40 protein-coding genes and 1 riboswitch (1 of these 41 cut by a window edge) are annotated in these 55,930 nt (G+C 61.2%); of the genes, 21 read left to right on the top strand and 19 right to left on the bottom strand.

Annotation, left to right across the window (positions count from 1 at the left end):
* Positions 1 to 175: 175 nt before the first annotated feature.
* Positions 176 to 433 carry a helix-turn-helix domain-containing protein gene (locus AAIH70_RS20555; protein WP_132277580.1) on the bottom strand — a complete coding sequence of 86 codons (258 nt, stop codon included), beginning with the start codon at positions 431 to 433 and terminating at the stop codon, positions 176 to 178.
* Between the two features lie 201 nt (positions 434 to 634).
* Between AAIH70_RS20555 and AAIH70_RS20550 the strand changes: the two genes are divergently transcribed.
* The 8 genes from AAIH70_RS20550 to AAIH70_RS20515 all read left to right on the top strand — a co-directional run bounded on the left by AAIH70_RS20550 (position 635) and on the right by AAIH70_RS20515 (position 11,231).
* Positions 635 to 3,490, top strand: coding sequence for a monovalent cation/H+ antiporter subunit A (locus tag AAIH70_RS20550; protein ID WP_430035273.1), 2,856 nt, complete (start codon positions 635 to 637; stop codon positions 3,488 to 3,490).
* Positions 3,490 to 3,828: a Na+/H+ antiporter subunit C gene (locus AAIH70_RS20545; RefSeq protein ID WP_132277576.1), complete on the top strand. Its 339-nt coding sequence runs from the start codon at positions 3,490 to 3,492 to the stop codon at positions 3,826 to 3,828. Before AAIH70_RS20550 ends, AAIH70_RS20545 begins: the two co-directional genes overlap by 1 nt.
* Positions 3,825 to 5,459: a monovalent cation/H+ antiporter subunit D gene (locus tag AAIH70_RS20540; RefSeq protein WP_132277574.1), complete on the top strand. Its 1,635-nt coding sequence runs from the start codon at positions 3,825 to 3,827 to the stop codon at positions 5,457 to 5,459. Before AAIH70_RS20545 ends, AAIH70_RS20540 begins: the two co-directional genes overlap by 4 nt.
* The gene (locus tag AAIH70_RS20535) at positions 5,459 to 5,935 is read left to right on the top strand and encodes a Na+/H+ antiporter subunit E (protein ID WP_132277572.1); all 477 of its coding nucleotides are present in this window, start codon (positions 5,459 to 5,461) and stop codon (positions 5,933 to 5,935) included. Before AAIH70_RS20540 ends, AAIH70_RS20535 begins: the two co-directional genes overlap by 1 nt.
* Positions 5,932 to 6,213 (top strand): K+/H+ antiporter subunit F, encoded by a 282-nt coding sequence (locus AAIH70_RS20530; RefSeq protein ID WP_132277570.1) that lies wholly within the window; start codon positions 5,932 to 5,934, stop codon positions 6,211 to 6,213. Before AAIH70_RS20535 ends, AAIH70_RS20530 begins: the two co-directional genes overlap by 4 nt.
* The gene (gene mnhG, locus AAIH70_RS20525) at positions 6,213 to 6,575 is read left to right on the top strand and encodes a monovalent cation/H(+) antiporter subunit G (protein WP_132277568.1); all 363 of its coding nucleotides are present in this window, start codon (positions 6,213 to 6,215) and stop codon (positions 6,573 to 6,575) included. Before AAIH70_RS20530 ends, mnhG begins: the two co-directional genes overlap by 1 nt.
* A gap of 141 nt (positions 6,576 to 6,716) precedes the next feature.
* The gene (locus AAIH70_RS20520) at positions 6,717 to 8,069 is read left to right on the top strand and encodes an FAD/NAD(P)-binding protein (RefSeq protein ID WP_132277566.1); all 1,353 of its coding nucleotides are present in this window, start codon (positions 6,717 to 6,719) and stop codon (positions 8,067 to 8,069) included.
* A gap of 144 nt (positions 8,070 to 8,213) precedes the next feature.
* Positions 8,214 to 11,231 carry a hybrid sensor histidine kinase/response regulator gene (locus AAIH70_RS20515; protein ID WP_132277564.1) on the top strand — a complete coding sequence of 1,006 codons (3,018 nt, stop codon included), beginning with the start codon at positions 8,214 to 8,216 and terminating at the stop codon, positions 11,229 to 11,231.
* Positions 11,232 to 11,287: 56 nt separating this feature from the next.
* Here the strand turns inward: AAIH70_RS20515 and AAIH70_RS20510 are convergent, their stop codons facing one another.
* From AAIH70_RS20510 to AAIH70_RS20490, 5 genes are all read right to left on the bottom strand, one after another.
* Positions 11,288 to 12,058: an ABC transporter permease gene (locus AAIH70_RS20510; protein WP_132277562.1), complete on the bottom strand. Its 771-nt coding sequence runs from the start codon at positions 12,056 to 12,058 to the stop codon at positions 11,288 to 11,290.
* Positions 12,055 to 12,873 carry an ABC transporter ATP-binding protein gene (locus AAIH70_RS20505; protein ID WP_132277560.1) on the bottom strand — a complete coding sequence of 273 codons (819 nt, stop codon included), beginning with the start codon at positions 12,871 to 12,873 and terminating at the stop codon, positions 12,055 to 12,057. Before AAIH70_RS20505 ends, AAIH70_RS20510 begins: the two co-directional genes overlap by 4 nt.
* A gap of 37 nt (positions 12,874 to 12,910) precedes the next feature.
* Positions 12,911 to 13,936: an ABC transporter substrate-binding protein gene (locus AAIH70_RS20500; protein ID WP_207908281.1), complete on the bottom strand. Its 1,026-nt coding sequence runs from the start codon at positions 13,934 to 13,936 to the stop codon at positions 12,911 to 12,913.
* Positions 13,937 to 14,079: 143 nt separating this feature from the next.
* Positions 14,080 to 16,110, bottom strand: coding sequence for a glycosyl transferase (locus AAIH70_RS20495; RefSeq protein WP_132277556.1), 2,031 nt, complete (start codon positions 16,108 to 16,110; stop codon positions 14,080 to 14,082).
* A 157-nt stretch (positions 16,111 to 16,267) separates the two neighbouring features.
* On the bottom strand, positions 16,268 to 22,939 hold the full coding sequence (locus AAIH70_RS20490) for a beta strand repeat-containing protein (protein WP_132277554.1): 6,672 nt from the start codon (positions 22,937 to 22,939) through the stop codon (positions 16,268 to 16,270).
* Between the two features lie 326 nt (positions 22,940 to 23,265).
* Here AAIH70_RS20490 and AAIH70_RS20485 point away from each other — a divergent pair, with 326 nt between their 5' ends.
* The 6 genes from AAIH70_RS20485 to AAIH70_RS20460 all read left to right on the top strand — a co-directional run bounded on the left by AAIH70_RS20485 (position 23,266) and on the right by AAIH70_RS20460 (position 29,485).
* Positions 23,266 to 24,615 (top strand): substrate-binding protein, encoded by a 1,350-nt coding sequence (locus AAIH70_RS20485; RefSeq protein WP_132277552.1) that lies wholly within the window; start codon positions 23,266 to 23,268, stop codon positions 24,613 to 24,615.
* Between the two features lie 94 nt (positions 24,616 to 24,709).
* Positions 24,710 to 25,735: a branched-chain amino acid ABC transporter permease gene (locus AAIH70_RS20480; RefSeq protein ID WP_132277550.1), complete on the top strand. Its 1,026-nt coding sequence runs from the start codon at positions 24,710 to 24,712 to the stop codon at positions 25,733 to 25,735.
* 4 nt (positions 25,736 to 25,739) lie between these two features.
* The gene (locus tag AAIH70_RS20475; RefSeq protein ID WP_132277548.1) at positions 25,740 to 26,891 is read left to right on the top strand and encodes a branched-chain amino acid ABC transporter permease; all 1,152 of its coding nucleotides are present in this window, start codon (positions 25,740 to 25,742) and stop codon (positions 26,889 to 26,891) included.
* Between the two features lie 5 nt (positions 26,892 to 26,896).
* Positions 26,897 to 27,664, top strand: a complete 768-nt coding sequence (locus tag AAIH70_RS20470) for an ABC transporter ATP-binding protein (RefSeq protein WP_132277546.1) — start codon at positions 26,897 to 26,899, stop codon at positions 27,662 to 27,664.
* Positions 27,665 to 27,669: 5 nt separating this feature from the next.
* Positions 27,670 to 28,431: an ABC transporter ATP-binding protein gene (locus tag AAIH70_RS20465; RefSeq protein ID WP_132277623.1), complete on the top strand. Its 762-nt coding sequence runs from the start codon at positions 27,670 to 27,672 to the stop codon at positions 28,429 to 28,431.
* 139 nt (positions 28,432 to 28,570) lie between these two features.
* Positions 28,571 to 29,485, top strand: coding sequence for a methylenetetrahydrofolate reductase (locus AAIH70_RS20460; protein ID WP_132277544.1), 915 nt, complete (start codon positions 28,571 to 28,573; stop codon positions 29,483 to 29,485).
* A 9-nt stretch (positions 29,486 to 29,494) separates the two neighbouring features.
* On the opposite strand, the gene AAIH70_RS20455 is transcribed toward AAIH70_RS20460, so the two are convergent.
* Positions 29,495 to 30,160 carry a sulfite oxidase-like oxidoreductase gene (locus AAIH70_RS20455; RefSeq protein WP_132277542.1) on the bottom strand — a complete coding sequence of 222 codons (666 nt, stop codon included), beginning with the start codon at positions 30,158 to 30,160 and terminating at the stop codon, positions 29,495 to 29,497.
* A 200-nt stretch (positions 30,161 to 30,360) separates the two neighbouring features.
* Between AAIH70_RS20455 and AAIH70_RS20450 the strand changes: the two genes are divergently transcribed.
* Together AAIH70_RS20450 and pbpC are read left to right on the top strand one after the other, a co-directional pair.
* Positions 30,361 to 35,811 carry an alpha-2-macroglobulin family protein gene (locus AAIH70_RS20450; RefSeq protein WP_430035254.1) on the top strand — a complete coding sequence of 1,817 codons (5,451 nt, stop codon included), beginning with the start codon at positions 30,361 to 30,363 and terminating at the stop codon, positions 35,809 to 35,811.
* Positions 35,811 to 37,895, top strand: coding sequence for a penicillin-binding protein 1C (gene pbpC, locus AAIH70_RS20445; protein WP_132277538.1), 2,085 nt, complete (start codon positions 35,811 to 35,813; stop codon positions 37,893 to 37,895). Before AAIH70_RS20450 ends, pbpC begins: the two co-directional genes overlap by 1 nt.
* A 147-nt stretch (positions 37,896 to 38,042) precedes the next feature.
* On the opposite strand, the gene AAIH70_RS20440 is transcribed toward pbpC, so the two are convergent.
* Positions 38,043 to 39,368 (bottom strand): cobyrinate a,c-diamide synthase, encoded by a 1,326-nt coding sequence (locus tag AAIH70_RS20440; RefSeq protein ID WP_132277536.1) that lies wholly within the window; start codon positions 39,366 to 39,368, stop codon positions 38,043 to 38,045.
* A gap of 113 nt (positions 39,369 to 39,481) precedes the next feature.
* Here AAIH70_RS20440 and AAIH70_RS20435 point away from each other — a divergent pair, with 113 nt between their 5' ends.
* A complete protein-coding gene (locus tag AAIH70_RS20435; RefSeq protein ID WP_165932086.1) occupies positions 39,482 to 40,621 on the top strand; it encodes a cobalt-precorrin-5B (C(1))-methyltransferase in 1,140 nt (379 codons plus the stop codon).
* On the opposite strand, the gene cobM is transcribed toward AAIH70_RS20435, so the two are convergent.
* Genes cobM through cbiE form a run of 3 tightly spaced genes read right to left on the bottom strand, consistent with a single transcriptional unit; the run spans position 40,567 to position 43,027 of the window.
* Positions 40,567 to 41,349: a precorrin-4 C(11)-methyltransferase gene (gene cobM, locus AAIH70_RS20430; RefSeq protein ID WP_132277532.1), complete on the bottom strand. Its 783-nt coding sequence runs from the start codon at positions 41,347 to 41,349 to the stop codon at positions 40,567 to 40,569. The two genes, AAIH70_RS20435 and cobM, sit on opposite strands and share 55 nt — an antisense overlap.
* Entirely contained in the window at positions 41,346 to 41,789 is a 444-nt protein-coding gene (locus tag AAIH70_RS20425) for a cobalamin biosynthesis protein (protein WP_245519260.1), read from the bottom strand. Before AAIH70_RS20425 ends, cobM begins: the two co-directional genes overlap by 4 nt.
* Entirely contained in the window at positions 41,786 to 43,027 is a 1,242-nt protein-coding gene (cbiE, locus tag AAIH70_RS20420) for a precorrin-6y C5,15-methyltransferase (decarboxylating) subunit CbiE (protein ID WP_132277528.1), read from the bottom strand. Before cbiE ends, AAIH70_RS20425 begins: the two co-directional genes overlap by 4 nt.
* A 1-nt stretch (position 43,028) precedes the next feature.
* Between cbiE and AAIH70_RS20415 the strand changes: the two genes are divergently transcribed.
* Entirely contained in the window at positions 43,029 to 43,790 is a 762-nt protein-coding gene (locus AAIH70_RS20415) for a cobalt-precorrin-6A reductase (RefSeq protein ID WP_132277526.1), read from the top strand.
* On the opposite strand, the gene AAIH70_RS20410 is transcribed toward AAIH70_RS20415, so the two are convergent.
* Genes AAIH70_RS20410 through AAIH70_RS20380 form a run of 7 tightly spaced genes read right to left on the bottom strand, consistent with a single transcriptional unit; the run spans position 43,760 to position 52,289 of the window.
* Positions 43,760 to 44,518, bottom strand: coding sequence for a precorrin-3B C(17)-methyltransferase (locus AAIH70_RS20410; protein WP_132277524.1), 759 nt, complete (start codon positions 44,516 to 44,518; stop codon positions 43,760 to 43,762). The genes AAIH70_RS20415 and AAIH70_RS20410 overlap by 31 nt on opposite strands.
* On the bottom strand, positions 44,515 to 45,252 hold the full coding sequence (locus AAIH70_RS20405) for a precorrin-2 C(20)-methyltransferase (RefSeq protein ID WP_132277522.1): 738 nt from the start codon (positions 45,250 to 45,252) through the stop codon (positions 44,515 to 44,517). Before AAIH70_RS20405 ends, AAIH70_RS20410 begins: the two co-directional genes overlap by 4 nt.
* The gene (locus AAIH70_RS20400; protein ID WP_132277520.1) at positions 45,249 to 45,881 is read right to left on the bottom strand and encodes a precorrin-8X methylmutase; all 633 of its coding nucleotides are present in this window, start codon (positions 45,879 to 45,881) and stop codon (positions 45,249 to 45,251) included. Before AAIH70_RS20400 ends, AAIH70_RS20405 begins: the two co-directional genes overlap by 4 nt.
* Positions 45,878 to 47,440: a precorrin-3B synthase gene (cobG, locus tag AAIH70_RS20395; RefSeq protein ID WP_132277518.1), complete on the bottom strand. Its 1,563-nt coding sequence runs from the start codon at positions 47,438 to 47,440 to the stop codon at positions 45,878 to 45,880. Before cobG ends, AAIH70_RS20400 begins: the two co-directional genes overlap by 4 nt.
* Entirely contained in the window at positions 47,437 to 50,811 is a 3,375-nt protein-coding gene (gene cobN, locus AAIH70_RS20390) for a cobaltochelatase subunit CobN (protein WP_132277516.1), read from the bottom strand. Before cobN ends, cobG begins: the two co-directional genes overlap by 4 nt.
* Positions 50,811 to 51,848, bottom strand: a complete 1,038-nt coding sequence (gene cobW / locus AAIH70_RS20385) for a cobalamin biosynthesis protein CobW (protein WP_132277514.1) — start codon at positions 51,846 to 51,848, stop codon at positions 50,811 to 50,813. The genes cobN and cobW overlap by 1 nt, the downstream gene beginning before the upstream one ends.
* A gap of 21 nt (positions 51,849 to 51,869) precedes the next feature.
* On the bottom strand, positions 51,870 to 52,289 hold the full coding sequence (locus AAIH70_RS20380) for a DUF1636 family protein (RefSeq protein ID WP_245519259.1): 420 nt from the start codon (positions 52,287 to 52,289) through the stop codon (positions 51,870 to 51,872).
* Positions 52,290 to 52,392: 103 nt separating this feature from the next.
* A riboswitch (cobalamin riboswitch) is annotated at positions 52,393 to 52,599 on the bottom strand.
* Positions 52,600 to 52,712: 113 nt separating this feature from the next.
* On the opposite strand from AAIH70_RS20380, the gene cobO reads away from it, so the two are divergent.
* A complete protein-coding gene (gene cobO, locus AAIH70_RS20375; protein ID WP_132277505.1) occupies positions 52,713 to 53,327 on the top strand; it encodes a cob(I)yrinic acid a,c-diamide adenosyltransferase in 615 nt (204 codons plus the stop codon).
* Positions 53,328 to 53,333: 6 nt separating this feature from the next.
* Positions 53,334 to 54,791: a cobyric acid synthase gene (locus AAIH70_RS20370; RefSeq protein WP_132277503.1), complete on the top strand. Its 1,458-nt coding sequence runs from the start codon at positions 53,334 to 53,336 to the stop codon at positions 54,789 to 54,791.
* On the opposite strand, the gene cbiB is transcribed toward AAIH70_RS20370, so the two are convergent.
* The gene (cbiB, locus tag AAIH70_RS20365) at positions 54,775 to 55,752 is read right to left on the bottom strand and encodes an adenosylcobinamide-phosphate synthase CbiB (protein ID WP_132277501.1); all 978 of its coding nucleotides are present in this window, start codon (positions 55,750 to 55,752) and stop codon (positions 54,775 to 54,777) included. The genes AAIH70_RS20370 and cbiB overlap by 17 nt on opposite strands.
* Here cbiB and cobD point away from each other — a divergent pair.
* Positions 55,751 to 55,930: the 5' portion of a threonine-phosphate decarboxylase CobD gene (gene cobD / locus AAIH70_RS20360; RefSeq protein ID WP_132277499.1), read on the top strand. 885 nt of this gene lie beyond the right edge of the window; only the first 180 of its 1,065 coding nucleotides appear in the window; it begins with the start codon at positions 55,751 to 55,753; its stop codon lies off the right edge, out of view. The two genes, cbiB and cobD, sit on opposite strands and share 2 nt — an antisense overlap.

The following is a 55,930-nucleotide window of genomic DNA, read 5'->3' as shown; positions in this document are numbered from 1 at the left end:
CAGGCTCATAACCTGAAGGCCGCAGGTTCAAATCCTGCCCCCGCAACCAATAAAATCTCCCAAAAAACAAATAGCCAAAATACAAGCGCATCAAAGCAACGCGTGCGCTCAAAACAGGTGGTCTGCCCTCCGCCAAACGACGCTTGGAAAATGGCGCAGCTTTCTTCTGCCGTCGTCAGTTCACCGCTTTCGGACAGACGCCAAATTGATCGCCTTCCATGCGGACAAACGCGATACCGGCGGTCTCGAATGCCAGACGCAGTTGCGCTTCCGTTGCGCGGTGTACGTCGTGACGGTCGCCTTCGTAGTCCCGGATCGTGCTGCGAGACACGCCTGAGCGCTCGGCGAGATCCATCTGCGTCCAGTCGAGATAACCCCGAGCGGCCCGACACAGAGCGGGGGTCAATATCTTGCAGTAGTCGCCTTGACCCATCGTTTAAAGCTGCCCATATTGGTCAATATCTTTCATATATGGCATTTTTGATTCGCCGACCAGTGTTGCTTTTGCAATACTCTGCTGGACAGATCTCTGCCGGAGCCGAAAAGGAAACAGGACATTGGGATAACGACAGGGCCAACCATTCTTGCCCTTCTGCTGGTCTTGCCCTTTGTCGGAAGCCTGCTGTCTGCTGCGCTGCTGAAGAGCTCCTCGCGCAGCCTGCCCTCGCTGATTTCCGGGGTTGTGGCACTCGGTTGTTTTGGCGCATCGGCCGCCGCCTATCCGACGATTGCTAGAGGTGAGATCCTTCGCGCCAAGTTGCAATGGCTTCCGCAATTCGGTCTCGACTTTGCCTTGCGGATGGATGGTTTTGCCTGGCTGTTCTGTGTCCTGATCAGCGGCATCGGCTTTCTCGTCGTCGTTTATGCCCGTTATTACATGTCCGAGGATGACCCGGTACCGCGGTTCTTCTCCTTTCTGCTCGCATTCATGGGCGCGATGCTGGGCATCGTCATCTCCGGCAATGTCATCCTGCTCTCGGTTTTCTGGGAACTGACGAGTATCTTCTCGTTCCTGCTCATCAGCTATTGGCACAACAGTGCAGCGGCCCGCGACGGTGCCCGTATGGCGCTGACGATTACCGGCATCGGCGGCTTCTGCCTGTTGATCGGCGTGCTTCTGCTCGGCAATATCGTCGGCAGCTACGATCTCGACAAGATCCTGGCATCGGGCGATATCATCCGCAATCACCCACTCTACCTGATGGCGCTGATCTTCTTCCTGCTGGGCGCATTGACCAAGAGCGCGCAGTTTCCCTTCCATTTCTGGTTGCCCAATGCGATGGCGGCACCCACGCCGGTTTCAGCCTTCCTGCATTCGGCCACGATGGTGAAGGCGGGTGTGTTTCTGCTCGCCCGTTTTTGGCCGGCGCTGGCCGGGACCTACGAATGGTTCTTCATTCTGGGTGCGGCCGGTATCATCACGCTGCTGCTCGGCGCCTATTTTGCGATGTTCCAGCAGGACCTGAAAGGTCTGCTTGCCTATTCGACGATCAGCCATCTTGGGCTGATCACGACGCTTCTCAGTCTCGGCAGCCCGTTGGCAACGGTGGCGGCGATTTTCCATATGGTCAACCACGCCACGTTCAAGGCGTCGTTGTTCATGGCAGCCGGTATCATCGATCACGAGACCGGCACGCGCGATATGCGACGGCTAAGCGGGCTTTATACATTCCTGCCGATTACCGGCACGCTTGCCATGGTGGCGAGCGCCGCGATGGCCGGCGTGCCGCTGCTCAACGGCTTTCTCTCCAAGGAGATGTTTTTTGCCGAGGCGGTGGAAACGCATGCCGATTCCATTCTCGATCGTATCCTGCCTTATGTGGCGACATTGGCCGGTGCCTTCAGCGTCGCCTATTCGCTACGCTTCATTCACACCGTATTTTTCGGCAGCCCGCCGGCCGATCTTCCAAGACCCGCGCCGCATGAGCCGCCACGCTGGATGCGTTTCCCGATCGAAATTCTGGTGGTGATCTGCCTGATCGTCGGCATCGTACCGTCTTTCTCCATCGGGCCGTTCCTGCATGTGGCTGTTACCAGCGTGCTGGGCGCGGATACGCCGGAATACAGCCTGTCGATCTGGCACGGTTTTAACCTGCCGCTGGTGATGAGCATGGTCGCGCTGGTGGCCGGTGCGGCGATCTATTTTATCCTTCGCCGCTATCTGGCATCCTGCGCGGATGGCCCGCCTGTCTTCCGCCGTCTGCGCGGTCAGCGCATTTTCGAGCGTATCCTTGTCGAAGTCTCTTGGCGCTGGGCGCGTCTGGCCGAACAGCGGCTTGGGACGCGAAAACTGCAGCCGCAATTGCGCTGGGTGGTGTTTACCGGTTTTCTCGCCGGCATGCTGCCACTCACCCTGTCCGGTTTCGAACCGCGTCCCTTTGCTTTTTCAGGTGTCGATCCGATGTTTGCGGTCGTCTGGCTGATCGGCATTTGCCTGGCGATCGGCACGGCCTTCATGGCCAAGTACCACCGTCTGGCGGCGCTGGTCATGCTGGGCGGCGTCGGCCTCACGGTCTGCATCACATTCGTCTGGCTGTCCGCTCCCGATCTCGCCGTGACCCAGTTGCTGGTGGAAATCGTGACGACCGTCCTTATCCTGCTCGGTCTGCGCTGGCTGCCGAAACGGAACGAGGGTGTCGATGACGCGGTCACATTACGTGCGCGCTTCCGGCGCTTCCGGGATCTGGCGCTTGCCATCGTTTGCGGCATCGGCATGACGTTTGTGTCCTATGCCGTCATGACCATGCCGGTTCCGGACGCTATTGCCACCTATTTCCTTGAAAACGCCTATAGCGAGGGCGGCGGACGCAATGTCGTCAATGTCATTCTCGTCGATTTCCGCGGTTTCGATACATTGGGCGAAATCGCCGTCCTCGGCATCGTGGCGCTTACGGTCTATTCGCTTCTGCGTCGTTTCCGTCCGGCAGCCGACAGCATGAGCATGCCGGAGCAGCAGCTTATCCAGAACCGTTTCGATGAGGAACGCCCGGAGCGTTCCGCCGGCGATACGGTGCGTGAATATCTGCTGGTCCCCTCCATCATCATGCAGTGGATGTTCCCGGTCCTGATCACTTTCGCAGTCTACATTTTCATGCGCGGGCATGATCTTCCGGGCGGCGGGTTTTCGGCCGGCCTGACGCTGTCGATCGCGTTTCTGCTGCAATATCTGGCAGGCGGCACGCGCTGGGCGGAAGATCGCATCCGTATTTTGCCCTTGCGCTGGATGGGGGCGGGTCTTCTGACGGCGATGCTGACCGGTATCGGCGCCTGGTTCCTCGGTTATCCGTTCCTGACCTCGCATTCGCGCTATATCGAACTGCCGCTGATCGGGAAAATGCCGGCGGCCACCGCATTGTTCTTCGATCTCGGTGTGTTCCTGCTGGTTGTCGGATCGACGGTGCTGATCCTCGTGGCACTGGCGCACCAGTCGGTTCGTATCAATCGTTTGCGGGCCAACGACGCTGAAAAAGCCAAGGGAGGAGAGGCCTGATGGAAATCATCCTGTCCATCGCCATCGGCGTCATGACCACATGTGGTGTCTGGCTGCTTTTGCGCCCGCGCACCTATCAGGTCATCGTCGGGCTTTCAATGCTGTCCTACGCCGTCAACCTGTTCATTTTCGGTGTCGGTGGCGTCAAGACCAATGTGCCGCCATTGCTGACCGATGATGTAGCGACGGGTGCGCTGGCCGATCCGGTTCCGCAGGCACTTGTGCTGACCGCCATCGTCATCGGTTTTGCCACGACCGCGCTTTTCCTCGTCGTGCTGCTGGCGTCTCGCGGCCTGACCGGCACCGACCACGTCGACGGAAGGGGGGATCGCAAGTGAACGGCTGGGCACATCATCTCATCATAGCACCCGTCCTTCTGCCGCTTGCCGCCGCCGCCATCCTGCTGTTCATCGATGAACGCAGCCGCATGGCGAAAGGGCTCGTCAGCCTTGCAGCGGCGCTGCTGCTGGTCGTCATCTCTTTCGTGCTCTTCCGCATAGAAAGTGGCCCGAACGATTTCGAAGGCGTCTATCTGCTGGGCAACTGGATGGCGCCATTCGGTGTCGTCCTGGTGCTTGATGCGCTGTCGGCGCTCATGCTGCTTTTGACGTCGTTGCTCGGTCTTGCGGCGCTGGTCTATTCGTTGGCGCGCTGGCACACGGTGGGTGCGCATTTTCACACCATGTTCCAGCTGCTGCTAATGGGCGTGAATGGCGCGTTTCTCACCGGCGATCTGTTCAATCTCTTTGTTTTCTTCGAAGTCATGCTGGCGGCATCCTATGGCTTGCTGCTGCATGGTTCCGGGCCTTTGCGCGTCAAGGCGGGTATGCACTATATCGCCGTCAATCTGGCGGCGGCGCTGCTGTTCCTGATCGGAGTCAGCCTGATCTACGGCACGACCGGCACGCTCAACATGGCGGATCTGGCTGCCCGCATTCCGAATATCGAGCCGGACCGGCGCATGCTGATGGAGGCCGGCGCGGGTGTTCTCGGTATCGCCTTCCTGATCAAGGCCGGCATGTGGCCGCTCTGCTTCTGGCTGCCGACTGCCTATAATGCGGCGTCCGCGCCTGTCGCCGGTGTTTTTGCCATTCTCAGCAAGCTCGGCATTTACGTCATCCTGCGACTGACCATGCTTCTGTTCGGCGACGGCCCTTCGGCCGGTTTCGGCGCAAATGTCCTGCTTTACGGGGGCATCGCCACGCTGATTTTCGGAACGGTCGGTGTGCTCGGTTCACAGGCGCTGGGGCGTCTGGCCGGTTTCTCCGTGCTGGTGTCTTCGGGAACGCTGCTGATGGTTCTCGGCATCAATGATGGCGCTGTATCATCCGGTGCGCTTCTTTATCTCGTCAGCTCCACCTTGACGATCGGCGCATTTTTTATGCTGATCGAGCTTGTCGAGCGCGGTCAGGATGCCGGAGCCAACGTTCTGGCGGTCACCATGGAAGCCTATGGCGATGCGGATGAGGATGAGCCAGAAGAGGGGGATGGTGTCACCATGCCCGGCACCATGGCCATTCTGGGCACCTGCTTTGCCGCCTGCGGCATTCTTCTCGCGGGTCTTCCTCCGCTTTCCGGCTTCGTTGCCAAGTTTGCCATGCTTTCGGCCATGATGGGCACCGGCGCTATCGGTGTGCCGCCCACGGCGGCTGTCTGGACGCTGGTCGCGTTGGTCATCCTCTCCGGCGTTGCATCGCTGATCGCGATGACGCGTGCCGGCATCCGCACCTTCTGGAGTTCGATCGAGGGCACTGTCCCACGGGTTCTTGTCATCGAAATCGTGCCGGTCATGTTCCTGCTAGGTTTGACTTTGGTGCTGACGGTTCAGGCTGGACCGGCGATGCAGTACATGGACACAACCATTCGCACGCTGGCCAATCCGTCCATCTATATCGATGCGGTCAGGAACGCGACCGTGATCACGGATTATGATGATCAGACAAAGGTGTCGGTGGAGGGTGCGAACTGATGCTGCCCTATCCTCTTCTCACCGCCTCGTTGATTCTGATGTGGCTTCTGCTCAGCGGTTTCACGCCGGGACAGTTCATTCTGGGCACACTTGTTGCCGTCTTTGCGTCATGGGCGATGGCATCGCTCAGGCCCGACAAGCCAAAGATCCGCAAATGGCATCTCATACCCAAGCTGGTGGCCATCGTCTTTTTCGACATCATCCGGTCCAACATCGCCGTTGCCGGTGTTTTGCTTTTCGGCAGAGGCAAAGGGCGCCGGCCGGGGTTCCTGACCATTCCATTGGAGATTGAGGATCGCACGGCGCTTGCCGTACTCGCCATTATTCTCACCAGCACGCCGGGTTCGGCATGGCTTGAATATGATCAGCACGACCGGACGGTTCTTCTGCATGTCCTCGATCTGCTTGATAAGAATGAATGGATCGATCTGGTCAAGAACCGGTACGAAAAACTCCTGATGGAGATATTCGCATGAGTGCAATCATCATTTTCACCGCCGTATCGATTGCCCAGCTGATGATCGGTGCAGCAATGGCCATTGCCTCGCTCAGGATGTTTCGTGGGCCGCGTGCGCAGGACCGTATCATCGGGCTGGATACGCTTTATGTCAGTGCCATGCTGCTGCTGGTAACCTTTGGCATCGGTACAGGCCGCGTGGTCTATTTCGAAGCGGCACTCGTCATCGGCATGCTCGGCTTCGTTTCGACTGTCGCTCTTGCCAAATTCCTGATGCGCGGGGAGGTGATCGAATAATGGGTCTTGTTGTCGATATTCCCCTATGGGGTGCGATTGCCGTCGCCTTCTTTCTGATCGTCGGGGCCTCGCTGACCTTGATCGGCGCGATCGGCTTTTTGCGATTGCCGACTTTTTATGAGCGCATCCATGCGCCGACACTCGGCACGAGCTGGGGTATCGGCGGCATCATGCTGGCCTCGATGATCTATTTTACCCTGTCGACACAGCGCTTTGTGTTGCATGAGATTCTCATCGGCATTTTCGTGACAGTGACGACACCGGTGACGCTGATGTTGCTGGCCCGTGCAGCGCTGCATCGCGACCGTGCGGAAGGCAATCCCGATGTTCCGGGCAAGGCGCACGAAGAAGACGGCGATTGAGATTGCGGGTTCGGTGAAAGCTGTTGTCGAAATCTTTCACCTTGAACAGCCCGGCACGCGTTCTATGCTTCATGCAAGAATGGTGTGAAAGCATGGTCCCGATCCGGTGGCCATCAGCAACCGGAAAATGACGGAGAGCCGATGGTTTACGATGTCGTTGTTGTGGGATCCGGCTTTTCGGCCATCGCCGTAACGATCAACCTTCTGAGGGAAATGCCGGCCGGTACCTCCATCGCCGTGGTTGGCGACGATGCCGGTTTCGGCCGCGGCACGGCCTATCGCACTGAATTCCATCTGCACCGCCTGAATGTCGCCGCCGCACGCATGAGTGTATTTTGCGATCTTCCGGATGATTTCCGGCAATGGCTGGGCGACCGTGGCCGCCCGGCAGAAGCGAACGCGTTTGCCTCACGCGGTGATTACGGGCTTTATCTGCGCGACCGCTTTGCGGCGCTCCTGCGTGAACGTCGACAGGATGTCCGGCTCGATTTTATCAGGGCCAAGGCAACACGATGCATGCGGGTCGTTGATGGGGGGTATTCTTTCGAGCTGGCAACCGGCAGCAGTCTGGATGCTAGCGCGGTCATTCTTTGTCTTGGCCTCGGCAATGCCGACCTGCCCGTCTCGCACCAGAACGACGCCGGCGACCGTATCGTCGAAAACCCCTGGCGTCTCAACTGGCTGTCACATGTGGAGCCGGAGGAGGATATCTGTATTCTCGGCTCGGGCCTGACGATGATCGATCAGGTGCTGGCACTGCGTGAACGAGGGCATAAGGGCCGCATCCAGGTCCTGTCCCGCCGGGGCCTTGTGCCGCATTCGCACGCCACTGTCGGATTGACACCGTCGCCACCGCAACTGCCCGAAACGCGGGCAATCAGCAAGCTTCTCCATGCCCTGCGCGCACAGGCCAGAGATGCGGCAGACTGGCGTGTCGTCATGGACGGTCTGCGGCCCCTGACGCAATCGCTGTGGCAATCCCTGAATGAGGAACAGCGTTCGCGTTTCCTGCGGCATGCACTGGCCTGGTGGAATGTGCATCGGCACAGGCTGGCACCGCCGGTGCGCCAGCGCTTCGAGGCTCTTCTGAACGCGGGCACGGTGGCCGTTCACGCCGGTTACCTGCAAAGCATGGAGCAGAATGACAAGCGTGTCGTTCTGCGCTTCAGGAAGCGCGGCGGGTCGGACATAAAGGAATTTGCCGTCGACCGCGTCGTCAACTGTACCGGCATGGAACGCGCGGGCCTCAAACACTCGCCCTTGCTGCTTTCGATGCAGGAAGGTGGCTTGCTGCGGCCGGATCGGCTCGGTCTCGGTATCGTCGTCGATAATGTTTCGCAGGTATGCGACGGCGGCGGGCGGGCGCAGCAGGGTCTTTACGCCGTCGGTGGCCTGACGGCCGGGCAATTCTGGGAAATCACTGCCGTTCCCGATATTCGCGTGCAGGCACACGCGGTTGCTGAGCGCATCGCCAAAAGTATCGATCCGGTATGAGAGCAGGGTCTCCTCGAGACCGGAGGTTTAACGACGTTTCTTTACCGTTGCTGAGGTGTGATCGGTAGTGCAGTTGTACGCGTGATCACCGGGTGGTATGAGCGCCGAGCTATTTCCACATATTGGTGTCAAGTTTTCCTGTCCATGGATACTCTGAATTCCCCGCCGCTCGTCTTCATCGATTCCGACAATATAGTCACCGGCTGGTCCGAAGGCGCGCGGCGTCTTCTCGGCTATCTGGAAGAGGATGTGCTGGGAAAACGATATGACGATCTGCGCAGTGATGCCGAGCGATCATTCATTGCGCTCGATGGCCGGGTCGTACACCTGATCGCGACATCGGTTCCAGCGCCCAACGGTGGGACCGTCATCACGCTTCGGGCGGCCGATCGGCTGGCCATGCAGGAACAGCTTGAACTGACACTCGCCAATACCGACGTCATCGGTTCCTGGGATTGGGATCTGCAAAACGACCGGGTGGTCACTGATCGGCGCTTTGCCGAAACATTCGGGGTCGATCCCCATGCCGCAGCAACTGGCCTGCCGCTTGAATCGTTTGTTTTCAACATCCATGCCGCTGACCGGGCCCGTGTATCGACCGAGATAGCAGATGCGCTTTCCAGCGGAGAACCGTTCCGCAGCGAGTATCGGGTGCATCATGCGGATGGATCTATCCGCGATGTCGCCGCCCGCGGTCGTCTGATCGAGAATGAGCACGGTCAGGCGATCCGGTTTCCGGGCATGCTGTTCGACATCACCGCCCGGCGCCAGGCCGAGCGCTCTGCTGCACAATTCGACGAGCGCTACCGCTCGCTGTTTCAGACACTGGATGACGGTTTCTGCGTCATTCAGATGATCTGGGACGAAAACGGCAATCCTGTCGATTACCTTTTTCTCGAGGTCAACTCGGCATTCGAGAAACAGACAGGTATCCTCAACAGTGTCGGTCGCCGTATGCGCGAGATCGCGCCCGATCATGAGCAGCGCTGGTTCGATATCTACGGTCAGGTTGCCCGTACGCAGGAAAAAGTTGCATTTGAAAATGCCGCCGAAGCGCTTGGCAAATATTATGACGTGCAGGCTTTTCCGGTCGATGGGCCGGAATCCGGCAATGTCGCCATCCTGTTTTCGGACAGGAGTGAGCAGAAGCTGGCAGAAAATGCGCTGCGCGCCAGCGAGGCCGAATTCCGCACGCTTTCGCAATCCGTCCTCAACCATATCTGGATTGCCAATCCCGACGGGCAGACGACATGGTTCAATGATCGTGTTTACGAATATCTCGGCGTTCCCGAAGGTTCTTTGACGGAAAGCATCAGGCCGTTCGTGCATCCGGATGACCTGCCGCCGGCGCTCGCCGCATGGCAGACGGCGCTTGCTTCGGCCCAGATCCTGCAGACCGAATACCGGGTTCTGCGCAAGGATGGAGCCTATCGCTGGCATGTGGTTCGTGCCGTGCCGGTGCGCGATGCCAGTGGTGCCATCCTGCGCTGGATCGGCACCAATACCGATATCGAGCATTCCAAGCGTAATGAAGAGGCGCTGGCGACACTCAACGCCACGCTCGAGCACAAGATCGAAGAGCGTACGCACGAGCTGATGGTCTCGCAGAAGGCGTTGCAACAGGCCCAGAAAATGGAAACCATCGGCCAGCTGACCGGTGGCGTTGCGCACGATTTCAACAACCTCCTGCAGGTCGTGGCGGGCAATCTCCAGCTTCTTGCCAAGGATGTCGCCGGCAACGAACGCGCGGAACGCCGCGTCACCAATGCCATGGCCGGTGTCAGTCGCGGTGCCAAGCTGGCCAGCCAGCTTCTCGCGTTCGGGCGCCGTCAGGCGCTGGAGCCAAAGGTCATCAATGTCGGCCGTTTCCTCAACGGCATGGAAGATCTGCTGCGCCGCTCGATCGGCGAATCCGTCGAAGTCGAAGTGATTTCCGCCGGCGGTCTCTGGAACACCTATGCCGATCCGACGCAGGTGGAAAACGCGGTTCTCAATCTCGCCATCAATGCACGCGATGCGATGCAGGGCACTGGCAAGCTGACGATCGAAGTCGGCAATGCGTCGCTCGATCAGGATTATGCGCGGGCGCATGTCGAGGTCGAACCCGGCCAGTATGTGATGATTGCCGTCACCGATACCGGCTCCGGAATGAGTGCCGACATCATGGAGAAGGTTTTCGAGCCGTTCTTCTCGACCAAGCCGGAAGGCAAGGGCACAGGTCTCGGCCTGTCCATGGTTTATGGTTTCGTCAAGCAGTCGGGCGGCCACGTCAAGATCTACAGCGAGGTCGGCCATGGCACGACCGTTCGTGTCTATCTGCCGCGCGCCGTTGCCGATGAGGATCGGGAAATCGTCGTCCAGAACGGCCCGATCGTCGGCGGTACTGAAACCGTGCTCGTGGTCGAGGATGATGACGAGGTTCGCGCCACCGTGGTCGAAACGCTGGCCGATCTCGGTTACCGCGTTCTCACTGCGCGTGACGCGCAGGCCGGCCTGACTGTTGTCGAAAGCGGTATCCCGATCGATGTGATCTTTACCGACGTCGTCATGCCGGGGCCGCTGAAGAGCCGGGAGATGGCGCGCCGCGCCAAGGAACGCCTGCCCAATCTCGTCGTGCTGTTCACGTCGGGTTATACGGAAAACTCGATCGTGCACGGCGGCAAGCTTGATGCCGGCGTCGAGCTTCTTTCCAAACCGTATACGCGTGAAGCGCTGGCTCGCCGGCTGCGTCACCTGATCGCCAACCAGAAACAGCAGCAGATGGCATCGGCGCCGAAAATGGCGACGACGACAAATCCCGCACCGGCTTCCTCGATGCTGCCGCTGACGGTTCTTCTGGTGGAGGATGATGCGCTGATCCGCATCAACACTGCCGAGATGCTGGCCGAACTTGGTCATCAGGTTCTCGAAGCCGGCACGGCCTGCGAGGCACTGACGGTATTACAGCGCGGCGGCATAGATCTTCTCGTGACAGATCTCGGCCTGCCGGACATGAACGGTCATGAACTGGCGATCAGGGCGCGTGAGCTGCTGCCGGAAATCGGTGTGGTCTATGCGACCGGCGACACATCCGTGCCCGACAATATTCCGGGGGCGGTGATGCTGGGCAAGCCTTACGACGAGGAAACCCTGAAGGCGGCGGTTTCGAAAGCGGCTCGCTGACACAACAAAACCGGCGCCGCGAGACGCCGGTTTTTCATTTTCGGGATGTCTTTATCTCAGCCGCCGACGCCGAACGTCGTGCCGCGCACGGCCCAGGCAGTCATCCGTTTCTCGATCATTGCGAAGATGACGTACATGGCGATACCCATGGCGGCGATGACGACGAGGCCGGCAAATACCAGCGACACACGGAAATTGGCCGATGCCTGCGTCATCAGCGTGCCGATGCCGCGATTGGACGCCAGTGTTTCGGAAATCACCGAGCCGACAAAGGCGAGCGTGATCGAGATTTTCAGCGACGCGAAGAGATAGGGCAACGAGCGCGGAATGCCGATCTTGCGGACAATGTCGAGCTGATTGGCACCGAGCGAGCGCAGCACGTCACGCAGTTCCGGTTCGATGGTGGCCAGCCCGGTTGCGACATTCACGGCGATCGGAAAAAAGCTCAGCATGAAAGCGGTCAGAATGGCCGGTACGGTGCCGATGCCGAACCAGACCACCAGAATGGGCACGATCGCCACTTTCGGCACCGAGTTGAAACCGACCAGCATGGGGTAGAGGCTGGAATAGGCGAACCGCGACGAGCCGACGAGAATACCGAGCGCTGCGCCAAAGATGACGGCGACGGCAAAGCCGATCACAGTCGTCAGCAGTGTCTGGCTGGAGTGGAACCAGATGATGTAGAGATTGTCCCAGAGAGCCACGGCAATTTCCGTCGGCGCCGGCAGCACGAAGGACGGTATCTTGAATCCGATGCAGGCAGCCTGCCAGATGAAGACGAGAAGGATCGGCAGGAAGATGGAGCCGAGACGTTCGAACTTGGTCATGGCGTCATCTCCGAACCTGCGGCTGATTTGATTTCGATCGGCAGGCGCTGGGCGCGAATTTCAGCGCGCAGCTCCATGACGTTCTCGTTGAATTTCGGATCGATGAAGGTGCGTTCGTTGCGTGGCCGGGAAAATTCGGCGGTATCGACACAGCGCACGACGCGGCCGGGCCGGTTCGACATGACATGCACCTTGTCGGCCAGATACAGCGCCTCACGCAGGTCGTGGGTAACGAGAATGGCGGTGAATTTTCGCTCCAGCCAGATGGTCTGCAGCACGTCCCACAGCTCTTCGCGGGTAAAGGCATCGAGTGCGCCAAAAGGCTCGTCGAGCATCAACAGGCGTGGCTGATGGATCAGCGAACGACACAGCGAAACGCGCTGCTGCATGCCGCCCGACAGTTGCCACGGATAATGATCGGCAAAACCGTCCAGCCCGACGATGCGGAGCAGATCCATGGCACGCTCGACGAACTCCTTGCGCTTGGCGCGGAACTGGTGGCGCTCAGGACGCACCACTTCCAGTGGCAGGAGCACGTTTTCGAGCGTCGTGCGCCAGGGCAGAAGGTTGGGGTTCTGGAAGGCCATGCCGACGATGCTGACAGGCCCGTCGATTTCTCGTTCGTCGATCAGCACGCTGCCTGATGTGGCGGGCATCAGGCCCGTCACCAGTTTCATCAGCGAGGATTTTCCGCAGCCGGACGGCCCGACGACCGCGGCGAAAGAACCCGCCGCGACAGCCATGTTGAGTTCGGAGACGGCAAGCGTCTTTCCATAGGAAAGGCTGACGTTCACCAGTTCCACGAGGTTTTTCATCACGTTTTTTCTCTTGTCGTCCGGGCTTGCGAAGCGATCACTTCGGCGGCATGCGTTCCGATGCGGGCGGCAGGAACTCGGTCGTGTAGACCTTGGCTGCGGCCGGAGCCGGAACCTTGTAGACATCGCTATTGGTCTTGATGGTCAGGTCCATGCGGGCCGGATCGACATAACCGAGGCCGTTCTTGTCGAAGGCCGGCGATTTCAGAACGCCCTTGTCCATCAGGAAGGCCAGACGTGCAGTTTCGAGCTTGGTGTCGAACATCGGCTCGATTTCCTGCATGGCGGTCATGCCGGCGGCCGGATCCTTCAAAAGGTCGATCGTGCCGGAAATCGTCGCCTTGACGAAACCCTTGATGATGTCGGGGTTCTTGGCAATGTAGTCGGGCATTGCCACCAAGACGCTGCCGTAGAGGTCGAGACCGTTGTCGGCATAGGAGAGCACAACGATATCGTCCTGCGGCACGCCTGCGGAAATCAGGTTGAAGACCGAGGTGGAGGAGAAGCCGGAAATAGCCTCGACCTGACCCTGAACCAGCATGGTTTCGCGCAGGTTTGGCGCCATCGACACCCAGTTGATCGAGGCCGGATCGATCTTGTTGGCCTTGGCAAACGCACCGAACATCATGCGGCTGGAATCGCTTTCGGGTGCACCGATCTTCTTGCCGGCGAGATCGGCAGGCTTGGTGATGCCGGACTTTTTCAGCGTGATGATCGAGTTCGGTGTCTTGTCGAAGACCTGGTAGAAGGCGACGACGTTGCGATCCGGGTTTTCGGCATTGAACTTGATCACCGAATTGACGTCGGTAAAGCCGATGTCATAGGCGCCGGCAGCGATCTTGACGACGGTATCGCCCGAACCATAACCGCGGTCCATCGAGACCTTCAGGCCGTTCTGCTCAAAATATTTATTCTTGAGAGCCAGGCCCCAGATGGCGTGGTTACCCTGCAGCGTCCAGTCGAGCGAAAACTTGACGGGCTTGAGGTCCTGCGCGGTGGCAGCGGTCAGCGAAGCGGCAAGCGCCATCGCCCCGAAGGCGATCTTCAGGATGGTCGATTTCATCATGTTCCCCTGGTTCGGTAGGTCTTGTTATGCCTACTTTTTGCGGCGCACTCCGCCGCTTGTCAACCGGTTGAATGACGTAGAAACAGGCAGAATTTGATTCTGCCTGTCAAAAAGGCGTTTTAGCAATTTCAGCGATAGGATCAGGCGTCTATCGCTGGCCAGAAACGCTTGTCGTTTGGCACATGCGAAAATGCATCCCAGTTCGTCAGCGCCTGTCGGTAACGCTCTCGATAGGCGTCATCGCTTTCATACTCGCCCATCTGTTCGGCAATCTCCGCGCCGATTTCGTAATAGGTATCGAGATTGCCAAGGTCCGGCACTGGTGTTTCTCCCCGCTCGGCCTCACCCTGCATCTGCCAGAACAGTTCTTCCAGCCGAAGGGCAAGGGCTGGAATATCGCGCAACACGCTGGTCTCCCGCTGTTTCTGCAGCGAGGTTCTGACCTTGGCGAGCGACTTGCGATCAGTGAAATAGCCGATTGCGCGTTCCACATACTCGTCCGGGGTGGCACAAGTCATTTCGGGAATGCCGGCAGCGGTGATGATGCTGCCGCAGAAGCGGGCGGCAAAACTCTTGCCCGGCATGGTCAGGATCGGCAGGCCGGAGGTGATGGCGTCGGCAGCCGTCGAATGGGCGCCATAGGGAAAAGTGTCGAGGAAGAGGTCGGCCAGACCGATACGTGCCAGATGTTTCGGGTTCGGTGCCTTGGGCGCGAAGATGATGCGGGTGGGATCGATGCCGGATTTTTCCGCTTCGCCAATGAGACGCTTGTTGACCTCGTCCTCGCCGGCCAGCAGCCACAAAAGGCTGCCGGGCGTCGCCTCGAGAATTTTCATCCAGCGGGCAAAACAATCGGCGGTAATCTTCTGCATGCCGTTGAAGCAGGCATATACAAAAGCGTCTTCCGGCAGGCCGGCATCCGCGCGGGTGATGCCTGACGCGATCTCGCGCTTACGGTCGAGCGGCTGGTTGCAGGCGATGCGCAGCACCTTTTCCGAATAGAAAATTTCGTCCTCAGGCCGCAGGATGAACGGGTCGGCGATGATGTATTGATGGAACGGGCTGCCCATCGAGCCGGGATAACCGCAGAAATTGACGATGACCGGCGCCGGGCGATAGGCGAAAATTTTTGTGCGGGCGTGCTTGGTATAGCCGTTGACGTCGATGAGAATGTCGACGTCGTCGGCGGCGATCTGGCGGGCCGCGTCCTCATCGGAGAGCGTGGCGATGTCGCGCCAGCAGTCGACGGCGCTTTTCATCCGCGTCTGTGTTGCATCGCCACGAACCGGATCACCGCAATAATAGGCGTATATCTCGACACTCGCCTTGTCGTGCAGTTCCAGAACTTCGCGCAGTGCGAAACCGACGGCATGGTCGCGCAGGTCGGAGGAAACGTAACCGATGCGTAGGCGCTCGCCGGTGCCGGTCTTCTGTTTTACCGTCTTGCGGGCAAAGGCACTGATATCGGGTCGGCCAACCAGCGATTTGTTGTAGCGATAGGCCTTGGCCAGCTGGAACATCGGGTCGTCGGAATAACATCCCAAGGCCAGCGGCGACATCGAATCGAGCAGCTGCCGCTTGCTCACATGGTCGGAGGAGATGATGATCGGCCACTTGCACTGGCGCTGCCGGATCGCCGTCCAGTGCTGTCCCGCTTCCGTCTTGTCGGGCCGAAGCTCGATGGCCTGCCAGAGCGTCTGCTCCGCATCCTCCAGCAGGTTGGCATTTTCCATGACACGGCCGACATGCTGCAGGGCCATCAGGCGGTAGGAAACACGTTCCGCCGTGCTGTCAGAAGTCTGCTCGATGAATTTGCGCCATTGCTGGATCGCCTGCACGGCAAGCCCGGCATCCTCATAGGCGCGGCCGAGATTGATGTGTCCGGGGCCAAAACGTCCGTCCAGCGTCACGCAATTGCGCAGCGCGTTGATGGCGCCGGTGACGTCGCCAAGCTGACGCAGGATGACGGAATAGTTGAAGCTGGCGAGATGCACGAACGGATTGCCGTCGTTGAAGGCGATCCAGGCCTTGTAGATTTCCGCCGCTTCCGCCTTGTGCCCGGCAGCACTTCGCCCTTCAGCAACCCGAAAGAGATCGGCCAGCGTCATTTTCTGCGTTCGCGCGAGTTCGATAATGTCGGCGAGCGTCGGAGGAGTGGAATTGGCGGCCATGATGTCAGGTCCCGCGTTGTGCGACCTGACGGCCGGCGTTGCAACCACATGCGATAGGTTGAAACGCTGTAACCGGGCAGGCTTGCCCGAAGCAAGCCTGCAGTGGCCTGATCGGAAATCTGGCCACTGCTTATGTTATTACATCCTCTCGAGCGTATCAGACCGCGAGGTAGGAGGAGATGATCGAAGCCACATCGTCGGACTGGGTATCGGCCGATTGCTGTGTGCTGGTGTCGGACGTTTCCGCTTCCGATGCGGCGTTGCTGTTGTCTGCCGAATAGGAGGAAAAACTCGTTGTCGAGTAGGATGACGAGGTGCTGGAGCTGGAAACGCTGCCGGCATCGCTTCTCTGGAGTGCTGCAACCTGCGCCGAGGTCATCGCGCCGATCTGGCCAGCGGTAAAGGCCTGCGCCTGCGTGGTCGGCAGGGCTGCCAGCACCGCGGTGCTGAGGCCGGTGACCGCCGTCGAGCTGAGCGACATGATGTTTTCCGGTGAAAATGCCGCAAGATCATCAGCACCGAGTGCTGCCGCCTGGATGGCCGTCAGCGCGCCGACTTGGCTCATCGTCAGCGAACCGAGCTGGGTCGTCGTCATCGCGGCAACCTGATTGTAGCCGAGTGCTGCCATCTGGCCGGTCGTCAGCGCTGCGATATCGTCCGTTGTCAGGGCTGCGACCACGGCCGTCGGCAGGCCGCGGACTGCCGCGGTGTTGATCGCTGCCAGTTCTTCGGTCGAAAATGTCGTCAGCTGCGATGTCGTCAGGCCCGAAAGGCCGGACGAGCCGAGTGCGGCGATCTGGGTAAGCGACAAGGCATCCAGCTGGTCATTGCTGAGCGCGTGGATCTGGTCGCTGCTGAGACCGGAAATGCCCGATGTACCGAGGGCGGCGATCTCGCCGGCCGACAGGGTCGCGATGAAGGCGGTCGACAGGCCCTTCATGCCGGTGGAGCTGATGGCCGCCAGTTTTTCCGGAGACAGCACATCCAGTGCCGCGACGCTGAAACCACTCAATGCATCCGATGTCAGTGCCGCGATCTGGCTGGTCGACAGGCTGTTGACCTGTTCAAGAGTAAGCCCGCCTGTCTGCGTACTGCCAAGGCCGGCAATGCCGCCTGTGCTCATCGCCGCAATCTGGGCGGTCGTCAGCGCGGCGATATCATCGGCACCCAGTGCCGCCACCTGTTTCGAGCCAAGGGCGCCAATCTGGGCGGTGGTCAGCGATTCCACCTGATCGACGCTCAATGCGGCGACCTGGGCTGTGGTCAGGCCGGCAATGCCGCCCGTGCTCAAGGCGGCGACCTGGCTGTTCGTCAGACCGGCAATCGCGGCCGTCGAAAGTCCGGGGATGGCATTCGAGCTGATGGCGCCAAGTTCGGCCGTGGTGAAGGTCGCGAGATCGTCAGCGCCAAGGGCGGCGATCTGGCGCGAGTTCAGCGCGCCGATCTGCGTGCTCGTCAGCGCCTCCACCTGATGGCTGCTGAGCGCCACGATCTGGTCGGTGGTCAGTGCCGAAGCCCCAGCCGAACTGAGCGATGCGACCTGCTCCGTAGAGAGGCCGGCGATCACGCTGGTTGCCAGACCCGGAATGGCCATCGAACTGATCGCCGCGATCTCGGCGGTCGTGAAGGTCTCGATGGCATCGGCGCTGAGTGCCGCAATCTGACGCGATGTCAGGGCGCCGATCTGGGTGGCGTTGAGCGCCTCGACCTGTTCAGTGTTAAGTGCCGCGATCTGCGTGCTGGACAGGCCGCCGATACCGGCAGTGCTGAGAGAAGCCACCTGGGCTGTCGAAAGTGCGCCAAGATCATCCGTGCCAAGGGCTGCCACCTGACGCGATGTCAGGGCCGCCACCTGCGCCGTGGTCAGCGCTTCGATCTGATGGCTGCTGAGAGCGGCAATTTGCGCTGTCGTCAGGCCTGCTATGGCCGCTGCGCTGAGAGCGGCAATCTGGGACGTCGACAACGAGGCGATCGCGGAGGTTGGAAGACCTGCGATGGCGCCGGGTGTAATCGCGCCCATTTCTCCGGGTGTGAACGTGTCGATGGCGCCGGGTGTCAGGCCTCCCATCTGCGAAGACTGCAGGGCCGCAATCTGCGCACTGACCAGTGCCTCGGCCTGTGTGGTGCTCAAGGCGGCGATCTGTGTGCTCGACAGGCCGGCGATACCATCGGAACCGAGAGCTGCGATCTGGGCCGTCGAGAGGGCGGCGATATCGTCGGTACCGAATGCCGCGACCTGCCGCGAGCCGAGTGCGTGGACCTGTGCCGTCGTCAGGGCTTCGATCTGGGCACTGCTGAGTGCGGAAATCAGATCCGTGGTCAGTCCGGTGATGCCGGATGCGCTCAGCGCCGCGATCTGGTCTGTCGAAAGCGATGCCAATACGTCCGTCGAGAGCCCGGCGAGCGCGCCAGAGGTAATTGCCGCCATGTCTTCGTCGGAGAATTTGGCGAGATCATCGGCTCCCAGTGCGGCAACCTGCTTGGAACTGAGTGCCGCGACCTGCGTGCTGGTCAGCGCCTCAGCCTGATCGGTGCTGAGGGCGGCCATCTGATCCGTGGTCATGCCGGCAATGCCACCGGCACTGAGTGCAGCGATCTGGCCGGTGGAAAGCGTGGCGATGTCATCCGTGCCGAGTGCTGCGACCTGTCTGGAGGTCAGTGCTCCGAGCTGCGAACTGGTGAGCGCTTTCAGCTGATCGCTGGTCAGTGCGGCAATCCGGTCGGTGCCGAGCGCCGCCGTGCTTGCGGTGCTGAGCGCTGCGATCTGTGCCGTCGACAGCGATGCCACCGTCTCCGCCGTCAGTCCGCCGATGGCACTGGAGCTGATTACGGAGATTTCACGGGTCGAGAAGGTGGCAAGATCGTCGGCGCCGAAGGCAGCTATCTGAGAGGCGCTGAATGCGGCAATCTGTGCGCTGGTGAGCGCTTCTGCCTGATCGGTGCCGAGTGCTGCGATCTGCCGTGTCGTCAACCCGCTGATGCCGGCAGTGCTGAGCGCGGCGATCTGGCCGGTGGTCAGCATGGCCAGCGTATCGGTGGAAAGGCCCGAAATGGCGGTGGCACTGATGGCGGCAATTTCCCGCGTCGTGAATGTCGCAAGATCGTCGGTGCCGAGCGCTGCAAGCTGGGCGGAGTTGAGCGCGCCGATCTGCGCGCTTGTGAGCGCTTCCACCTGCGCGGTGCTGAGTGCTGCAATCTGGCGTGTCGTCAGGCCGCCAATGCCAGCGGTGCTGAGCGCCGCGATCTGTCCTGTCGACAGTGATGCGATGGTTTCGGTCGGCAGACCGGCAATGACGCCGGGCGTGATGGCGGCAATGTCCTTGCTGGAGAACTGGGCGATTTCGTCCGGCCCCAGCACGGCGAGCTGCTTGGACGTCAGGGCTGCCACCTGCGCACTGGTCAATGCTTCGGCCTGGGCCGTCGTCAGGCTTGCAATCTGCTGGGAGTTCAGACCGTTGATGCCGGAAGAGCTCAATGCGGCGATCTGCGCGGTCGAAAGCGCGGCAATATCGTCGGTTCCCAGCGCGCCGATCTGTGCCGATTTCAGCGCATTCATCTGCCGTGTCGTCAATGCTGCGATCTGGCCGGTGCCGAGTGCATCGATCTGGTCAGAGGTCAGGCCCTGAATGCCGCTCGTGTTGATGGATGCAATCTGGGCGGTCGTGAGAGCGGCAAGATCGATGGTCTCGAAGGCAGCGATCTGCTTGGAACTCAGCGCTGCGATCTGCGCCGTGGTCAATGCGGCAACCTGCGCGGTGCTCAAGGCTTCAATCTGCTGGCTGCTCAAGCCCACCAGTCCGGTGGCGCTGAGCGCTGCGATCTGCGCGGCGGAGAGAAGTTCGATGTCGTCGCCGAGGGCGCCGACCTGCGATGCGTTGAGGGCCTTGATCTGTGCGGTCGACAGCGCAGAAATCTGCTCGCTGCCGAGCGCTTCAACCTGGGTGGTGCTCAGTCCTGTGATGGCGAGCGTGCTCAGCGCTGCGACCTGTGCAGTCGAGAGTGCCGCCATCGCAGCCGCACTGAGGCCACCAATGGCTCTGTTGCTGATTGCTGCAATACCGGTTGTCGAAAATGCCGCGATATCTTCCGGTTCAAGAGCCGCCAGCTGTGTGGAACTCAGGGACCTGATCTGAGCTGGAGAAAGAGCTGCCAGCTGTGCGCTGGAAAGCCTATCGATCTGATCGACAGTCAGTCCGGCTATCGCAGTCGTGCTCAGCGCTCCGATCTGCGCCGAAGACAGTGCGGCGAAAGCATCGGTGCCGAGGCTTGCGGCGGCCTTGTTGCTAAGCGCTGCAATTTCTGCCGTCGAGAAAGTAGCGATATCGTCGGCGCCAAGTCCCATCGCCTGGTTCGCCGTCATCGCCTTGATCTGGGTGATCGTGAAGGCATCAACCTGTGCCGTACTGAGCGCTGCGACCTGATCGGATGTCAGGCCGGTTACTGCGCCGGCACTCAGGGCTGCGATCTGTGCCGTGGAAAGGCTGCCAAAAACCTCCGGGCCAAGACCGGAGATGGCGCTGGAGGAGAGTGCCGCGATCTCGGCTGTCGAGAATGTCGCGATATCGTTCCTGTCGAGCACGGACAGCTGGTCAGAGGTCATCACCCTGATCTGGTTCACTGACAGCGCTTCGAGCTGGGCGTTGCTCATGATATCGATCTGCCCGGTACTCAGGCGTGCGACGGCTGTCGTGCTGAGTGCCGCAATCTGCTTCGTTGATAGTGCGGCAATGAAGTCCGTATCGATCACCGCGATCTGGTTCGCCTTCAGGGCCGCGATGGCGCTCGTATCGAGAGCGGCCACCTGTGCGGACGAAAGTGCTACCAAGGCATCTGTGCTGAGGCCTGGCATGGCACGGGCGGTGATGGAGGCGATATCGTCGGTCGAGAATGTCGCGATATCGTCATTTCCCAGCGCAGCGATCTGCTTGGACGTCAGCGCTTTCACCTGGGCAGGCGTCAGTGCCTCGGCCTGATCAACCGTCAACGCCGTCATGTGAGCGGGCGTCAGCGCCGAAATTTGGGCTGTGGTCAGGGCTGCGATCTGCGCCGTCGTCAGCGCAGCGACGGCAGCCGTTGTAAGGCCTACCACCGCACTGCTGGCAATCGATGCAATCTCCGCTTCGGAAAGCGTTGCCATGTTGTCGGCGCCAAGTGCCGCGATCTGTGTGCTTTTCATGGCGCGGAAATGGGTGGTACTCAGCGCGTCAACCTGCGCGGTGGAGAGCGCCGCAATCTGGATGGTGCTGAGTGCGCTTGCCTGTGCTGACGTCAGCGCGGCAATCTGTGCGGTCGAGAAAGCGCTAACTCCGGCACTGCCGAGGCCTGCCAACGCCTTGATGTTGATTGCTGCGATTTCGTCGGGAGAAAAGGTCTCGATCTGTTCGCTGGTCAGATAGGCCACTTGCCCCGAGGTCAGAACTCTTATCTGGCTTGCCGAGAGTGCATCGACCTGGGCGGTGGTAAGAGCCTTGATTTGCAACGTGCTCAGGCCGGTGATGCCGATGGTGCTGATCGAAGCGATCTGCGTGGGTGACAGCTCAGCAAGAGCCTCTGTCGTCAGACCGGAAATCGCCTTGTTGCTGATGGCGGCAATTTCCGCGTTGGTGAATCTCGCAATATCGTCACCGTCTAGCGCCGAAAGCTGCGCGGATGTCAGGACCTTGACCTGCACAATCGTCAGCGCTTCGATCTGGGTCGGAGACATGGCCTTGATCTGGGCCGTGGTCAGCGCGGCAACCGCGCTGGTGCTAAACGCCGCGATCTGCTGCGGTGTCAGATTTTCGATGGCCTCGTCCGTCAGGCCCTGTATCGCCTTGTTGGACAGGGCGGCAATTTCAGCCGTTGTAAACGTGGCAATGCCGTCCGCACCGAGGGCCGTAACCTGCGCCGAGCTCAGCGCCTTGACCTGCGGCACAGAAAGAGCCTCGACCTGAGCGCTGCTCATGGCTGCAATCTGTGTCGTCGTCAGCGTCGCGACAGCACCGGTATTCAATGCGCCGATCTGGCTGGTGGACAGCGTGGCAATGAAGTCGGTGCCGAGCGGTGATACCTGCGACGCCTTGATCGCATTGATCTGAACAGTTGTCAGTGCGGCAATCTGGTCGGAACCAAGGCCGGCAAGCACTGCAGGATTCATGCCGGCGATCGCGTTACCGCTGAGAACGGCGATTTCGTCTGCAGAGAATGTGGCGAGACCTGCGGCCCCCAGCACTCCGAGCTGGGTTGCCGTCAGTTCCTTGGCCTGTGCTGCGGTCAAGGCCTCCACCTGCGTGGATGCCAGAGCTGAAACCTGACCGGTGGTCAGAGCGCCGACCGATTTGGGATTGAGGGCTGCAATCTGTGCCGTCGTCAACGAAGCCATGGTTTCAGTCGTCAGGCCAACGATTGCCTTGCTGCCGATCGACGCCATGTCCAAAGTCGAGAATGTGGCGAGTTCTTCTGGACCGAGCGCTGCGAGCTGTGCGGAGGTGAGCGCGCTGACCTGCGATTCCGTCAGTGCTTCCGCCTGAAGTGTCGAGAAGCCACCGATCTGCGAGGCCGTCATCGCGGCGACCTGGGCGGATGTCAGGCTTTCGATCGCATGCGTATCGAGCACGGCCAATTGATCCAGCGACAGGCCGACGATTGCCGATTGCGAGATCGCGCGCAGCTGTTGGGAGCCGAGGACTTCGACATCCTCCTTGTCCAGTGCGGCGATCTGGGCCGAGGATAATGCATTGATCTGGCTGGTCGAAAGCGATGCCACGTCTTCGGTCGACCAGGCGGCGACGGATGCCGTCGACAGGGATCTGATCTGGCTCGTGCTCAGATTTGAAACGATCGAAGTCATGTGAACAGGTCCCGGGCTAAATCGAACGAAATATGAATTTTCGAAGCGTAATCAGGTTTCTGCCTTGGCCTTGCACAGCCTCTAGATGTGCAGCTGCAGCCTTGTCCTCACCCGATTGTGCCGGAACCTATGCACCGAGGCTTGCCTGAGCCTGAATTTGATAATGTGTCGCAAATCCGGTTTGCCCGGATTCTTCAGAGGCGGGTTTTTCTAGACGATAGTCGTAAGACCAATGTTGGATTGGCTAAATCCGGGTTGAGGGTAGCCTTTGGTCCTGCGCTCTTGAGGAGGGGTGCAACGTTTTCACCGACTTTGGGAGGAGTCACATGTCCAACATTATCGTTACCCGTCGTGGTCTGTTGCGTACCGGCGCTTTGTCCGGTCTTGCACTGGCAGCTCCGATGCATTTCGTTCGTGGTGCCTATGCGCAGGACAAGATGTCCTGCAACGTGCCGACCGGCGACACCGTCACTTTCGGCTTCAACGTGCCTCTGTCCGGGCCTTACGCCGACGAGGGACAGGACGAGCTCAAGGCCTACAAGCTGGCCGTGAAACATCTCAATGGCGAGGGCGATGGCGGCATGTTGCCGACCTTCTCGTCCAAGGCGCTGAAGGGCAGCGGCATTCTCGGCAAGAAGGTCGCCTTCGTCTCCGGTGATACCCAGACCAAGGCCGATGCGGCGCGCGACAGCGCCAAGCGCATGGTGGAAAAGGACGGCGCTGTCGTTATCACTGGCGGTTCGTCATCGGCTGAAGCCGTTGCCGTGCAGAGCCTTTGCCAAGATCTCGGCGTGATCTTCATGACAGGCCTCACCCATTCCAACGACACGACCGGCAAGGACAAGAAACGTTACGGTTTCCGCCATTTCTTCAACGCCTACATGTCCGGCATCGGTCTCGGCCCCGTCATCGGCGAAGCCTATGGCACTGACCGCAAGGCCTATCACCTGACGGCCGATTACACCTGGGGCTGGACGCAGGAAGAATCGATGAAGGCCGCCACCGAAAAGCTCGGCTGGCAGACCGTCAAGGCGGTGCGGACGCCGCTCGGCATCGGCGATTATTCGCAATACATCACCCCGGTTCTCAATTCCGGCGCCGATGTGCTGATCCTCAACCACTACGGCAAGGACATGATCAACTCGCTGACCCAGGCGGTGCAGTTCGGTTTGCGCGACAAGCAGGTCAACGGAAAATCCTTCGAGATCGTCGTGCCGCTGTTCTCCGAACTGATGGCACAGGGCGCTGGCGAGGCGATCAAGGGCATTTACGGCACTGCCAACTGGGACTGGAAACTCACCGACCCGGGCACCAAGGCCTTCACCCAGTCGTTCGGCAAGGAATACGGTACCCCGCCGTCGCAGGCCGCGCATACCTGCTATGTGCAGGCACTGCTTTATGCCGATGCCTGCGAACGTGCCGGCACCTTCTATGCTCCGGAAGTCATCAAGGCGCTGGAAGGGTTCGATTTCGACGGCCTCGGCAACGGCCCGACCCTTTATCGCGCAGACGACCACCAGTGCTTCAAGGACATCCTCGTCGTGCAGGGCAAGGCCGCGCCAAAAGACAAGTTCGATCTTCTCGAGGTCAAGAAAGTCATCCCCGCCAAGGATGTCACTTACGACGCCAAGATCTTTGGCGGTGATCTCGGCCCGGCCGACGCCAAGAAGTGCTGATCATCGTCTGATCCGGGCCTGATGGCCGGATATCGACCGTCGGGCGCGAAAGCGTCCGGCGGGCCTGTCGCAATCCTCATTTTATGGCGGTCTCATGGACGCGATACTGCTGCAAATCCTCAACGGGCTCGACAAGGGCGGCGCCTACGCCCTGATCGCGCTTGGTCTAACCCTTGTTTTCGGAACGCTCGGCGTCGTCAATTTCGCCCATGGCGCGCTGTTCATGATGGGCGCCTTCTGTGCTGTCGGCTTCAACAAGCTTCTGACGTTGCAGTCGGTGACGATCGATCCGAGCCAGACCACCCCTTGGGGTTCGCCCATGGAAGTGCGTCAGCCCTATGTGGAAGCGTGGCTCGGCGAGAGTGGAAAATTTCTGGTCGATTATTCCGTGCCGGCCGCCATCCTGCTTGCCATACCGGTCATGCTTCTGTTCGGCATCGCCATGGAGCGCGGCATCATCCGCCATTTCTACAAGCGCCCGCATTCCGAACAGATCCTTGTCACTTTCGGTCTGGCAATCGTCATTCAGGAAATCATCAAGCACTATTTTGGCGCCAACCCGATCCCGCAACCGGCGCCGGCGGCATTTCGCGGCACCGCCGCCGTGGGCGAGTTGATCGGCCTTGGCAATGGTCTGCCCTATCCCTGGTGGCGGCTGATCTATCTGTTCTTCTCGCTGTCCATCATCGGCGCCGTCTTCGCTTTCCTGCGCTTCACCACCTACGGCATGGTGGTGCGTGCCGGCATGCGTGATCGCGAAACGGTCGGCCTGCTCGGCATCAATATCGAGCGACGCTTTACCGTCGTTTTCGGCCTCGCCTCGGTGGTCGCCGGTGTGGCCGGCGTCATGTACACGCCGATCCTGCCGCCGGATTATCATATCGGCATGGAATTCCTGGTCCTCTCCTTCGTGGTGGTCGTGGTCGGCGGGATGGGGTCGCTCGGTGGCGCGGTGCTGGCCGGCTTTCTGCTCGGCATCCTGCAATCCTTTGCCTCGATGAACGAGGTGAAGGCGATCATTCCCGGCATCGACCAGATCATCATATATCTTGTGGCAGTCGTCGTGCTGCTCACCCTGCCGCGTGGTCTGATGGGTCGTGCCGGCGTTATGGAGGAGTGAACCGATGGCTTTCAATCTCTCGAAACAGGACTGGCTGCTGTTCCTCGGTTTTGCTCTTGTCGTCCTGACCCTGCCGATTTCGTTGCAACCGCTCGGTGCCGCCTATCCGGCGCTGATGCAGAAATTCTGCATCTTTGGCATTTTTGCGCTTGGCTTCAACATCCTGTTCGGCCTGACCGGTTATCTGTCCTTCGGCCACGCCGCCTTTATCGGCATCGGCTCCTATGCGGCGGTGTGGATGTTCAAGCTCCTCACCATGAATGCTTTGCCGGCTATCCTGTTTTCGATGGTCGTTGCCGGTCTGGTGGCCATGGTCATCGGTTATGTGGCGCTGCGCCGTTCCGGCATCTATTTCTCCATCCTCACGCTCGCCTTCGCGCAGATGTTTTATAACCTTGCCTATTCGGTGCTGACGCCGCTGACCAATGGTGAGACCGGCCTGCAGCTGACACTGGGCGATCCCCGCGTGCTCGATCGTATGGCCGGTGCGGCCACCGGCGGTCTGCCGCGTGTCGAACTGTTCGGTATCGGCCTCAGCGGCGGCGGTTACGCGGGCTTCTATTTCTGCGCCATCGTGCTGATCCTCTGTTTCTTCTTCGCGATAAAAATCTTTCGCTCGCCCTTCGGCCTGATGCTGCGGGCACTGAAATCCAACCAGAACCGCATGCGTTACACCGGATTCAACAACCGGCCGTATCTGCTCGCCGCCTTCGTCATCTCGGGCGTTTATGCCGGGCTTGCCGGTTCTCTGATGGCGGTCACCGACCCCTTGGCCGGCGCCGAGCGGATGCAATGGACAGCCTCGGGGGAAGTGGTGCTGATGACCATTCTGGGTGGTGCCGGAACGCTGGTCGGGCCGATCCTCGGTGCGGCCGTCATCAAATATTTCGAGAACATTTTTTCCGCCTTCAACGAGCAGACCTTGCATCGCATCTTCGATTTTCTGCCTGACAGTATCGAGAACCCGCTGGTCAGCGGACTGTCGCTGTTCGTCGGCGAGGGCTGGCACCTGACGCTTGGCGTCATCTTCGTGCTGATCGTGATCTTTCTGCCCGGCGGCATCATGGAAGGTTTCCGACGGATCTCAGGCCTCTTCAAGCGTGGCGGCGGTGGTGGAAAACCGGCCGTTGCCGCTCATGCGCAACCAGCGGAGTAACGACCATGTCAGACAGGAATATCGTTCTCCACGTCGCCGATGTCAGCAAGCGTTTCGGCGGGTTGAAGGCGCTAACGGATGTGGATCTCAGCGTTGCCGAAGGCACCGTCCACGCCATTATTGGCCCCAACGGTGCAGGAAAATCGACGCTGCTCAATGTCTGTATCGGCCGCATCCGGCCGGATCAGGGCCATGTCGTGTTTGCCGGAACCACGCTCGACCAGCAAAAACCGCATGAAATCAACCAGCTCGGCGTCAGCCGGGTGTTCCAGACACCGGAAATCTTTCCGGATCTGACCTTGCTCGACAACGTCATGATCCCGGCCTTTGCCAAGCGGGACGGCGCCTATCGTTTTCACGCGCTGCAATCGGTGGAGAGCGAAAGCGAAATCCGCGATTCTGCCGAGTTTCATCTGGGCGATGTCGGCCTGCTGGAGCGACGCCATCAGCTGGCCGGTTCGCTGTCGCGCGGCGACAAGCGCCGTCTGGAGCTTGCCATGTGCCTGATCCAGAAACCAAAGCTGCTGCTGCTGGATGAACCGACCGCCGGCATGTCGCGCCACGATACCAACATGACGATCGAGCTTCTCAAACGCATCAAGGCGCGCGGCATGACCAAGGTGATCATCGAGCACGACATGCATGTGGTGTTCTCGCTTGCTGACCGCGTCAGCGTGCTGGCGCAGGGGCGCATCATCGCCGATGGACTGCCGGACGAGGTGCGGGGCAACCCCAAGGTCAAGGAAGCCTATCTCGGAGAAGCACACGCATGAACGCCATGACCCGCCAAACAGACCTGACGAAAGGAGCCCAGAGCATGGAGCCTGTTGAGGAGAGACCCTTCTTCAGCGTCGAGGATATCCACGCCTGGTATGGCGAATCCTACATTGTCCAGGGCGTCTCCTTTTCCATCGCCAAGGGCGAGGTCCTGTCGCTGCTCGGCCGCAACGGTGCCGGCAAGACATCGACGCTGCGCACTCTGGCGCGCGCCGACAGTCCGGTTTTGAAAAGTGGTGAGATCTGGCTGGATGGCCAGCCGCTGCACAGGATGAAATCCTATCAGGCAGCGCAGGCCGGTGTACAGCTGGTGCCGGAGGATCGCCGTATCATCGGCGGGCTGACGGTGGAAGAGAACCTGCTTCTGGCGCAGGTGTCCGGGCAAAAGGGCTGGTCGGTCGAAAAGATTTATGATCATTTTCCCCGCCTTGCCGAACGCCGTACGCAGGAAGCCACCACCATGTCGGGTGGCGAACAGCAGATGCTGGCCGTTGCCCGAGCCTTGGCGCGAGATCTGAAAATCCTGTTCCTCGACGAGCCTTATGAAGGATTGGCGCCGGTCATCGTGCAGGAGATCGAAAAGATCGTCCGGCAGATCCGCGATCTCGGCATCACCACCATCATCGTCGAACAGAATGCGGTGGCGGCTCTGCGTTTCTCCGATCGGGCCGTGATCATGGACACGGGCACGGTGGTTTATAGTGGTGCCGCTGCCGATGTTCTCGACAATGCCGAGTTGCGGCACAATTATCTCGCCGTCTGATTTCCGGCCTTTGACCTGCAAAGGTTCCGGCATGGGCGCAAATGCGTCCGTGCATGTCGGCCGTGCGGCATGTGCAAACGACATTGCCGTCTTATCCTGATATTCACGCGGTACACGAATATCGGATACGGAAAACTTCATGGCCTTTGCAGTGACGGAACAGGAAACGGCAATCGGGATGCCGGCTGGCGCGATCAACCTGCTTTCGCATTTCTCCATCGAGGTCACGCCGCGCACTGCCGCCAAGATCGAGGATTTTCGAAAAATTCTGCCGGCAGGCACGCGTGTTTACATCGCCCATATCGAAGGCACGCCGATCGATGACATGGTGGCAACCGCGCGCCGGCTGACCGTAGAAGGTTTGGCCCCGATGCCGCATATCCCGGCCCGCGGCATCCCGGATATTTCGACGCTCGATACGTGGATCAAACGTTACCGCGAGGAAGCCGGTGTCGAACAGGCGCTGTTGCTGGGTGGCGGGCATGTCCGCCCCGTTGGTGAAATCGACAGCGTCATGGCGATGCTCGAAACCGGCTTGTTCGACCGGTATGGTTTCAAACGCCTTCACGTTGCCGGTCATCCGGAAGGCAATCGCGATATCGATCGCGCCGGTGGCACGATCATTGTCGATGCCGCCCTTCGTTCGAAGAATGATTATGCCCAGCGCACCGATGCAAAGATGGCAATCGTCACGCAGTTCGCCTTCGATGCCAAACCGGTCATCACCTGGGCGGAACGCATCTTTTCCGATGGCATCGACCTGCCGATCCATCTCGGCATTGCCGGGCCGACCAAGCTGCAGACGCTGATCAAGTTCGCGATCTCCTGTGGCGTCGGTCCGTCGCTTGCCATTCTGCAGAAGCGTGCTCTGGATTTCCGCAAGCTGCTGGTGCCTTTCGAACCGACCGATCTGGTTAATGAGATCGAGGCCTACTGCGCAACGAACCCGCGAAGCTTGATCGAGCAGTGTCACGTTTTTCCGCTCGGCGGGATTAAGGCCAGTGCCGATTGGGCCAATGCGCGGGCGAAAAACGGTTTGGCGGCAGCGATCTGATCGAAGCGATCAATCGTCCGAATACCGTTCCTCGGCCCATGGATCGCCGCGCATGTGATAACCGTTCTTCTCCCAGAAGCCAGGCCTGTCCTCGCGTATGAATTCGATGCGGTTCAGCCATTTGGCGCTTTTCCAGAAGTAGAGATGCGGCACGACGAGCCGCACCGGTCCGCCGTGTTCTTCCGAGAGAGGTTGGCCTTCCCAGTCGGTCACCAGCATGGCGTCTTCTGAGGCAAAATCGGCCAGCGGCAGGTTGGTCGTATAGCCATCGTAACTGGTCAGGATCACAGCGCTTGCTTCGTCCTTGGGATGAACGAGATCCATCAGGTCGCGGATTTCCACGCCCTTCCAGTTGTTGTCGTAACGCGACCATGTGGTGACGCAGTGAATATCGGAAACGCTGTCGCTTTGCGGTAAATCCTGCAGTGCCGTCCAGTCCAGGGTCATCGGATGGATCACCAGACCGCGTATATCCAGCCGCCAGCGCTCGCGTGAAATCTCCGGCTGCTGGCCGAGATCCAGAACCGGCCAGTTCTTGACGAGATGTTGTCCGGGCGGCAGGCGTTCCGTGTCGGGGCGGGTTGGACGGCCGGTGAGAAACTTTCCTTCCACCGCCCATTTGCGCTTGGTGATCGTCAGCTTGCTTGCCGCAGGCTCGGGCATATCATCTGCCATCCGCACATACCCCCGTCTGGTTTGATGGATCGCAATTCTGCGCCTCAGCCGGATCGATGTCCACCGCCAGCCATCGCCGGTAAATTTCCCATCTTGAGCTTGCAACATAGCTGGCGCATACCTGCGCTGAAGATTGACAAGCACTCGTCAAATTAGAAGATAACACACCGGCTCACGGCACCGCGTTGGGGAGGACTTTCATGTCTAAGCGCGCCTTTTTCCGCATCTCGGCTTTTGTCCTCGGCGCGCTGGCTTTGGCCGCGCCACTGTCGGCGCAGGAAACGCGACGACAGGTCATCACCAGCGAAAACAGCGACTACACCGGGTTCGACCTTCGCACCGTGAAGAACATCGACGTCAACCAGTGCCAGACGGCCTGCGTCGACGATCGCTCCTGCCGTGCCTTCACCTATAATACCAAGGCAAAGTGGTGCTTTCTGAAATCGGACTTCAACCAGCTGAACGCTGCCCCCGGCGCGATCGCCGGCAAGGTGGTAGATGTGGCATCGGAACCGGACATCGGTGCCGCTCCGCGTCTCGGTTTTCTCTCCGAAGAACTGATTCAGCAGGCGCGCGAATTCAAGGATGGCCTCGCACCCACGCCGACCTTGCAGGGACAGGGGCTGGAAAGCCTGAAGGCTCTGGCGCAGCTGGAAGTCGTCGGCAATGATATAGGCGCGGCGCTTCCCGCCTATCAGGCCGCACTCGCCATCAACCCGGAAGATGGCGCGCTGTGGATCGAAATGGCGCGTGCTGCCGGCAGCGTCGAAAACAACGGCGAATTTGCCCGCCAGGCTGTCATGGCCGGCATCAACGGTTATCAGTTGAGCCGCTCGACCCAGAGTCGTGCCGAAGCGCTTGCCCTTCTCGGCGGTGGGCTGGCGCGGCAGTCCAACAATCGTGCGGCCATCAATGCGCTCAAGGAAAGCCTTGCGTTGGTGAATGCCAAGACGGTGCAGGCCGTTTATCAGGATCTCGTGCAGCGCTTTGGTTTCCGCGTCGTCGGCAACACCGTCGATGCCGATGGTGCCGAAGCGCGTGCCTGCATTCAATTCTCCGAACCTCTGGTCAAGGCCGGCGTCGATTACGCGCCTTTCGTCACTTTGGATGGTGCCGCGCCAAAAGCGCTGGAAGCCAAGGACAACCAGATCTGCGTCGAAGGCCTGACCCATGGCCAGCGGTACAAGCTGACGCTCCGCCGTGGCCTGCCGTCCTCCGTCGATGAAAACCTCGCTGCCGCCGTCGATATCGACATCTACGTCAAGGATCGCTCGCCGTCGCTGCGGTTCACCGGCGACAGTTTTGTGCTGCCATCCACAGCCCGTCGCGGCATTCCGCTCGTCTCCGTCAACACACCGAGCGCCGCGCTGAAACTCTACCGGATCGGCGAGCGCGGTATCGCGCCGCTTCTGACCTCGTCGCAATTCCTCACCCAGATGGATGGCTACAGCGCCAACCGCATTCAGGAAGAGAGCGGCGAACTGGTCTGGCAGGGCTCGCTCGAGATCGGTCAGGAGATGAACAAGGACGTCGTCACCAGTTTCCCGGTCGATGAAGCGCTTCCGCAGCGCAAGCCCGGCGTCTACGTGATGACCGCCAGCCTGCCGACTGCCGATGAGGACAGCTGGGAAAACAAGGCGACGCAATGGTTCGTCGTCTCCGATCTCGGCATCTCCACCTATGCCGGCACCGATGGCCTCAACGTTTTCATCCGCTCGCTTTCCACGGCCAAGCCGGTCGCCGATGTCGAGTTGCAGCTGCTGGCCAAGAACAACGAAATTCTCGGCACGTTAAAGACCGATGCCGATGGTCGCGCCAATTTCACCGCCGGCCTGATGCGCGGCACCGCCGCCATGGTGCCGGCCGTTCTGACGGCCAAGAACGGCGACACGGATTACGTTTTCCTCGATATGACGCGCGCCGGTTTCGATCTCTCCGATCGCGGTGTTACCGGCCGTGCCGCACCGGGCGCGATAGACATCTTTGCATTCACCGAACGCGGCATTTATCGCGTCGGCGAAACCGTGCATGCCTCGGCGCTGGCGCGTGATGTCGATTCCAACGCCATCGAAAACCTGCCGCTCACGTTTGTCTTCCTGCGCCCGGATGGCGTCGAAGATCGTCGGCAGGTCGAAAACGGTCAACTTGGCGGTTACACGCTTGACCTAGCCTTGCAGGAAACCGCGATGCGCGGCACCTGGACCATGCAGGTGTTTACCGACCCCAAGGGCAGTGCGATTGCCTCCAAGGAATTCCTGGTCGATGATTTTGTGCCGGATCGCATCGAGTTTGATCTGACCAGCGACGTCGATACCATCACCGTTGGCCAGCCGCTGCCGGTCAATGTCGATGGCCGTTATCTCTATGGTGCGCCGGCCGCCGGGCTTAATCTCGAAGGCGAAGTGGTGCTGAAACCGTCGCGCGAGACGGAGGCCTTCAAGGGTTATGTCTTCGGCCTCGCCGATGAAGAAGCCGCGGAAGCCACCCGCCTGCCACTCGAAGGGCTCGACCCGCTCGATGAAGACGGCAAGGCCAGTTTCGATGCCGCTATCGCCGAAATTCCGTCCACCACGCAGCTGGTGTCTGCCGATATCGTCTTGCGAATGCAGGAAGGCGGCGGCCGCGCCATCGAGCGCAAGCTGACGCTGCCGGTTCGCGCCGATGGCCCGCGCATTGGTATCAAGCCGGAATTTTCGGGTGATCTGCCCGAAAACGCGCAGGGAAAATTCCATATCTTGATGATCGATGAGACCGGCAAAAAGGTGGCCTCGAAGGGTGCGCTGTGGAAGCTGGTCAAGCTGGAGCGCAATTACCAATGGTATCGCGAGGGTGGTTCCTGGCGGTATGAGCCGATCACCCGTACCGAACAGGTGGCGACCGGCAAGGTCGATCTCTCAGCCGATGGCGGCGAGATTGCCGTGCAGGCAAGCTGGGGCCGTTACCGCCTTGAGGTGGAAACGCCCGAAGCCGGGGGGCCGCAGTCGAGCGTCGAGTTCGATGCCGGCTGGTTCGTCACCGCCAGTTCCACCGAAACTCCGGATGCGCTGGAAATCGCCCTCGACAAGCCGAGCTACAAGGTCGGCGAAACCGCCAAGCTGAAAATCGCGTCGCGTTATGCCGGTTCGCTGATGGTCATGGGCGGCGCCGAACAGCTGATCTCGGTCGACAATGTCGATATCGGCGAAAACGGCGGCGAGGTCGAAATCCCGGTCACGGAAAACTGGGGTGCCGGTTCCTATGTCACCGCTACGCTTTATCGCCCCGGCGAAGCGCGTGACAATCGCATGCCGATGCGTGCCATCGGCATCACCTGGCTGAAGGTCGATCCGGAACTGCGCGATCTTGCGATCAAGCTGACCGCGCCGGAAAAGACCCTTCCGCGCCAGCCGCTTGAGGTCGCCGTCAATGTTGCCGGTGCCGGTGTGGGTGAAGAGGCATATGTCACGGTTGCCGCCGTCGATGTCGGCATTCTCAACCTGACGCGTTACGAACCGCCGGCCCCGGACGATTTCTATTTTGGCCAGCGTCGCCTTGGTCTGGAAATCCGCGACCTTTACGGACGCCTGATCGATGGCTCGCTCGGCGCAATGGGCCGTATCCGCACCGGTGGCGATGGCGGCAGCATGGCACTGCAGGCCAGCCCGCCGAAGGAAAAGCTCGTCGCCTTCTTCTCCGGTCCCGTAAAGCTGGATGCCGATGGCAATGCAAAAGTCAGTTTCGATATCCCGCAGTTCAACGGCACGGCCCGTGTCATGGCGGTTGCCTGGTCGAAGACCGGTGTCGGCCATGGCGTGACGGATGTCATCATCCGCGATCCGGTTGTCGTCACCGCCAGCCTGCCGCGTTTCCTCGCCCCCCGCGATGAAGCCAACCTGCGTCTCGATATCGCCAATACCGATGCGCCCGCCGGCAATTATCGCCTGTCGGTCAACGGCAATGATGCAATTTCGGTCGCAGCGCCGGAACAAACCCTGCAATTGCAGCCAGGTGCGAAGAAGGATGTGGCCCTAAGAATCTCCGGGGTTGAGCCCGGTGATGGCCAGATCAACATCCGTCTGACAAACGATTCCGGCATGGCCTTGGAACAGGCGCTTTACCTGCCGGTGCGCCCTGCTACGCTGCCGATTACAAGCCGCCGCGTCATCTCGCTTGCTCCCGGCAGCAGCCTTACGGTGAATGGCGATCTGTTTGCGGACAGCATTCTGCCGGGTGCCTCGATCGCGCTCAATGTCAGCCGTTCGGCCGAGTTCGATATCCCGTCGCTGCTGACCAGCCTCGACCGTTACCCGTATGGCTGCGCCGAGCAGACCACCAGCCGGGCGCTGCCGCTTCTTTATCTGAGCGAACTCGCCCAGAAGAACGGGCTGGCCGACGATGCAGAGATCAAGAAGCGCGTGCAGGATGCCATCTACCGCGTCCTCTCCTACCAGTCGTCGTCGGGCAGTTTTGGTCTCTGGGCACCGGGTTCGGGTGATCTCTGGCTGGATTCCTATGTCACCGACTTCCTGAGCCGCGCTCGCGAACAGGGCTATACGGTGCCGGATCAGGCGCTGGTGCAGGCGCTGGAAAATCTCCAGAACGGCCTCGGTTATGACAACAGCGTTCGCGACAAGGGCAATGAGATCGCCTATGCGCTTTATGTCCTGTCGCGCAACCGCAAGGCCGCGATCAGCGATCTGCGTTATTACGCCGATACGATGCTTTCGGAATTCCCGACGCCGCTCGCCAAGGCGCATCTTGCTGCATCGCTGGCGCTTTATGGCGATGCCCAGCGTTCGAAGAACATCTTTGCGCAGTCGTTGCAGATGTCTCAGGACGCACAGGTCCGCAAGGTGAGCCTCGCGCGTTCGGATTACGGTTCGTCGCTGCGTGATGGCGCGGCGGTTTTGGCGCTTGCTGCCGAAAGCCGCCCGGTGCCGGCCATCGTGCCGGACCTTGCAAAGGTCGTTGCCAGCGAATGGCGCAACAAAAAATACACCAGCACCCAGGAACAGGCCTGGATGCTGCTCGCCGCCCGCGCGTTGCAGCAGGGTGATGAGGGGATATCGCTGCAGGTCAATGGTGCCGCCCACAAGGGCGCATACATGTCCCGCATCGAAGGTGCAGCATTGGCCGATCATCCGGTCACGCTCGCCAATCGCAGCCCCGATCCGCTCTCGGCGGTGCTGACCACGGTTGCAGCACCGGTCGTGCCGCTGCCGGCCGGCGGCGATGGTTTTCAGATTTCCCGCGCCTATTACACGCTGGAAGGCGAGGAAATCAGCGTCACCGAAGCCGAGCAGAACCAGCGTTACGTGGTGGTGCTGACGGTGACGGAAAGCAATGACTGGGCTTCGCGTATCGTCATCACCGATCTGCTGCCCGCCGGTTTCGAGATCGACAATCCGAGCCTCGTCGATAGCGCCCAGCTCACCAATTTCGAATGGATCGGCGATACGCAGGCCGCCCATACGGAATTCCGCAACGACCGTTTTGTCGCAGCCTTCGATCGCAGCGGCGGCGATAACCGCGAAATCTCGTTGGCCTATGTGGTCCGCGCGGTGACGCCGGGCGTTTACGATCATCCGGCAGCCTATGTCGAGGACATGTACCGCCCGCAGTTTTCGGCGCGCACCGCGACAGGCCGCATGGAGGTGAAGGCGGCGCAATAATGCGGCTCTGGCGTAAACTCGTTGTCGGTACCGTTGCTATCGCCCTTCTTGGCGTAGCGGCGGTCTATGGTTTGGAAGCCGCCGACCGTGCTTATCCACCGCCTTTGGAAAAGGCCGGTGTGATCTCGCGCGAGGTCGTGGATGCCGATGGCCAGCTTTTGCGCGCCTTCGCCACGCCGGATGGCCGCTGGCGGCTGGGCACAAAGGCAGCCGACGTCGATCCGCAATTCCTGCGCATGCTGGTGGCCTATGAGGATCAGCGCTTTTATGAACATACCGGTGTCGATCTCTGGGCGCTAGCGCGTGCCGCCACACAATTCGTCACCAATGGCCGTATCGTTTCGGGCGCCTCGACGCTCTCCATGCAGGTGGCACGGCTGATCGAGCCGCGCGAAAACCGCTCCTTCACCGCCAAATTCGTGCAGCTTGCCCGCGCCATCCAGATCGAACGGAGGCTGTCGAAGCCTGAGATCCTCGATCTCTATCTGACGCTTGCGCCTTACGGCGGTAATCTCGAAGGCGTGCGCTCTGCAAGCCTTGCCTATTTCGGCAAGGAGCCGCGCCGGCTTTCTGTATCGGAAGCAGCTCTTTTGGTCGCCTTGCCGCAATCGCCGGAGGCGCGCCGGCCCGATCGGCGCTCGCAGGTTGCCACCGCCGCGCGTCAACGTGTGCTCGATCGTGAGCCGGTGAGGGAAACAGTCGGCAAGGCGGCCGCAGAGCAGGCGGCTTTACATCCAGTGCCGTCGCGTCGTCTGCAATTGCCTGCCTATGCCGCGCATCTGGCCGAAGCCGCCATTCGCAAGCAGCCGACGCAGAACCGCCACGTCACGACGCTCAGGCGGGATGTGCAGCGAGGGCTGGAAGATGCGGCCCGCGCCGCCGTGCAGAAACTCGGCCCCAAGATATCGCTTGCCATGGTCATGGCCGATGCCCGCACCGGCGAGATTGTCGGCGAGGTCGGATCAGCGGATTATTTCGATGCCAGCCGTTCCGGCTGGGTGGACATGACGCGCGTCAATCGTTCGCCGGGTTCGACCCTAAAACCCTTCATTTATGGGTTGGCCTTTGAACAGGGGCTGGTGTCGCAGGAAACGGTGATCGAGGACCGCCCCTCCGATTTCCACGGTTATCGGCCGCGCAATTTCGACATGAGCTATCAGGGCGACGTGTCCATCCGCCAGGCGCTGCAACTGTCGCTCAACGTGCCGGCGGTGCGTCTTCTCGATGCCGTCGGCCCCAGCCGGTTGATGATGCGGTTTCGCCGTTCGGATGTAAAACCGGCGCTACCGATCGGCGAGGCGCCGGGGCTTGCCATCGGGCTTGGCGGTGTCGGTGTGTCGCTGAAAGATCTGGTGCAGCTTTATGCCGGGCTTGCCAATCGCGGCCAGCCGGTGCGGCTGGGCGATGGCGTGCGCGAAAAACCGGGTATCGATCCCGCCGATCCGCTGCTCGAACCGGTCGCCACATGGAATGTCACCGACATCCTCTCCGACGTTTTGCCGCCGCAGGGCAGCCGGCGGCTGGGCATCGCCTACAAGACCGGCACCAGCTACGGTTATCGTGATGCGTGGTCGATTGGCTATGATGGCCGCCATGTGCTCGGCGTCTGGGTCGGCCGGCCGGATAATGGCGCGGTGCCCGGCATTGCCGGTTATGCGACGGCGGCCCCGATCCTGTTCGACGCCTTTTCTCGCTCCGGCGTCGCCATCACGCCGATGCCGCCGGCACCCTCTGGCGCAGTGCGCGTGGCGCAGGCCGATCTGCCAATCAGCCAGCGGCGTTTTTCGATGACCGCATCCGGGCTGATCTCGGCCTCGGCACGCGAACCGGCGCCACAGATCGTTTATCCGCCGGAAGGTGCGCGGGTCGATCTTGGTGCTGCTTCGGGTAACACGCTGGAACCGCTGACGTTGAAATTGCAGGGTGGCCGCGCGCCGTTCCGTTGGCTCGCCAATGGTCAGCCTCTGTCTGACCTCTCGCGCCGCCGCACCAGTGAATGGCAGCCGGATGGTGGTGGTTATTCGACGCTGACGGTCATCGATGCGGTGGGGCGGGCGGCCACGGTCAGGGTATTTGTGGAATAGGGGCGACCAATTTTCTCCGTCATTCCGGCCTCGTGCCGGAAACCAGCCAGCCCAAGTCCTTGGGCTGAAAAGACTTTTCCGCCACGCAGCCGCGTTTCTGCTGGATCCCGGCTCAAGGCCGGGATGACGACGAATTAAGGATCACGCTTAGGCTCCGCTCACCCGCGCAATCGCGTGGAAAAACGTGCCGCTGACAAACCCGCGCCGCCCGCCGGATGTGCCGAGCGGTTTGCCGGTGCCGTCCGCGATCGTCGCAAAGGCATCGTCCGAACCGGCATCGATCACGCTGGCATAATGAAACTCGTGGCCACGGATCATGCTGCCTGCCTTGCCCACCGGACCATCGGCGGCAATCGTCGCCTGCCGATAACCGAGGTTCATGCGGCGTTTTGCAAAACTGGTCTGGTGAGACAGAAGCCCGGTCATCTGGTGGGTCACGCCATCGGCATCCTCCAGCGTTTCGCCTAAAACCATGTAGCCCCCGCATTCGCCGTGCACCGGCCGCGTCTGCGCAAATTCGCCCAGCCCGGTGCGAAAATTTTTGGCGGCGGCTATCGTTCCGGCATGCAGTTCGGGATAACCGCCCGGCAGCCAGCAGACGTCACAATCCTTGGACGGCGCTTCATCGGCCAGAGGCGAGAAGGGCACGATTTCCGCACCCAATGCGCGCCAGTGGGCAGCGACATGCGGGTAAAGGAAGGTGAAAGCAGCATCCTGCGCTAAGGCAATGCGCTGGCCGGGGGGCTGCAGATTGGCTTCCGGTGACATCGCGGTTGTCTCCTTGAGCGGCACGGCGATATCGAAAATGGCATCGAGATCGAGCGAGGCTTCCATCGCATCGGCCAGTTTTTCGATATGGCCTTCGATCTGCGGATGTTCGCTGGCCTGCACCAGACCCAAATGCCGCTCCGGCAGAACCAGATCCGGGTTGCGCAACACCGCCCCCACCAGCGGCAGGCCGGTGCCGGTAATCGCATCGCCGGACAGCTTTACATGCCGTTCGCTGCCGGCCCGGTTCATGATGACGCCGGCAATTTCCACTTTCGGGTCGTAATGCCTGAACCCCAGTGCGACGGCGGCTGCCGTCTGCGATTGGCCAGACACATCCAGAACCAGCAGAACCGGAATGCCCAGCAGGCGCGCCAGATCGGCAGCCGAACCGGTGCGGCCATCGCCGCCGTTGATGCCGTCAAAAAGGCCCATGGCGCTTTCGATCAGCACCAGTTCGGTATCGCTTGCGGCATCGTTCAGGAGATGCGCCACCAGCGCCGGTTCCATCGCCCAGGTATCGAGGTTCAGGCCGGGCAGGCCTGTCGCAGCATGGTGAAAACCGGGGTCGATATAATCCGGCCCCGATTTGACTCCACGCACTTTGATACCACGCCGGGCGAAGGCGCGCAGAAGGCCGATCGTCACGCTTGTTTTGCCCGAGCCGGAGCGTGGTGCGCCAATGATGAGAGCCCGTGCCGTCATGCAAAAATTCCTTCGGTCGAAAATGTCGGGACAGGACCTGTCATGCGAAAAACCTTTTGCCGGTGACTGCGGCTCGGGGCAACGTTATAGAAGCGGTCATGAGTGAAACTGGCATCGAAGCGGATGGCAAGAACCTGCGGCGTGGCTGGACCACCGGCACGTGCGCTGCCGCGTCTGCCAAGGCGGCCTGCGCTGCGCTTTTGACGGGAAAATTTCCCGATCCGGTCGAGGTTGGCCTGCCCGGTGGGCAACGTCCGGCCTTTGCCTTGGCCGGTGAAGAGCTGGGAGCTGATTTTGCCCGCGCGTCCATCGTGAAAGATGCAGGCGACGATCCCGATGTTACCCATGGCGCACTGATCTCCTCCACCGTGCGGCGTGGTCGCCCCGGTAGCGGCATCACCTTCAAGGCCGGTTCCGGTGTCGGCACGGTCACGAAGCCGGGCCTGCCGCTCGGCATCGGCGAACCGTCGATCAACCCCGTCCCCCGCCAGATGATCGCTGCCGCCATAGCCGAGGTTTCGGGCGGAGAGACCGATTTCGAAGTTGAGGTGTCGGTTGCGGATGGTGAAAATATCGCCGAAAAAACGCTGAATGGGCGCCTGGGCATTCTGGGCGGCATTTCGATCCTCGGCACGACCGGCATCGTCATTCCGTTTTCCTGCGCGGCATGGATCCATTCCATCTGGCGCGGTATTGACGTGTCGCGTGCCGAAGGCCTCACCCATGTCGCCGGCTCCACCGGCATGACCTCGGAAAAGGCCGTGCAGCAGCGGCACAATCTGCCCGAAGTCGCGCTTCTCGATATGGGCGATTTTGTCGGCGGCATGCTGAAATATCTGAAAAGCCACCCCGTTCCGCGCGTCACCGTTGCCGGCGGCGTGGCCAAGATGACCAAGCTGGCGCAAGGCATGCTCGACCTGCATTCCAAACGTGGCCTGGCCGATCTCGATGGGCTGGCAAAGGTCGCGATCGATGTCGGCGCCAGCGCCGATCTGGCCGATCGCATCCGCAGCGCCAACACCGTGATGCACGCGTTCGAAATCGCCGCTGAAGACGGGCTGGAACTCGGCCCGGCGATTGCTGCGCTGGCGTGGCAGACGGCGGCAAAAGTGCTCGACAGCGGCGATATCGCGCTGGAAATCCTGATCTTTGACCGTCAGGGAAATTTCGTTGCCGAAGCGCCGTTCACGCCGTCCGATCAAGCCGCGCCGTCCGATCCCGGCCCGTCTCCGCCCCTGAACCGGCGCACGTAATCGGCGTTATAAAGCGCGCTCTCGCGAAAATCTTGCGCTGCCAGTCCCGGCCCGACCAGAATGAGCGCCGTGCGCTCCACCGGGTCGGCCGCCAGCATTGCCTCGATGGTCGAAAGCGTGGCGCGGAAAACCCGTTCATCCGGCCATGTCGCCCGCACCACCACGGCCACCGGGCAATCGCCGCCATAAAGCGGCGTCAGCTCTTCCACCACCTTGCCGATCGCATGGATCGCCAGATGGATGGCAAGCGTTGCGCCGGTGGCGCCAAAGGCTTTCAGGTTTTCACCCTCCGGCATTTTTGAAGCGCGGCCGGAAACGCGGGTCAGAACAAGGCTCTGCGCCACTTCGGGAATAGTCAACTCGCGCTTCAGCGCGGAAGCGGCGGCTGCGAAGGACGGTACGCCCGGTGTCATCGTGTAATCGATGCCATGTTTCTCCAGCCGTCGGATTTGCTCGGCCACAGCACTCCAGACGGAAAGATCGCCGGAATGCAGGCGGGCGACATCCTTGCCCTCTTCATGCGCCTTCACATATTCGGCCTCGATCTGGTCGAGAGACAGCGAAGCCGTATCGATGATGCGGGCATCCGGTGGGCAATAGGCGAGCAGTTCGCGCGGCATGATCGAGCCGGCAAACAGGCAGACCGGGCATTTGCCGATCAGGTCACGGCCGCGCACGGTGATCAGGTCTGCCGCGCCCGGTCCGGCGCCGATGAAATGAACGGTCATGCTGTCGTCTTTCCAGTCTTTTTATTCGGGCCAGTCTCGGCATTTGCGACGGCAATGGCGCAGGTCACGCCATCGCGTACAAATCGTGGTGCGGCCAGTACCGCGGTCTCGCCGGCGGCGGCAAGAGCTGATGCCTCGCAAAGGCTCGGGCTTCCGGCATAGGTGAGGCTCACTTGCGAAACGGTCAGCGTGCGCGAGGCTGCGGCTTCGAGCGCGGCTTGTTCGACCACGACCAGCGGAACGCCGAGTTTTTTTGCCGCTTCGATGATCCCGGCCTCATCGGCCTTGATCGTGCCGGTCGCCAGCATGTCCGGCGTGCGTCCGGGAAAACCCGTCTGCTCCAGCGTTTCCGCCAGCACGCTCAGGATGGTCGCGGTCGGAGTATCCTTGCGGCAGCCGATGCCGGCAACGATCCGCCTTGTGGTTGCCGTTTCACTCACGGTTTTGTCCAGATCCATTGGGTCACCGGCATGGCCGGTCGCCAGCCAAACATGGTTCCGATCGGCGTCACGCGCGAAATATCTAGCCGGCTAAGTGATCCGCCGAGCCGCGCATGTGCCGCCAGCAGCACCGCTTCCATTTCCAGCGTCACCGCATTGGCGACAAGCCGTCCATCCGGTCCCAGTGCCTGCACGGCGGCATCAAACACACCCGGCTCGCTGCCGCCGCCGCCGATGAAGATCGCATCCGGCCTCGGCAATCCGCCCAGCGCCTGCGGTGCCGTACCCTTGATGATGCGCAGGCCCGGCACACCCATCGCTGCCGTATTGTGACCGATCCGCACGGCGCGTGCCGCATCGCCTTCGATGGCGATGGCCTGCATGGACGGGTGCCGCAACATCCATTCGATGCCGATCGACCCCGAACCGGCGCCGATATCCCACAGGAGTTCACCACGCCGAGGGCTTAGCGCCGACAGCGTCAGCGCCCGTATCTCGCGTTTGGTGATCTGCCCGTCATGGTCAAACAGGGCGTCATCCATGCCGCAGGCTAGCGGCAGAATGCGTGCATTTCCGGAGGCGATAACCTCGATGGCCACGACATTCAGCACATGGATATCGGCGAGATCGAATTTTTCTGCGGTGCTGGTTCGAACCCGTTCCTGCCCGCCACCCAGCGCTTCCAGCACTGTCAGCGCGGATTTTCCGAAACCGCTCTCCGTCAGCAACGTCGCCAAGGCTGCCGGTCCCATCTCATCCGATGTCAGCGCCAGAACCTTGCGGCCTGGATGCAGCAGTGGTCGCGCCAGATCGAGCGAGCGTCCATGCAGCGAGACCGTCTCGATATCCTGCAGCGCCCAGCCCAGCCGTGACGCCGCCAGCGAAAAAGCGGATGGGGAGGGGATGGCGATATATTCCTGCGCTTCGACATGCCGAGAAAGCGTGACACCGACGCCGAAAAAGAACGGATCGCCCGAGGCCAGCACGCAAACCTTTTGACCACGCAAATCGACGACCGCCTGCATGGCGGTATCGAAAGGCTGCGGCCATGGCCGCGCCTCGCCCGCGATCAGAGGGGTGGCCAGTTCCAGATGCCGTTTGCCGCCGAACACGACGGTGGCAGCCGAAATCGCTGAACGTGCCCGTTCACCAAGGCCCGAAACACCATCCTCGCCGAGGCCGATGATGGACAACCACGGATCAATCGTTACATGCTTCCGGTCTGATTCAGGAGGCATTTTGAAAAACTCCATCCTCATTCTGGGCGGCACCACCGAAGCCCGGCTTCTGGCCGAGGTTCTGGCGCAGAACAGCCGTTTTGCCACCACGCTGTCGCTGGCCGGCCGCACACGCACGCCGATCGCCATGCCGGTGCCGGTGCGCACCGGCGGTTTTGGCGGGCCAGCAGGGCTGGCTGCCTACCTGAACGATCATGGCATCGATCTGCTGATCGACGCCACTCATCCTTATGCCGCAAAGATTTCCGCCAACGCCGCCGAGGCGAGCCGTCTTTCCGGCGTTCCACTGGTCGCGCTTCGCCGGCAAGGCTGGTCCGAACAGCAGGGCGACCGCTGGACGCCCGTCGAAAGCGTCGCGGCTGCTGTCACAGCGCTCGGCAAAACGCCGCGCCGTGCCTTTCTGGCGCTCGGCCGGCAGGAGCTTTTGCCCTTCGAACAGGCGCCGCAGCATTCCTATGTCATCCGCAGCGTCGATCCGGTCGAACCGCCGCTCACCGTACCTTCCGCGCAGTATATGACCGCGCGTGGCCCGTTTCGCGAATCCGACGAGCTGGCCCTTCTGTCCGATCACGGCATCGATGCCATCGTCTCGAAAAATTCCGGCGGCAGCGCCAGCTACGGAAAGATCGTGGCGGCTAGAAAGCTCGGCATCGAAGTGATCATGATCCGCCGGCCGGTTCTGCCGCAGGTCACATCGTTCGAAAGCGTGGATGCCGTGCTTTCCCATCTCGATCAGATCTTTCCGGCAGAGCGTGGCGAATAGACCAGCGGGGCCTGCCCGGGCCGTTCGATCAGCCGCGTTTCGGTCGAACCGACGATGATGCAGGTCGCCATGTCGGCCATGTCTGAATGGGCATTCGACAGCGGCTCGATCCGCATCCTTTCGTCCGGCCGTCCGGCGGCGCGGCCGAAGACGACCGGTACAGTACCGGGAAGATGTGCGCGCAGCACGTCGAAAGCGCGGGAAAGCTGGTGCGGCCGCGCCTTGCTGACGGGGTTGTAGAAGGCCATCACGAAACCGGCTTCTGCTGCCGCGATCAACCGCTTTTCGATCAGCTCCCAGGGTTTGAGATTATCCGACAGCGAAATCGCGCAGAAGTCATGGCCAAGCGGCGCACCAACACGGGCGGCCACGGCCAGCATGGCGGTAATGCCCGGCACGACGGAAAATTCGATCTCAAGCCATTCCGCCGGTCCGGCCTCGATCGCCTCGCACATGGCCGCTGCCATGGCAAATACGCCGGCGTCGCCACCGGAAACGACACAGACTCTTCCGCCCTTCGCCGCGAGCATCAAAGCGGCCTGCGCGCGCGAAATTTCCTCACGGTTGTCGGAAGCATGGCGGCGCTGGTCGTCGCGCAAGGACAACCGATCGACATAAGGGCCGTAACCGAAAAAATCCTCGCCGGCTTCGATCGCTGCCAGCGCTTCCGGTGTTACCTGATGCGCATTGCCGGGCCCGAGCCCGATAACGGTAATCGATCCTCTCATGGCCGCGCCTTCCAGCCGGGAACAAGCACGATGGAGAAATAGGGCGCCGGGCTTTCGTCACGCTCAGTGAGCGGTGTCATCGCCGCCGTCGCCATCGTGCCGCGCTCCACATAGATCGCACCATCCAGCTTGCCGGCGGTGGCAAGCGCTCTGCGGATCTTTGGCAGGTTGCGGCCAACCTTCATGATCACCGCGCCATCCGTGCCGGACAGTCGTTCCGTCAAAATATCTTCCGCCAGTGTGCCCGGCAGCACGCTCAGAATGTCATCGCCCTGCACCAGCGGCAGGCCGGCCATCGACCAGCAGCCGGACATCGCGGTCACGCCCGGCACAACCTCGGCATCGTAGCGGCCAGCCAGCCGCAGATGCAGATGCATGTAGGAGCCGTAAAACAGCGGGTCGCCTTCGCTCAGCACGGCAACACTGCGGCCGGCATCCAGATGCACGGCAATCTCTTCCGCAGACCGGTCGAAGAACTCGGCAATGGCGCCGCGATAATCGTCGCCGTCCTTGTCCATCTCGACCGTGACCGGATAGACCAGCGGCAGTTCGATCGTGCCGGGGCGCACATGCGCTTCCACGATGGCACGGCCATTGCCATGGCCACCCTTCTTGGTGAAGAAGGCGATCACATCGGCCTCTGCGATGGTGCGCACCGCCTTCAGTGTCAGAAGTTCGGGGTCGCCGGGGCCGGTGCCGACGCCGAAAACGCGGCCTTTTTCAATATTGCTCAAAGCCCGGCCCTCGCCAGTGCGTTGATGGCCGCTGCCGTCATCGCCGAGCCGCCCATACGGCCGGAAACGATCGCATAGGGGATTTTGTGGTGGCTGATCGCCAGTGCTTCCTTGGATTCCGCCGCCCCGACAAAACCGACCGGCATGCCGATGATGGCGGCCGGGCGTGGTGCGCCGGCATCCAGCATTTCCAGAAGATGAAACAGCGCCGTCGGTGCGTTGCCGATTGCGACAAGCGCGCCTTCCAGCTGATCGACCCAGAGATCGAGTGCGGCGGCCGAGCGAGTATTGCCGATCGCCTTCGCAAGCTCCGGCGTGCGCGGGTCCTGCAGGGTGCAGATGACCTTGTTATCGGCCGGCAGACGGGCGCGGGTCACGCCATGCGCCACCATCTGCGCATCGCAGAAAACCGGCTTTCCGGCCTTCAGCGCGTCACGCGCAGAAGAAACGAAGTCGGGGGAGAAATGAAAATGTTGGGCGGCTTCCACCTGTCCGCAGGCATGGATCATGCGGATGGCGATCCCGGCCTCGTCCTCGGAAAATCGCGACAGGTCGCTTTCTTCGCGAATGATGGCGAATGATTTTTCGTAAATGGCGTCGCCTTCGCGAATGTAGTCGTATTGGGTCATGACAGTCCTTGCGAAAGCACCTTTTCCAGCCGGGCAGGGCCCAGCCGGCAAAGACAGTCGCGTGTGGTTTCGCCGGCACCTCTTTCGAGGCGGACAAGATGGGCCAGAGCGCCGAGCGTCTTGCCTTCCTCGCCGTGGCGGATGAGTTTGAGCGGCATATCGCTTGTTTTGCCCTCGAAGATCAATGCCGTGCTGTCATTCATTCCGACAAGGCTGACCAGCGCTTTTGCCGGGTGCGCGCAGCCCTTGGTGCAGCCGGAAAGATGCAGGGTGAAGGAGCCGTCCAGAAGGTTGGCCACATCCCGTGCGGCAAGCGTGCCAAGCGCATGGGTTTTGATGGACGCCGAGGCGCAGGCCGGTGAACCGGGACAGGCAGCAATTTTTGCCCGCGGGTCGTTCTGCGATAGGATCAGGTCTTTCGAGAATTCGATCATGCTGCGGCAGGCATCTTGCGTGCCGAAGAAGACGAGGGAGTGGTCGATGGCTGGGCGGATTTTTGCGATGCCCGCCGTTTCCGCCTGTCGGCCGAGGTTTATCAGTGTTTCGGCAGGGCATTGGCCGAAGGGAATGCCGATGCGGGCGGCGAACTGATCGGGGAGCGGGATGTCGGTGATTCGGCCAGATGCTAATGTCTTCTCCCCATCGGGGAGAAGGTGGTCCGAAGGACCGGATGAGGGGGATATCGCCACATGCAGGTGCTGCCGGGTCGCCCCCTCATCGCCTCGCTGGCGCTCCGGCACTTCTCCCCGCGGGGGAGAAGTGACTTGCGGCTGATGCCTGGCTTCACAGGAAACGGCAGCATTCATGAGCTGGAAAAGCCCAAGCGCCACTGCCGTCTGCTCCATAACAACGTCATCATCCGCGATCACGACATCGCCAAGCCACTCCCGCACCTCGGCAGAATCCAGCGCCCGCCCACGCACTGGCACGTCCATCGCGGCAATCCTTGCCAGAATCAGCGTCACACAGGTCGTCGCATCCGCATCGGCCACCACGCCGACGGATCTGCCAGTGCCGGCCGTGCCACCCAAAAGAATACGCCAGAAAATCTCGGTTCCGCGCCGCACCGCCAGCAGCCGGATATCGGCGAGAAGCGCATGCAGCGGCAATTGCCCGCCGCCATCCACCACCACCACAAATTTTGCTGCCAGACGTCGCGACAGGCCGTATTCGCTGATGAATGCGCGAATGGCGGAAGCCAGCGGTTCCGGGCTGGTGATCTCCTGCGGATCATGGCCGGCCAGCGCACCGGTCTCGACTGCCACACCATCCCGCAATGGCAGGTTCATCAGGCGCACGTCCGTTTCCAGCGCCCGCGCACTTGGAGCACTCAAACCGCGAAGCTGAATATTGCCGCGGGCGGAAATGTCGATCAGGCCGTTACCGTGCCGTATCGCCAGTTCGCCGATGCGGATGAGGTCGGCCGGGCGAATGGGGCCATCGAGGCCGATACGGGCCAGAAGCCCGTCGCCGGTCATCATCGGCGTCGCCAGCGCCGGGCAGGCGCCGCGCACCATCGGCGGGATTGCGGTGTTCGGGATGGGGAGAGGCGCCGTCATACCAGCACCCTTGCGTCGTCACGGTCGGCTTCCGACAGCAACAGTTCCAGTTCGCCATCGATGGAATTGCGGCGTGGATGCCAGAGGCCACGGCGACGGGCCGACAGAAGACGTTCTGCGATGGCCTTTGCCGCCTGCCGGTTCTGGTCGAGAATGAAGTTTCGCACATCGTCATCCGCCACATAGGCCTGATAGACGGCTTCGATCAGCGAGCCGGGAATGGCTTGCGTCGTTTCGGCAAAACCCACCAGCCGGTCCACGGTTTCGGCAAATTCGGACGCACCGCGCGGGCCATGTCGCATCTGGCCGGCGATGAAGCGCGGATTGGTGGCGCGGGCACGCACCACGCGGGTGATCGCCTCGACGATGGAACGGGCGCGCGGCCGGTCGGGATCGGTGGTGTCGAGCGCAATCACATCCGCCTTGCCGCCAAGGGCTGCCACGGCTGCGGAAAACCCGCCGATAAAGGCGACGTCGGAGGAACCGTCCAGCAGGTCGCGACCGGGGTCGTCGCCGGTATGCACCAGCAGGTCAGCGGCGCGGACACGCTCGGTAAACTGGCCGCGGGCTTCCACGCCTTCGCCCTCGGCGCCACCAAAGGCGTGGCTGGTCGCGTCGAGATAGAGTTTGCCCAGTTCTGCGCGCTCGCGCCATTCGCCATCGGCCAGCCGTTCCTCGATGCCGGCGCCATAGGTGCCGGGGGCGGACCCGAAAATGCGCTGCGGGGCGACGCCTTCGGCATGTGCCGCCTCGTTCAGCGGATTGTCGCCCGGCGCTTCTTCCCGGACTGCGATGGCGCGGGTGGCGGCATCGAGCAGCGCGATGAGAGGCGCAAACATGTCGCGAAAAAGGCCGGAAATGCGAAAGCTCACATCGACGCGGGGTCGCCCAAGGCTTGCCGGGGCTAAAATCTCGATGCCGGTGATGCGTCCGGTCGCGGGGTCCTGAACGGGTTTCGCCCCCATCAGCGCCAGCCCCTGCGCCACTTCCTCGCCGCCGCTGCGCAAGGTGGCACTGCCCCAGAGATCGATCACAAGGCTCTTTGGCCAGTCGCCATGATCCTGCAGGTAACGCCGCAACACCTCGTCGGCGGCACGTTTGCCGAGTTCGAAGGCTGTCGGTGTCGGCATGGTGCGCGGGTCGGAAGCGTAGAGGTTGCGGCCGGTCGGCAGCACATCGCGGCGGCCGCGTGCCGGTGCGCCGGAAGGACCGGCGGTGATATGGCGGCCATCGAGTGCATCCAGAAACGCTTTTCGCTCACTTTCCGCGCTTTGCCGGCGCATCGGGTCCGGCGTGTCGGTGGTGATGTCGGTGTCGCGACCAAACACGTGCTGGCCATCCTTGATGGCAAAATCCTTCAGGTCGCACAAAAATGCGTCGATCCGCGTCAGCGCCGTATCGGCGTCTTCGCCTGCCGCAACGCCGGCATCGGTCGCCAGACCGGTCTCATGCGCCATCTCGACGATCAGTTTGGCCAGCCTGTCGCGGCGGCGGCGATCCAGCCCATCAGCCTGCGCATATTCATCGACCAGCAGTTCCAGCTTTTTCTGTGCGTCGGAAAGCCCCGCTTCCGTCAAGGGCGGCGGCAGGTGGCCGATGGTGACGGCGGCAATGCGCCTCTTGGCAACAGCCGCTTCGCCGGGATTGGACACGATGAACGGATAGATCACCGGCAGCGAGCCGAGCACGATTTCCGGAAAACAGGTTTGGGACAAGGCCACGGTCTTGCCCGGCAGCCATTCCAGCGTGCCATGCGCGCCGACATGCACCACCGCATGCGCGTCGAGCGTCTGGCGCATCCATGCGCCGAAAGCGATCAGTCCGTGGCGCGGCGGGCGTTCGGGATCGTGGTAATCGGTGCGGCGATCCACCTCGCGGCCGCGATCGGGTGCGAGTGCGACGGTGACATTACCGAAACGGGCGGCGCGGAAGGCGAAAACATTTTCCCGCAGTGCTTCGTCGTCATCCGGCGCACCCCATGTCGCCGTCACGGCATCGCGGGCTTCCCTTGGAAGCGTGTCGAAAAAGTCCTGATACTCTTCCCGCGAACAGGCTTCACCGGTGCCATCAAGCTGCTGCAGCAGGCTTTTGGCATCCGCCGGAATATTTTCGACGTCATAACCGGCATGCCGCAGCTGGCTCAGCATTTCCAGCACGCTTTGCGGCACGTCCAGTCCGACGGCATAACCGGTGCGTCCCGGCGCGCCGGGATAATCCGGCAGAAGGATGACGATGCGGCGATTTTTTCGCTCCGCCTTCTGTAGCCGCAAAAGGCCGGCTATCCGTCCCGCCACCTGCGCCACCCGGTCCGGCTCTGGCCGGTTGATCAGCCCGGCAAATCCCAGTTCGTCCGCGTTGCGCGCATCCTTGAACGACACCGCACCGGCGAGAATGCGTCCATCCAGTTCCGGCAGAACCACATGCATGGCGAGATCCGCCGGTCCCAGCCCGCGCCGGTTTTCAAGCCAGGCGTCGCGACGGGTGGTGGCAACGATCACCTGCAGAACCGGCACGCCGATGCGGTCGAACAGTGTTTTGCCCTCGTCATCCGCGCCACTGGCAAAGGCGGTGGCAGTGATGATCGCCGAGGGTTTTATCGCTGCCATCGCCGTTTCGACGAAAGTGAGCGATGCCCTGTCTTTCAAGCCGGCGACAAAAACCGGCACCGCCCGAATGTTCTTATTCCCCAAGGCATCGAACAAGGCATCGATCGGCGCGACGTCACTGGCCAGCAGCATGGATCGATAAAACAGGATCGGCACGATGGCCGCACCCGGCATCGCGGCCAGAAGCGTATCCGCAGTTTCGCAAACGCCACGGCCGGGATGATAGAACCCGGCTTTTGGCACGCTTACCGCATCGGCCGCCTCCGCCGCCTTGCCCTGAACAAGCCCGACCATTCGCGTGGCCAGAAACACCATGTTTTCCGGACCGCCCTCGCGAAAATAGGAGAGCAGCCGGTCGAGTTCGGCGGCCGAAACTGTCGAGCCCGCGGCCAGCCGCGCGTCGCGCTCGCTGCATTCTCCGGGCAGCATGATGAGCGTCACGCCGCGCGCGCGCGTCATGCGGGCCAGTTCGTCGGCGCCATAAGGCCAGCGGTCATGGCCGCCGAGGATACGCACGAGAATGAGCTTGGCGTGACGCGCCACCTTGTCGATCCACAGATCGACCGACATCGGGTGGCGCAGTTCGGAAATATTGGCGAGCCTGAGCGACGGCATGCTTTCGCCGCCCTTGGCCCATGCGGAGGCAATGCCGTTCAGATCGCTGTCGGTAAAGGACAGCACCACCACGTCGCCCGGCGTCTGGTCGAGGTCGACCGGTTCGATCAGGTCGTCAAGAGACGAGGACGTGGTGGCGAGGATATGCATCAGGCCGCCAGGATCTTTTCGATCTTGGCCGCATCGATGCCCTTTTCGCCGATGACGACGAGACGCGAACGGCGCTCTTCATTGGCTGCCCAGGGGCGGTCAAAGTAGTGGTTGACGCGCGGGCCGACGGCCTGCACGAGAAGACGCATCGGCTTGCCGGCCACTTCCACATAACCCTTGATGCGCAGCACCTTTTCCGCCGCCGTCACATCGGCGATGCGCTGGCTGAGTTCAGCCGGATCGGTGATCGCCGGCATATCCAGAACAAAGCTGTCGAAATCGTCGTGTTCGTGGTCCAGCTCGTCGTCGTGATGGGTCTTGCGGTTCTCGATATCGTCTTCGACGGCCAGGCCCAGACCGATGAATACGGCCGGATCGACCACGCCATTGGAGGCCGGCACGATGCGCACGGCGCGCGGCAGATGTTCGGTCACATGCGCGGTGGCGATCGCCAGACCCTTTTCATCGAGAAGATCGGCCTTGGTCAGGATCACGAGATCGGCGCAGGCGATCTGGTCTTCAAACACTTCCTCGACCGGGTTGTCATGGTCCAGACTATCGTCCTCGGCGCGCTGGGCGGCCAGCGCTTCCATGTCGTCGGCGACGCGGCCTTCGGCCAGTGCCAGACCATCGACCACAGCGACAACGCCATCGACGGTGACGCGGCTTTTCACGCTCGGCCACTGAAATGCCTGGATCAGCGGCTTGGGGAGGGCGAGGCCGGACGTCTCGATCAGGATATGGTCGACCTTCGGCTCAAGCGCAAGAATCCTGTCGATTGCCGGCACAAAGTCGTCGGCCACGGTGCAGCAGATGCAGCCATTGGCCAGCTCGACGATATTGTCGTCCGGGCAGTTTTCGATGCCGCAGCTTTTCAGGATTTCGCCGTCGATGCCGACATCGCCGAACTCGTTGACAATAACGGCAAGGCGCTTGCCTTCGAGGTTCTGCAGCGTGTGGCGCAGAAGCGTGGTCTTGCCGGCGCCGAGAAAGCCGGTGACGACGGTGCAGGGAATACGGGCGAGATTGGCGGTCATGAGCTTTTCCTGAATGTCGGTCTATGCGTTGAAATCGAAGGGCGGAATACGGGCGATCATGTTGCGCTTGAGACAGTCCGGCCGGCCCTTCCAGGGCATCAGGCCGTCGGCCGAGGTGGCGATCAGTTCGGCGCCGGTGATCAGGTCGGCGGCGTTTTCGAGGTCGAGATGGCCGAATACATAGGTCCAGCCGTCCTGCCGTGCGATCACGGCGCTTGGGCCGCGCTTGCAGTTGGAAAGGCAGCTGACGCTTTTGATAGTGACGTTCGGCACCTGTTCAGCCGCTGCTTCCACGGTTGCGTTGAGCAGATGCGTGCCCTGACTAGGTTCCTCGGTCGAGCCTTCGCTGGCGCGGCAGCTGGCGCACACAAAAATCGTTACCGCCGGCGTTTTTGCAGCGGGGTCAGTTTTCTGGTCGTCGTCGGGCTGGAAGAAATCCAAGCATCTACCCCGTCTAATTCAAAACATGCGGGGTGCGGGCGCGATGACTGGATGCCGGTCGCGCCTGAAAAAAACATCCTTGCCGGAGCACCCCGCCCGGCTGGAATTTCTGTCTCTGACGGCAGGTCTCCTGGCTTGCGGATCGTCGCCCTATCGCCGCCTTCCCGAAATCGCTTTCAGTGGCGTGGTGCGGGGCTAACCGCCTACAGTTGCGGGGGCAGCCGTGGTTTGAAGCCTGAAGACCGGCCGTACCACGTTCCCTCTTAGCTTTCCCCGTTGCCGGGAAAAGACCGTCACCCTTTCCCTAGGCGTCGGTACACGCAGTGTCAATGCAAACGCCCTTGTAGACGGCATGGATTGCCGCGCGAAACGAATCCCCTATAGTCCGCGCTTCCCGAAACGAGCCGTCGCCGAGGAGCCGAAATGAAAGAGATCGACCAGCAGGAAGCCGAGCGCCACCAGCGCAAGATGGCCAATCGCAAGGCGGTGCAGGATGCCGAAGTGGCGGAAAAGACTTTGGAAAAAGGTCTGCTGATAGTCAATACCGGCCCCGGCAAGGGCAAGTCGACGGCGGCCTTTGGTCTGGCGCTGCGCATGCTCGGCAATGGCCGACGCGTCGGTGTCGTGCAGTTCATCAAGGGCGCATGGGAAACCGGCGAACGGCCGGCGCTGGAACTGTTTGGCGATCGCGTCGAATGGCACACGATGGGCGAGGGATTTACCTGGGAAACGCAGGACCTGAAGCGCGATGTCGCGGCCGCCGAACGCGCCTGGGCCAAGGCTGAGGAACTGATGGCCGATCCGTCCATCGGGCTTCTTCTGCTCGATGAACTCAACATCGCGCTGCGTTACGATTATCTCGACCTCGATGTCGTCATCGCCTCGCTGAAGGCACGCCGCGAGGACCTGCATGTCGTCATCACCGGCCGTAATGCCAAGCCTGCCTTGATCGAGGCGGCCGATACGGTGACCGAAATGTCGCTGGTCAAACATCACTTCAAGGCGGGCGTAAAAGCCCAGTCCGGCATCGAGTTTTAAAAAATCATGACCGCACGCGCGCTGATGTTTCAGGGAACCGGCTCGGATGTCGGCAAGTCGCTGCTTGTCGCAGGCCTTGCGCGTGCGCTGACCAATCGTGGCCTCAAAGTGCAGCCGTTCAAGCCGCAGAACATGTCCAACAACGCGGCGGTGACGGCGGATGGCGGCGAGATCGGCCGCGCGCAGGCCCTGCAGGCGCGGGCGGCAAAGGTGCCGCTGTCGGTGCATATGAACCCGGTTCTGCTGAAACCGCAGAGCGAGGTCGGGGCGCAGGTCGTGGTGCAGGGCCGCGTGCAGGGCAATGCGAAAGCATCCGAATATCAGGGCATGAAGGCGGCGTTGATGCCGCGTGTCATGGAAAGCTTTGAACTTCTGAAATCACAGGCCGATATCGTTCTGGTCGAAGGCGCCGGCAGCGCCTCGGAAGTCAATCTGCGCCGCAACGACATTGCCAATATGGGCTTTGCTCGCGCTGCCGATGTGCCGGTCATCCTGATCGGCGATATCGACCGCGGCGGCGTCATTGCCAGCATTGCCGGCACCAAACTGGTGCTGGATGCGGAAGACGCGGCGATGATCCAAGGCTTTATCGTCAACCGGTTTCGCGGTGATCCCACCCTGTTTGCCGATGGTATGGCGATGATCGAAGCGCATACCGGCTGGCAACAGATTGGCCTGTTGCCTTTCTTCAGTGAAGCCCGCCGCCTGCCGGCCGAAGATGCTCTGGCGCTCGATGCTGCCGCTATCGACAAGACGGGCGCCAAAATCCGCATCGCCGTGCCGGTCCTGCCGCATATTTCCAATTTCGACGATCTCGATCCGCTCGATGCCGAAGCGGATGTCGATGTCATCCGGGTGCGCCCCGGCGAAGTTTTGCCGGCCGATGCCGATCTTGTGCTTCTGCCAGGCTCGAAGGCGACCATATCGGATCTCGAAACCTTCAAGGCGGCTGGCTTCGATATCGATCTTGCTGCCCATGTGCGACGTGGCGGCTATGTGCTTGGCCTGTGCGGCGGTTACCAGATGCTGGGCCGCACGGTGCGGGATCCCGATGGCATGGAAGGCGTTTCCGCTACGGTGGAGGGCCTTGGCCTGCTGGATGTGGACACCACGCTTTCCAGCGAAAAACGCCTTGAGGCTGTCACCGGCATCAGCGCTGACGGCATTTCATTTGCCGGCTATGAAATGCATATCGGCCAGACGACCGGATCTGATTGCGAACGACCCTTTGCACGGATTGCCGGTGCTGCCGATGGTGCGACCGCGAAAAATGGCCGGGTCTTCGGCACTTATGTCCACGGCCTGTTTGCCGATGACCGCCAGCGTTCGGCATGGTTGCAACGTCTTGGTGGTAAGGCGTCGACCATCGATTACGAAGCCGGAGTGGATGAGGTTCTGGACCGGCTGGCGCAGCATATGGAAAAACATCTCGATATCGAGGCGTTGCTCAGGCTCGCGAAATAGCCAGGCCGGCAAGAGCCAGCAGGCCGAAAAAGGCGATCATCAAGATATCGGCGAAACGCGCCAGTTTCAGCGCTTTACGAATATCGGTCGGCATTGCTTCGCGGCGTCCGCCGGCCCCCATGAAATGGTCGGGTACCAGAGTGCCGCCGTAAACGCGGGGGCCTGCCAGTGCCAGCCCCAAAGCGCCGGCCATCGCCGCTTCCGGCCAGCCGGCATTCGGCGAGCGGTGTTTTCCTGCATCACGCCATACGGTTTTCCATGCATCCTTCGCGGACGCGCCGGGCACGAAAAACGCGGCGAGAACGAAAAGAAGCGCCGTCAGGCGCGAGGCCGGAAGGTTGATCAGGTCGTCGAAACGAGCTGCTGCCCAGCCGAAGGCCTCGTAACGTTCGCTGCGGTGGCCGATCATGCTGTCGGCGGTATTGGTGGCCTTGTAGGCGGCACCGCCCGCCAGTCCGCCGATCCCGAGCCACAAGGCAGGTGCGGTAATGCCATCGGAAAAGTTTTCCGCAAGGCTCTCGATGGCGGCGCGACAGACGGCAGGTTCGTCCAGCTGGTCCGGGTCGCGGCCGACGATCATCGACACGGCTTTTCTGCCGGCCACCAATCCGTCTGCATCCAGCGCGTCGGCGACCGCCAGAACGTGGTCTTCGAGGCTTTTTTGGGCCGTCAGGCTGGATGCTATTACCGCAAGAACGGCAAAATCGACAAGCGAGCCGCCCAGCAGCCAGCCTAGGCCCGCGGTCACCACAATCACGCTGCCGAGAATGCAGATCAGCGCCACTACGCCCATCATCTTGCGCCGCGCAAAACTCTGCTCCGGCCGGTTCAGCCTTTTGTCCAGCCCGCCGATCATGTTGCCGATCCAGATGACAGGATGGCCGATCGTCCGCACCAGCCATTGCGGATAACCGCAGAGCCGTTCAATAAGCAGGGAGAAAAAGGCGAGCGTAAAAAACATGCGGCGAAATATTGAACCCCTGGCAGATATAAAAATCGATCACGGCGGCAATCTGGCCGGGGCGGACGCCCGCTTCCCGCGTGCGCCAAAACCCTGGATCGATCTGTCCACCGGTATCAATCCGCATGCCTATCCGCATTCGGATATCGCTTCCACCGCTTTCTGCCGCCTGCCTGAA

Source organism: Neorhizobium sp. BT27B, from assembly GCF_050455485.1.
Lineage (GTDB): Bacteria > Pseudomonadota > Alphaproteobacteria > Rhizobiales > Rhizobiaceae > Neorhizobium.
The sequence above is the reverse complement of the archived record's forward strand: the minus strand, read 5'-3'. Positions and strand labels throughout refer to the sequence as shown.

What these genes read in the sequence shown, in the direction of transcription:
- AAIH70_RS20460 (WP_132277544.1), top strand. Translation starts at nt 28,571, where the DNA reads ATGGCCTTTGCAGTGACGGAACAGGAAACGGCAATCGGGATGCCGGCT.
- AAIH70_RS20490 (WP_132277554.1), bottom strand. Translation starts at nt 22,939, where the DNA reads ATGACTTCGATCGTTTCAAATCTGAGCACGAGCCAGATCAGATCCCTG.
- AAIH70_RS20480 (WP_132277550.1), top strand. Translation starts at nt 24,710, where the DNA reads ATGGACGCGATACTGCTGCAAATCCTCAACGGGCTCGACAAGGGCGGC.
- cobN (WP_132277516.1), bottom strand. Translation starts at nt 50,811, where the DNA reads ATGCATATCCTCGCCACCACGTCCTCGTCTCTTGACGACCTGATCGAA.
- AAIH70_RS20535 (WP_132277572.1), top strand. Translation starts at nt 5,459, where the DNA reads ATGCTGCCCTATCCTCTTCTCACCGCCTCGTTGATTCTGATGTGGCTT.
- AAIH70_RS20465 (WP_132277623.1), top strand. Translation starts at nt 27,670, where the DNA reads ATGACCCGCCAAACAGACCTGACGAAAGGAGCCCAGAGCATGGAGCCT.
- AAIH70_RS20555 (WP_132277580.1), bottom strand. Translation starts at nt 433, where the DNA reads ATGGGTCAAGGCGACTACTGCAAGATATTGACCCCCGCTCTGTGTCGG.
- AAIH70_RS20455 (WP_132277542.1), bottom strand. Translation starts at nt 30,160, where the DNA reads ATGGCAGATGATATGCCCGAGCCTGCGGCAAGCAAGCTGACGATCACC.
- cobW (WP_132277514.1), bottom strand. Translation starts at nt 51,848, where the DNA reads ATGACCGCCAATCTCGCCCGTATTCCCTGCACCGTCGTCACCGGCTTT.
- cobM (WP_132277532.1), bottom strand. Translation starts at nt 41,349, where the DNA reads ATGACCGTTCATTTCATCGGCGCCGGACCGGGCGCGGCAGACCTGATC.
- AAIH70_RS20495 (WP_132277556.1), bottom strand. Translation starts at nt 16,110, where the DNA reads ATGGCCGCCAATTCCACTCCTCCGACGCTCGCCGACATTATCGAACTC.
- AAIH70_RS20450 (WP_430035254.1), top strand. Translation starts at nt 30,361, where the DNA reads ATGTCTAAGCGCGCCTTTTTCCGCATCTCGGCTTTTGTCCTCGGCGCG.
- AAIH70_RS20505 (WP_132277560.1), bottom strand. Translation starts at nt 12,873, where the DNA reads ATGAAAAACCTCGTGGAACTGGTGAACGTCAGCCTTTCCTATGGAAAG.
- pbpC (WP_132277538.1), top strand. Translation starts at nt 35,811, where the DNA reads ATGCGGCTCTGGCGTAAACTCGTTGTCGGTACCGTTGCTATCGCCCTT.
- AAIH70_RS20500 (WP_207908281.1), bottom strand. Translation starts at nt 13,936, where the DNA reads ATGAAATCGACCATCCTGAAGATCGCCTTCGGGGCGATGGCGCTTGCC.
- cobG (WP_132277518.1), bottom strand. Translation starts at nt 47,440, where the DNA reads ATGACGGCGCCTCTCCCCATCCCGAACACCGCAATCCCGCCGATGGTG.
- AAIH70_RS20470 (WP_132277546.1), top strand. Translation starts at nt 26,897, where the DNA reads ATGTCAGACAGGAATATCGTTCTCCACGTCGCCGATGTCAGCAAGCGT.
- AAIH70_RS20520 (WP_132277566.1), top strand. Translation starts at nt 6,717, where the DNA reads ATGGTTTACGATGTCGTTGTTGTGGGATCCGGCTTTTCGGCCATCGCC.
- AAIH70_RS20370 (WP_132277503.1), top strand. Translation starts at nt 53,334, where the DNA reads ATGACCGCACGCGCGCTGATGTTTCAGGGAACCGGCTCGGATGTCGGC.
- AAIH70_RS20410 (WP_132277524.1), bottom strand. Translation starts at nt 44,518, where the DNA reads ATGAGAGGATCGATTACCGTTATCGGGCTCGGGCCCGGCAATGCGCAT.
- AAIH70_RS20440 (WP_132277536.1), bottom strand. Translation starts at nt 39,368, where the DNA reads ATGACGGCACGGGCTCTCATCATTGGCGCACCACGCTCCGGCTCGGGC.
- cobO (WP_132277505.1), top strand. Translation starts at nt 52,713, where the DNA reads ATGAAAGAGATCGACCAGCAGGAAGCCGAGCGCCACCAGCGCAAGATG.
- mnhG (WP_132277568.1), top strand. Translation starts at nt 6,213, where the DNA reads ATGGGTCTTGTTGTCGATATTCCCCTATGGGGTGCGATTGCCGTCGCC.
- AAIH70_RS20400 (WP_132277520.1), bottom strand. Translation starts at nt 45,881, where the DNA reads ATGACCCAATACGACTACATTCGCGAAGGCGACGCCATTTACGAAAAA.
- AAIH70_RS20545 (WP_132277576.1), top strand. Translation starts at nt 3,490, where the DNA reads ATGGAAATCATCCTGTCCATCGCCATCGGCGTCATGACCACATGTGGT.
- AAIH70_RS20475 (WP_132277548.1), top strand. Translation starts at nt 25,740, where the DNA reads ATGGCTTTCAATCTCTCGAAACAGGACTGGCTGCTGTTCCTCGGTTTT.
- AAIH70_RS20530 (WP_132277570.1), top strand. Translation starts at nt 5,932, where the DNA reads ATGAGTGCAATCATCATTTTCACCGCCGTATCGATTGCCCAGCTGATG.
- AAIH70_RS20510 (WP_132277562.1), bottom strand. Translation starts at nt 12,058, where the DNA reads ATGACCAAGTTCGAACGTCTCGGCTCCATCTTCCTGCCGATCCTTCTC.
- cbiE (WP_132277528.1), bottom strand. Translation starts at nt 43,027, where the DNA reads ATGCCTCCTGAATCAGACCGGAAGCATGTAACGATTGATCCGTGGTTG.
- cbiB (WP_132277501.1), bottom strand. Translation starts at nt 55,752, where the DNA reads ATGTTTTTTACGCTCGCCTTTTTCTCCCTGCTTATTGAACGGCTCTGC.
- AAIH70_RS20515 (WP_132277564.1), top strand. Translation starts at nt 8,214, where the DNA reads ATGGATACTCTGAATTCCCCGCCGCTCGTCTTCATCGATTCCGACAAT.
- AAIH70_RS20485 (WP_132277552.1), top strand. Translation starts at nt 23,266, where the DNA reads ATGTCCAACATTATCGTTACCCGTCGTGGTCTGTTGCGTACCGGCGCT.